General features: G+C 67.5%; 51 protein-coding genes (1 of these 51 running past the window's edge). 20 read left to right on the forward strand and 31 right to left on the reverse strand.

The window, feature by feature from the left end; translation table 11 throughout:
- Nucleotides 1-699: glutamine--fructose-6-phosphate aminotransferase (locus tag AC5P9I_RS19210; RefSeq protein ID WP_495217392.1), on the reverse strand; the 699-nt coding region annotated here is incomplete at its 3' end.
- Nucleotides 700-901: 202 nt separating this feature from the next.
- On the opposite strand from AC5P9I_RS19210, the gene AC5P9I_RS19215 reads away from it, so the two are divergent.
- From AC5P9I_RS19215 to AC5P9I_RS19245, 7 genes are all read left to right on the forward strand, one after another.
- Nucleotides 902-2,179, forward strand: a complete 1,278-nt coding sequence (locus AC5P9I_RS19215) for an efflux RND transporter periplasmic adaptor subunit (RefSeq protein ID WP_130768221.1) — start codon at nt 902-904, stop codon at nt 2,177-2,179.
- Nucleotides 2,180-2,203: 24 nt separating this feature from the next.
- Entirely contained in the window at nt 2,204-2,926 is a 723-nt protein-coding gene (locus AC5P9I_RS19220) for an ABC transporter ATP-binding protein (protein ID WP_049466611.1), read from the forward strand.
- A gap of 10 nt (nt 2,927-2,936) precedes the next feature.
- Nucleotides 2,937-4,241, forward strand: a complete 1,305-nt coding sequence (locus AC5P9I_RS19225; RefSeq protein ID WP_049443921.1) for an ABC transporter permease — start codon at nt 2,937-2,939, stop codon at nt 4,239-4,241.
- Between the two features lie 21 nt (nt 4,242-4,262).
- Nucleotides 4,263-5,465, forward strand: coding sequence for an ABC transporter permease (locus AC5P9I_RS19230; protein ID WP_057495084.1), 1,203 nt, complete (start codon nt 4,263-4,265; stop codon nt 5,463-5,465).
- A gap of 1 nt (nt 5,466) precedes the next feature.
- A complete protein-coding gene (locus AC5P9I_RS19235) occupies nt 5,467-5,856 on the forward strand; it encodes a PDZ domain-containing protein (protein ID WP_103282045.1) in 390 nt (129 codons plus the stop codon).
- A 125-nt stretch (nt 5,857-5,981) separates the two neighbouring features.
- Nucleotides 5,982-7,328, forward strand: a complete 1,347-nt coding sequence (locus AC5P9I_RS19240) for a sigma-54-dependent transcriptional regulator (RefSeq protein ID WP_064239236.1) — start codon at nt 5,982-5,984, stop codon at nt 7,326-7,328.
- Nucleotides 7,325-8,677: a sensor histidine kinase gene (locus AC5P9I_RS19245; protein ID WP_130768222.1), complete on the forward strand. Its 1,353-nt coding sequence runs from the start codon at nt 7,325-7,327 to the stop codon at nt 8,675-8,677. The genes AC5P9I_RS19240 and AC5P9I_RS19245 overlap by 4 nt, the downstream gene beginning before the upstream one ends.
- A gap of 47 nt (nt 8,678-8,724) precedes the next feature.
- On the opposite strand, the gene AC5P9I_RS19250 is transcribed toward AC5P9I_RS19245, so the two are convergent.
- Nucleotides 8,725-9,258: a GNAT family N-acetyltransferase gene (locus AC5P9I_RS19250; protein WP_049466600.1), complete on the reverse strand. Its 534-nt coding sequence runs from the start codon at nt 9,256-9,258 to the stop codon at nt 8,725-8,727.
- A complete protein-coding gene (gene glmU, locus AC5P9I_RS19255; RefSeq protein ID WP_049466599.1) occupies nt 9,227-10,594 on the reverse strand; it encodes a bifunctional UDP-N-acetylglucosamine diphosphorylase/glucosamine-1-phosphate N-acetyltransferase GlmU in 1,368 nt (455 codons plus the stop codon). The genes AC5P9I_RS19250 and glmU overlap by 32 nt, the downstream gene beginning before the upstream one ends.
- Nucleotides 10,595-10,677: 83 nt before the next feature.
- Here glmU and AC5P9I_RS19260 point away from each other — a divergent pair, with 83 nt between their 5' ends.
- Entirely contained in the window at nt 10,678-11,061 is a 384-nt protein-coding gene (locus tag AC5P9I_RS19260) for a GtrA family protein (protein ID WP_049466598.1), read from the forward strand.
- 221 nt (nt 11,062-11,282) lie between these two features.
- On the opposite strand, the gene AC5P9I_RS19265 is transcribed toward AC5P9I_RS19260, so the two are convergent.
- The 9 genes from AC5P9I_RS19265 to AC5P9I_RS19305 form a co-directional block, all read right to left on the reverse strand.
- Nucleotides 11,283-11,705, reverse strand: coding sequence for a F0F1 ATP synthase subunit epsilon (locus tag AC5P9I_RS19265; protein WP_005411127.1), 423 nt, complete (start codon nt 11,703-11,705; stop codon nt 11,283-11,285).
- 113 nt (nt 11,706-11,818) lie between these two features.
- Nucleotides 11,819-13,225, reverse strand: a complete 1,407-nt coding sequence (atpD, locus tag AC5P9I_RS19270; RefSeq protein ID WP_005419510.1) for a F0F1 ATP synthase subunit beta — start codon at nt 13,223-13,225, stop codon at nt 11,819-11,821.
- Between the two features lie 37 nt (nt 13,226-13,262).
- Entirely contained in the window at nt 13,263-14,126 is an 864-nt protein-coding gene (atpG, locus tag AC5P9I_RS19275; RefSeq protein WP_005411129.1) for a F0F1 ATP synthase subunit gamma, read from the reverse strand.
- Between the two features lie 97 nt (nt 14,127-14,223).
- Nucleotides 14,224-15,771: a F0F1 ATP synthase subunit alpha gene (gene atpA, locus AC5P9I_RS19280; RefSeq protein WP_005419511.1), complete on the reverse strand. Its 1,548-nt coding sequence runs from the start codon at nt 15,769-15,771 to the stop codon at nt 14,224-14,226.
- A 44-nt stretch (nt 15,772-15,815) separates the two neighbouring features.
- The gene (locus AC5P9I_RS19285; RefSeq protein ID WP_049466594.1) at nt 15,816-16,343 is read right to left on the reverse strand and encodes a F0F1 ATP synthase subunit delta; all 528 of its coding nucleotides are present in this window, start codon (nt 16,341-16,343) and stop codon (nt 15,816-15,818) included.
- Between the two features lie 2 nt (nt 16,344-16,345).
- Nucleotides 16,346-16,816 (reverse strand): F0F1 ATP synthase subunit B, encoded by a 471-nt coding sequence (locus AC5P9I_RS19290; RefSeq protein ID WP_005419512.1) that lies wholly within the window; start codon nt 16,814-16,816, stop codon nt 16,346-16,348.
- A gap of 106 nt (nt 16,817-16,922) precedes the next feature.
- A complete protein-coding gene (gene atpE, locus AC5P9I_RS19295; RefSeq protein WP_005411133.1) occupies nt 16,923-17,228 on the reverse strand; it encodes a F0F1 ATP synthase subunit C in 306 nt (101 codons plus the stop codon).
- A gap of 73 nt (nt 17,229-17,301) precedes the next feature.
- The gene (atpB, locus tag AC5P9I_RS19300) at nt 17,302-18,102 is read right to left on the reverse strand and encodes a F0F1 ATP synthase subunit A (protein ID WP_049466592.1); all 801 of its coding nucleotides are present in this window, start codon (nt 18,100-18,102) and stop codon (nt 17,302-17,304) included.
- Nucleotides 18,103-18,133: 31 nt separating this feature from the next.
- Nucleotides 18,134-18,499: a hypothetical protein gene (locus AC5P9I_RS19305; protein ID WP_014648497.1), complete on the reverse strand. Its 366-nt coding sequence runs from the start codon at nt 18,497-18,499 to the stop codon at nt 18,134-18,136.
- A gap of 457 nt (nt 18,500-18,956) precedes the next feature.
- Between AC5P9I_RS19305 and AC5P9I_RS19310 the strand changes: the two genes are divergently transcribed.
- A complete protein-coding gene (locus AC5P9I_RS19310) occupies nt 18,957-19,775 on the forward strand; it encodes a hypothetical protein (protein ID WP_049466590.1) in 819 nt (272 codons plus the stop codon).
- 652 nt (nt 19,776-20,427) lie between these two features.
- Here AC5P9I_RS19310 and lpdA read toward each other — a convergent pair.
- From lpdA to AC5P9I_RS19325, 3 genes are all read right to left on the reverse strand, one after another.
- On the reverse strand, nt 20,428-22,236 hold the full coding sequence (lpdA, locus tag AC5P9I_RS19315) for a dihydrolipoyl dehydrogenase (protein ID WP_130768223.1): 1,809 nt from the start codon (nt 22,234-22,236) through the stop codon (nt 20,428-20,430).
- 107 nt (nt 22,237-22,343) lie between these two features.
- On the reverse strand, nt 22,344-24,056 hold the full coding sequence (aceF, locus tag AC5P9I_RS19320) for a dihydrolipoyllysine-residue acetyltransferase (protein WP_088476058.1): 1,713 nt from the start codon (nt 24,054-24,056) through the stop codon (nt 22,344-22,346).
- 167 nt (nt 24,057-24,223) lie between these two features.
- Nucleotides 24,224-24,739 (reverse strand): DNA-deoxyinosine glycosylase, encoded by a 516-nt coding sequence (locus AC5P9I_RS19325; protein WP_049466509.1) that lies wholly within the window; start codon nt 24,737-24,739, stop codon nt 24,224-24,226.
- Nucleotides 24,740-24,925: 186 nt separating this feature from the next.
- On the opposite strand from AC5P9I_RS19325, the gene AC5P9I_RS19330 reads away from it, so the two are divergent.
- The 3 genes from AC5P9I_RS19330 to glpK all read left to right on the forward strand — a co-directional run bounded on the left by AC5P9I_RS19330 (nt 24,926) and on the right by glpK (nt 28,800).
- The gene (locus tag AC5P9I_RS19330) at nt 24,926-25,561 is read left to right on the forward strand and encodes an OmpW/AlkL family protein (RefSeq protein WP_019660737.1); all 636 of its coding nucleotides are present in this window, start codon (nt 24,926-24,928) and stop codon (nt 25,559-25,561) included.
- Nucleotides 25,562-25,689: 128 nt separating this feature from the next.
- Nucleotides 25,690-27,195 carry a glycerol-3-phosphate dehydrogenase gene (glpD, locus tag AC5P9I_RS19335; RefSeq protein WP_049466511.1) on the forward strand — a complete coding sequence of 502 codons (1,506 nt, stop codon included), beginning with the start codon at nt 25,690-25,692 and terminating at the stop codon, nt 27,193-27,195.
- Between the two features lie 105 nt (nt 27,196-27,300).
- Nucleotides 27,301-28,800 (forward strand): glycerol kinase GlpK, encoded by a 1,500-nt coding sequence (gene glpK / locus AC5P9I_RS19340; RefSeq protein ID WP_088476059.1) that lies wholly within the window; start codon nt 27,301-27,303, stop codon nt 28,798-28,800.
- 691 nt (nt 28,801-29,491) lie between these two features.
- On the opposite strand, the gene AC5P9I_RS19345 is transcribed toward glpK, so the two are convergent.
- Together AC5P9I_RS19345 and AC5P9I_RS19350 are read right to left on the reverse strand one after the other, a co-directional pair.
- Nucleotides 29,492-30,286 (reverse strand): MetQ/NlpA family ABC transporter substrate-binding protein, encoded by a 795-nt coding sequence (locus AC5P9I_RS19345; protein ID WP_049467497.1) that lies wholly within the window; start codon nt 30,284-30,286, stop codon nt 29,492-29,494.
- Nucleotides 30,287-30,312: 26 nt separating this feature from the next.
- Nucleotides 30,313-31,284, reverse strand: coding sequence for a helix-turn-helix transcriptional regulator (locus tag AC5P9I_RS19350; protein WP_049467495.1), 972 nt, complete (start codon nt 31,282-31,284; stop codon nt 30,313-30,315).
- A gap of 80 nt (nt 31,285-31,364) precedes the next feature.
- Between AC5P9I_RS19350 and AC5P9I_RS19355 the strand changes: the two genes are divergently transcribed.
- On the forward strand, nt 31,365-31,967 hold the full coding sequence (locus AC5P9I_RS19355; RefSeq protein ID WP_049467494.1) for a LolA-like protein: 603 nt from the start codon (nt 31,365-31,367) through the stop codon (nt 31,965-31,967).
- Nucleotides 31,968-32,073: 106 nt separating this feature from the next.
- Entirely contained in the window at nt 32,074-32,850 is a 777-nt protein-coding gene (locus AC5P9I_RS19360) for a DUF481 domain-containing protein (protein WP_014648509.1), read from the forward strand.
- Nucleotides 32,851-32,967: 117 nt separating this feature from the next.
- Here AC5P9I_RS19360 and hemC read toward each other — a convergent pair whose 3' ends face one another.
- The 5 genes from hemC to mdoH form a co-directional block, all read right to left on the reverse strand.
- Nucleotides 32,968-33,879, reverse strand: coding sequence for a hydroxymethylbilane synthase (gene hemC / locus AC5P9I_RS19365; protein WP_049467492.1), 912 nt, complete (start codon nt 33,877-33,879; stop codon nt 32,968-32,970).
- A gap of 648 nt (nt 33,880-34,527) precedes the next feature.
- Complete coding sequence (locus AC5P9I_RS19370) at nt 34,528-35,259, reverse strand: response regulator (protein WP_187756821.1); 732 nt, start codon at nt 35,257-35,259, stop codon at nt 34,528-34,530.
- 10 nt (nt 35,260-35,269) lie between these two features.
- Complete coding sequence (locus AC5P9I_RS19375) at nt 35,270-36,313, reverse strand: sensor histidine kinase (RefSeq protein WP_049471035.1); 1,044 nt, start codon at nt 36,311-36,313, stop codon at nt 35,270-35,272.
- Nucleotides 36,314-36,316: 3 nt separating this feature from the next.
- Nucleotides 36,317-36,976, reverse strand: a complete 660-nt coding sequence (locus AC5P9I_RS19380; protein ID WP_080355599.1) for an alpha/beta hydrolase — start codon at nt 36,974-36,976, stop codon at nt 36,317-36,319.
- A gap of 50 nt (nt 36,977-37,026) precedes the next feature.
- The gene (gene mdoH, locus AC5P9I_RS19385; protein ID WP_049471030.1) at nt 37,027-38,952 is read right to left on the reverse strand and encodes a glucans biosynthesis glucosyltransferase MdoH; all 1,926 of its coding nucleotides are present in this window, start codon (nt 38,950-38,952) and stop codon (nt 37,027-37,029) included.
- Between the two features lie 493 nt (nt 38,953-39,445).
- Here mdoH and AC5P9I_RS19390 point away from each other — a divergent pair, with 493 nt between their 5' ends.
- The gene (locus tag AC5P9I_RS19390) at nt 39,446-41,491 is read left to right on the forward strand and encodes a TonB-dependent receptor domain-containing protein (RefSeq protein ID WP_049471029.1); all 2,046 of its coding nucleotides are present in this window, start codon (nt 39,446-39,448) and stop codon (nt 41,489-41,491) included.
- A 60-nt stretch (nt 41,492-41,551) separates the two neighbouring features.
- Here the strand turns inward: AC5P9I_RS19390 and AC5P9I_RS19395 are convergent, their stop codons facing one another.
- Nucleotides 41,552-41,722, reverse strand: a complete 171-nt coding sequence (locus AC5P9I_RS19395) for a hypothetical protein (RefSeq protein ID WP_005419553.1) — start codon at nt 41,720-41,722, stop codon at nt 41,552-41,554.
- Nucleotides 41,723-41,939: 217 nt separating this feature from the next.
- On the opposite strand from AC5P9I_RS19395, the gene AC5P9I_RS19400 reads away from it, so the two are divergent.
- Nucleotides 41,940-42,326 (forward strand): DUF2628 domain-containing protein, encoded by a 387-nt coding sequence (locus AC5P9I_RS19400; RefSeq protein ID WP_046432666.1) that lies wholly within the window; start codon nt 41,940-41,942, stop codon nt 42,324-42,326.
- Nucleotides 42,327-42,404: 78 nt separating this feature from the next.
- Here the strand turns inward: AC5P9I_RS19400 and AC5P9I_RS19405 are convergent, their stop codons facing one another.
- The 3 genes from AC5P9I_RS19405 to AC5P9I_RS19415 form a co-directional block, all read right to left on the reverse strand.
- Complete coding sequence (locus AC5P9I_RS19405) at nt 42,405-44,936, reverse strand: methyl-accepting chemotaxis protein (protein WP_049471027.1); 2,532 nt, start codon at nt 44,934-44,936, stop codon at nt 42,405-42,407.
- A gap of 211 nt (nt 44,937-45,147) precedes the next feature.
- The gene (locus AC5P9I_RS19410) at nt 45,148-46,044 is read right to left on the reverse strand and encodes an NAD-dependent epimerase/dehydratase family protein (RefSeq protein ID WP_049471026.1); all 897 of its coding nucleotides are present in this window, start codon (nt 46,042-46,044) and stop codon (nt 45,148-45,150) included.
- Nucleotides 46,045-46,142: 98 nt separating this feature from the next.
- Nucleotides 46,143-47,054 carry a S41 family peptidase gene (locus AC5P9I_RS19415; protein WP_049471025.1) on the reverse strand — a complete coding sequence of 304 codons (912 nt, stop codon included), beginning with the start codon at nt 47,052-47,054 and terminating at the stop codon, nt 46,143-46,145.
- A 49-nt stretch (nt 47,055-47,103) separates the two neighbouring features.
- Between AC5P9I_RS19415 and AC5P9I_RS19420 the strand changes: the two genes are divergently transcribed.
- Nucleotides 47,104-47,568: a MarR family winged helix-turn-helix transcriptional regulator gene (locus AC5P9I_RS19420; protein ID WP_049471023.1), complete on the forward strand. Its 465-nt coding sequence runs from the start codon at nt 47,104-47,106 to the stop codon at nt 47,566-47,568.
- Between the two features lie 4 nt (nt 47,569-47,572).
- Here AC5P9I_RS19420 and AC5P9I_RS19425 read toward each other — a convergent pair whose 3' ends face one another.
- The gene (locus AC5P9I_RS19425; protein ID WP_049471022.1) at nt 47,573-49,057 is read right to left on the reverse strand and encodes a DUF4434 domain-containing protein; all 1,485 of its coding nucleotides are present in this window, start codon (nt 49,055-49,057) and stop codon (nt 47,573-47,575) included.
- A gap of 194 nt (nt 49,058-49,251) precedes the next feature.
- Here AC5P9I_RS19425 and AC5P9I_RS19430 point away from each other — a divergent pair, with 194 nt between their 5' ends.
- On the forward strand, nt 49,252-49,557 hold the full coding sequence (locus AC5P9I_RS19430; protein ID WP_049471020.1) for a KGG domain-containing protein: 306 nt from the start codon (nt 49,252-49,254) through the stop codon (nt 49,555-49,557).
- A gap of 10 nt (nt 49,558-49,567) precedes the next feature.
- Here AC5P9I_RS19430 and AC5P9I_RS19435 read toward each other — a convergent pair whose 3' ends face one another.
- Nucleotides 49,568-51,040, reverse strand: a complete 1,473-nt coding sequence (locus AC5P9I_RS19435; protein WP_049471018.1) for an MFS transporter — start codon at nt 51,038-51,040, stop codon at nt 49,568-49,570.
- A 125-nt stretch (nt 51,041-51,165) separates the two neighbouring features.
- On the opposite strand from AC5P9I_RS19435, the gene AC5P9I_RS19440 reads away from it, so the two are divergent.
- Nucleotides 51,166-51,795, forward strand: a complete 630-nt coding sequence (locus AC5P9I_RS19440) for a TetR/AcrR family transcriptional regulator (RefSeq protein WP_049471016.1) — start codon at nt 51,166-51,168, stop codon at nt 51,793-51,795.
- A gap of 15 nt (nt 51,796-51,810) precedes the next feature.
- Here AC5P9I_RS19440 and AC5P9I_RS19445 read toward each other — a convergent pair whose 3' ends face one another.
- From AC5P9I_RS19445 to AC5P9I_RS19455, 3 genes are all read right to left on the reverse strand, one after another.
- On the reverse strand, nt 51,811-52,161 hold the full coding sequence (locus AC5P9I_RS19445; RefSeq protein ID WP_049471015.1) for a VOC family protein: 351 nt from the start codon (nt 52,159-52,161) through the stop codon (nt 51,811-51,813).
- A 104-nt stretch (nt 52,162-52,265) separates the two neighbouring features.
- Nucleotides 52,266-52,466, reverse strand: coding sequence for a hypothetical protein (locus AC5P9I_RS19450; protein WP_049471046.1), 201 nt, complete (start codon nt 52,464-52,466; stop codon nt 52,266-52,268).
- Nucleotides 52,467-52,557: 91 nt separating this feature from the next.
- Complete coding sequence (locus AC5P9I_RS19455; protein ID WP_049471014.1) at nt 52,558-53,076, reverse strand: SLOG cluster 4 domain-containing protein; 519 nt, start codon at nt 53,074-53,076, stop codon at nt 52,558-52,560.
- A 175-nt stretch (nt 53,077-53,251) separates the two neighbouring features.
- Between AC5P9I_RS19455 and AC5P9I_RS19460 the strand changes: the two genes are divergently transcribed.
- Nucleotides 53,252-56,132: the 5' portion of an autotransporter domain-containing protein gene (locus AC5P9I_RS19460; protein ID WP_049471011.1), read on the forward strand. The gene runs 476 nt beyond the window's last position; the window shows 2,881 of its 3,357 coding nt (coding positions 1-2,881); the start codon lies at nt 53,252-53,254; the stop codon falls past the right edge of the window.

Raw genomic sequence — 56,132 nt, forward strand, 5'->3', positions numbered from 1 at the left:
CTCGACCGGCCGGTCATGCTCATCGAAGATGCGCACGCCATCGCGACGGATCTCGGCGGTGTCGCCCTCTTCCAGGAAGATCACCTTGCGGGTGGCCGAGATCACCGCCGAGACGTCGGAGGCGACGAAGTTCTCGCCCTCACCCAGGCCCACCAGCAGCGGGCAGCCCATGCGCGCGCAGACGAAGCGCTCCGGCTCGGCACGGCTGACCACGGCCAGCGCGTAGGCGCCGGTCAGCTCCTTCACCGTGTGCTGCAGCGCCACCAGCAGGTCATCGCCACCCTTCAGGTGATGGTGGATCAGGTGCGCGATGACTTCGGTGTCGGTCTGCGACTCGAAGGTGTAGCCCAGCGCACGCAGTTTCTCGCGCTGCTCTTCGTGGTTCTCGATGATGCCGTTGTGCACCAGCGCCACGCCGTGGCTGATGTGCGGATGCGCGTTGGCCTCGGTGACGCCACCATGGGTGGCCCAGCGGGTGTGGCCGATGCCCAGCACCGCATGGAAGCCTTCGGCTTCAGCCGCCGTCGCCATTTCCGATACGCGGCCGGTACGGCGCACACGCCGTACCTCAGGGCGCTCGGCGTGGTCGATCACCGCGATACCCGAGGAGTCATAGCCACGGTACTCAAGCCGCTTCAGGCCTTCGATCAGTACCGGCACCACGTCGCGATCGGCGATTGCACCCACGATTCCACACATGTCACGCGTTTCCTTGAAGACGATCGGCGCATTCTAGCCCGCGCGTCCGGCTTCGCCCTCCTGTCCGCTTAATGAAAGTGTCCGGAAAGGTGTCCGCGGACACCCGGACACTCGTGCGAGCCACCCAAATCATTGATCTGCAATGAATTAAAGTTGGCACGCTACGTGCTTGGTACTGGCTACCACCGTCAGGCACGCACCGATGATCCGCGACACTTCCGCACAGGACCAGATCGTTTCCTCCGCCCCGGCCGGCACCTCCCGCGCAAGCTGGCACCGCTACCGCTGGCCGGCGCTGGGCGCCATCGCGCTGCTGGCCGGCATCGGCTGGGCGGTGCATGCCTGGTCCAATGCCAGCCGCTCCTTCGACAGCAGCCGCGTGCGCATCGCGGAGGTGAAGCGGGGCGATCTGATCCGCGACATCGCCGCCGATGGACGGGTGATCGCGGCCAACAGCCCGATCCTGTATGCCGTGTCGGCCGGCACCGTCGACCTGAAGGTCGTTGCCGGTGACGTGGTGAAGAAGGGCCAGGAGCTGGCGATCATCGACAGCCCGGAACTGCGCAGCAAGCTGGCCCAGGAACAGGCAACGCTGGCGGGCCTGGAAGCCGAGGCCAGCCGCGCCGCGCTGGACGCGACCCTGGCCCGCGCCAAGTCGCGCAAGGAAACCGACCAGGCCACGATCGAACGGCAGGCCGCCGACCGCGACCTGCAGCGCTACCAGCGCGGCTATGACGGCGGTGCGGTGCCGCAGATCGACCTGGCCAAGGCCAAGGACTCGCTGAAGAAGGCCGACATCACCCTGGCCAACGCCACCACCGATGCGCGCCTGCAGAGCCAGGGCGCGGACCTGGATGCCCGCAACAAGCGCCTGCTGGCCGACCGCCAGAAGGCCGTGGTGGCCGAGGTGCAACGCCAGGTCGATGCACTGACCCTGCGCGCGCCGTTCGATGGCCAGGTCGGCCAGGTGCAGGCCGTCCAGTCCACCAACCTGGCCGCCAATGCACCGGTGCTGGGCGTGGTCGACCTGTCCAAGTTCGAAGTCGAGATCAAGGTGCCGGAAAGCTTCGCCCGCGACCTGGCGATCGGCATGCCGGCCCAGCTGACCGGCGGCAACGGCAAGCCCTTCCCGGGCGAGATCAGCGCGGTGTCGCCGGAAGTGGTCAACGGCGAGGTCAACGCCCGCGTGCGCTTTGCCAGTGCGCAGCCGGAAGGCCTGCGCCAGAGCCAGCGGATGTCGGTGCGGGTGCTGCTCGATACCCGCAAGGACGTGCTGAAGGTCGAGCGCGGCCCGTTCGTCGAGCAGGGCAATGGCATGGCCTACGTGATGGATGGCCGCACCGCCGTGCGGCGTCCGGTGGAACTGGGCGTCAGCAGCCTGGGCGAAGTGGAAATCAAGTCGGGTGTGCAGCCGGGCGACCGCATCGTGGTCTCCGGCAGCGACCTGTTCAAGGACGCCGAACGCGTCTCCGTCAACTGACACATCCTGGAGAGAGGACACCCCATGTACATGCTCGAAATGCGTTCGGTCGCCAAGGTCTTCCGCACCGAACAGGTGGAAACCCACGCGTTGCGCTCACTGGAACTGCAGGTCAAGGAGGGCGAGTTCGTCGCCGTCACGGGGCCGTCCGGCTCCGGCAAGACCACCTTCCTCAACATCGCCGGCCTGCTGGAGACCTTCACCAGCGGCACCTACCTGCTGGACGGCCAGGACGTGAGCACGCTGGGTGACGACGCCCGCAGCCGCCTGCGCAACCAGAAGATCGGTTTCATCTTCCAGGGCTTCAACCTGATCCCCGACCTGAACCTGTTCGACAACGTCGACGTGCCGCTGCGCTACCGCAAGATGAGCGCCAACGAGCGCCGCGAACGCATCGAGAAGGCGCTGACCCAGGTCGGCCTGGGCTCGCGCATGAAGCACTACCCGAATGAGCTGTCCGGTGGCCAGCAGCAGCGCGCGGCGATCGCGCGTGCGCTGGCTGGCAGCCCGCGCCTGCTGCTGGCCGACGAACCGACCGGCAACCTGGACACGCAGATGGCGCGCGGCGTGATGGAACTGCTGGAGGAGATCAACGCCGCCGGCACCACCATCGTGATGGTCACCCATGATCCGGAACTGGCCGCGCGTGCACAGCGCAACGTGCACATCGTCGACGGCCAGGTCACCGACCTGGTCCGCGAGCCGGTGCTGGCCACGCCGCGCCACATCGTCGCCGTCAACGAGTGAGGGCCCGGCCATGTTCGCCTACTACGCCCGATTGGCGGTACGCAGCTTCCGCCGCAACAAGGTCCTGACCGCGCTGATGGTGGTGGCCATCGCGCTCGGCATCGGTGCCTCGATGACCACCCTGACCGTGTTCCACGTCCTGTCCGGCAACCCCATTCCGGACAAGAGCGAGCGCCTGTTCTACGCGCAGATCGACCCGCGGCCCCGCAACGGCTTCGGCCTTGAGGAGGAACCGGAAGAGCAGATGACGCGCTATGACGCCGAAGCGCTGCTGCGCGAAGCGAAAGCCGAGCGCCAGGTGATGATGACTGCCGGTGATGCAACGATCGAACCGGACAACAGTACGCTCAAGCCGTTCTCCATCGACACCCGCTGGACCTCGGCCGACTTCTTCCCGATGTTCAACGTGCCCATGCAGTACGGGCGGCCGTGGACCCGCGAGGACGACAACGGGCGGGCCCGCGTGGCCGTCATCTCCAAGGCGCTCAACGAGAAGCTGTTCCAGGGCGCGAACAGCGTCGGTCGCGAAATCCGGCTCGAGGGCAATGCGCTGCGCATCGTCGGCGTCATGAAGGCCTGGAACCCGGAGCCACACTTCTTCGACCTCACCACCGGCGCGTTCGGCAAGGAAGAGGATCTGCTGGCGCCGATCTCCACCTCGTTCGATCTGCAGCTGGGCAGCAATGGCAACATGAACTGCTTCGGTGAAAATCCCGACGGCGCCAACAGCTACTCCGTCAACGCGCCCTGCGCCTACCTGCAGTACTGGGCAGAGATGGATCCGTCCAAGGCCGGCGACTACCGGCGCTATCTGGAGAACTACTCCAGCCTGCAGCGCCAGGCCGGCCGCTTCGAACGCCCGGTCAACGTCCGCCTGCGCAACGTGATGGAGTGGCTGGACTTCAAGGGCGCGGTACCCAGCGACGTGCGGCTGCAGCTGTGGCTGGCCCTGGGCTTCCTGGGCGTCTGCCTGGTCAACACGGTCGGCCTGCTGCTGGCCAAGTTCCTGCGCCGCAGCGGCGAGATCGGTGTGCGCCGCGCGCTGGGCGCCAGCCGCGGCCAGATCTTCCTGCAGTGCCTGGTCGAAGCCGGTGCCGTGGGTGTGGTCGGCGGCGTGCTCGGCATCGGACTGGCCCTGCTGGGGCTGTACGCGGTCCGCCAGCAGCCCGTCAGCTACGCGCAGCTGGCCCACCTGGATGGCAGCATGCTGCTGCTCGCGCTGGGCCTGACCCTGCTCGCCAGCCTCGCCGCCGGCTTCCTGCCCGCCTGGCGCGCGATGCAGGTCACTCCCGCCATCCAGCTCAAGTCGCAGTAAGCACGAGAACGAGGACCTCCCATGGACATCCGCCCCATCCTCAGCACCCTGCGCCGGCACAAGACCGCTGCCGCGCTGATCGTGCTTGAAATCGCCCTGACCTGCGCCATCGTCTGCAATGCCCTGTTCCTGGTCAGCCAGCGCGTGGAGCGCATCAGCCGGACCAGCGGCATGGCCGAAAACGAGCTGGTCCTGGTCCGCGTGACCGGCGTCGGCAAGCAGACCGATGCCGCCGCCCGCACCCGCGAGGACCTGGCATCGCTGCGCGCCATCCCCGGGGTCACCGCGGTCAGCGTGATCAACCAGGTGCCGTTCCGCAACAGCTCGTCCAACACCAGCATCTCGCGCGAAATGAACCAGGAACGGCCGACGGCCAGCGTCGGCATGTACACGTTCTCCGAAGACGCGTTGCGCACGCTGGGCCTCAACCTGGTTGCCGGCCGCGACTTCCAGCCGGCCGAGTACTTCGACTTCGACAACCTGAGCAAGGCCAACGGCACGCCGGTGATCCTCAGCCAGGCCGCCGCGCACAAGATGGCGCCGGACGGCAATGCGCTGGGCAAGACGTACTACATGGGCAAGCAGACGGTGAACGTGATCGGCATCGTCGATACGCTGGCCACGCCCAATGGCTGGGGCAACAACTGGGATGACACCATGATCATGCCGGTGCGCCGCGTCTTCGGCGATGGCATCTACATGCTGCGCACCGATCCTGCGCGCCGCGATGAGGTGCTCAAGGCCGCACTGTCCGCCCTGGACCGCAACGATCCCAACCGACTGATCCGCGAGAAGCAGTCGTTCACCGACCAGCGCGAGGACTTCTTCAAGAACGACCGCGCAATGGTCGGCCTGCTGATCACCGTCTGCGTGGCGCTGCTGGTGGTCACTGCGCTCGGCATCGTCGGGCTGGCCAGCTTCTGGGTGCAGCAGCGCAGCAAGCAGATCGGCATCCGCCGCGCGCTCGGCGCCACCCGGGGCCAGATCCTGCGCTACTTCCAGACCGAGAACTTCCTGCTGGCCACGCTGGGCATCGTGCTGGGCATGCTGGCCGCCTACGCGATCAACCTGGCACTGATGAACCTGTACGAGCTGCCGCGCATGCCGCTGCTGTACCTGCCGCTGGGCGCCCTGCTGCTGTGGACGCTGGGCCAGGTCGCGGTGTTCGGCCCGGCGCGTCGCGCTGCGGCGGTCCCCCCCGCAGTCGCCACGCGCGGAGCCTGAGATGCGCACACGTCTGATGACCCTGCTGATGCTCCTCCCACTGCCGGCAGTTGCCGGCGGTGGCAGCGCAAGCACCCTGCAGTGGCAGCAGGGCGAGGCCCGGCTGGCGCTGCACTCGACCGAAGGCCAGATCCAGGTGGAGGCGGCGCGCCCGGAGGGCCGATTCGGTGTCCGCCGCGGGGACCGCATCCTGCGCGTGGATGACACGCCCGTGTACCAGATCGATCACCTGTCCCGGGCGCTGATCGATTCCCCCGCCGCGCGGGCCTACCTGCTGCTGCGGCGGGAGCGACGGCTGGTGAGCGTCGCGGTGGATGTGGACGCCTGGCGCCAGGCGCTGGACGCTCCGCCGCCGCCCCCGCCGCCGCCACCTCCTCCGCCCCGCCCCTGAGAAGCGGCAACGCCTGCATGGCCACGGCTTTGGCTATGCTTGGTGGGTGGCGCCGGGCTCTCCCGGCGTACGGACACGAACACGGCTCCATCGGTGCCGCCCATCCCTTTCTGCAGAACCGCTTGATGCCTTCGATCCTGATCATCGATGACAACGCCAGTGTGGGCACCGCGCTGGACGTGCTGTTCTCCCTGCACGACATCGACACCCTGCAGGCGCAGAGCCCGGCCGAGGGCCTGGCGCTGCTGGAGTCGCAGCCGGTCGACCTGGTGATCCAGGACATGAACTTCAGCGAGGACACCACCTCCGGCGAGGAGGGCGAAGCGCTGTTCGCACAGATCCGCGCGCGCCACCCGGACCTGCCGGTGATCCTGCTGACTGCCTGGACCCACCTGAGCAGCGCAGTGGACCTGGTCAAGGCCGGTGCCGCCGACTACCTGGCCAAGCCGTGGGACGACCGCAAGCTGCTGACCACGGTCAACAACCTGCTGGAACTGTCCGAGGCCCGTCGCGAGCTGGACCGGCGGCGCGCGCGTGAGCTGCGGCAGCGCACTGCGCTGGAGGAGAAGTACGACCTGTGTGGCGCGGTCTTCGCCGATCCGGCCAGCGAGCGCGTCATCGCCCTGGCCTGCCAGGTCGCGCGCTCGGAGCTGCCCGTGCTGATCACCGGCCCCAACGGCGCTGGCAAGGAGAAGATCGCGCAGATCATCCAGGCCAACTCGCTGGTGGCCAAGGGCCCGTTCGTCACGGTCAACTGCGGCGCACTGCCGTCGGAACTGATCGAGGCGGAACTGTTCGGCGCCGAGGCCGGCGCGTATACCGGCGCCAACAAGGCACGCGAAGGCAAGTTCGAAGCTGCCGACGGCGGCACGCTGTTCCTGGATGAGATCGGCAACCTGTCGCTGGGCGGGCAGATGAAGCTGTTGCGCGTGCTGGAGACCGGCCGCTTCGAGCGCCTGGGCTCCAACCGCGAACGACAGGTCAAGGTCCGCGTGGTCAGCGCGACCAACGCCGACCTGCCGGCGATGATCCGCGACGGCAGCTTCCGCGAGGACCTGTATTACCGCCTCAACACGGTCGAACTGGTGCTGCCGCCGCTGGCCGAACGTCCGGGTGACATCGTGCCGCTGGCCGAGCGCTTCCTGGCTGCCGGCAAGCCGCTGGCCAGCGCCGCCGCTGCCGCCCTGCAGCGGCACCCGTGGCCGGGCAACGTGCGCGAACTGCGCAACGTGATCCAGCGCGCCGAACTGCTGGCGACCGGCAACCGCATCGACGTGGCCGATCTCAACCTGCCGCGTGCGGCACCGGCACCGCGCGCCACCGCGAGCGCCGGCAATGATCCAGACCGCGCGCGCATCGAGGACGTGCTGGCGCGCCACCATGGCGTCATCGCCCAGGCGGCCGCCGAGCTCGGCCTGAGCCGCCAGGCGCTGTACCGGCGCATGGACCGGCACGGCATCCCACGCGAATGAAACGGCGCTCGTTCACCTTCCGCCTGTTCCTGCGCCTGCTGCCGGTGCTGGCCCTGGCCGCTGCGTTGCCGTGGCTGCTGGCCTACTGGATGGACCATGGCTGGGTGGTGACCTCGGTGTCGGCGGCGCTGCTGCTGGCGCTGATGTGGTGGACCCTGCGCCGCGCCACCGCTCCGGTGCGCTCGTTGATGCGCGCGCTGTCCGGCACCACCAGCAGCTACCGCGACGGCGAGTACACCTTCGGCGTGTACTGGCCGGACAACGACGAACTGGGCGACCTGGTGCAGGCCCACCGCGAGCTGGGCGATGTGCTGCGCGAACAGCGGCAGGGCCTGGTGCAGCGCGAACTGCTGCTGGACACGATGGTGCAGAACACGCCGGTGGCGATGCTGTTGATTGCATCCGGCGGCGATGGCATCGCCCGCGTGGTGTTCTCCAATCTGGCCGCGCGCAAGCTGCTGCACGGCGGCTGGAAGCTGGAGGGCCAGCGCCTGGAAGAGGTGCTGGAGCAGGTGCCGGTGGAGCTGCGCGATGCCATCGTCCGCGGCGGCGACAGCCTCTTTGCGGTGCATGCCGAGGGCGACGAAGGCGATGAGGAGGACGAGCAGGTCTATCACCTCTCCCGCCGCGCCTTCCAGCTCAACGGCCGCCCTCACGATCTGCTGCTGGTGCGCCTGCTCACTGCCGAGCTGCGCCGCCAGGAAGTGCAGACGTGGAAAAAGGTGATCCGGGTGATCAGCCACGAGCTCAACAATTCGCTGGCACCGATCGCCTCGCTGGCCCATTCCGGCGGCGTGCTGGTGCAGCGGGAGCGTTTCGAACGGCTGCCGGAGATCTTCACCACCATCGAGGACCGGGCGCGCCACCTGGAGGGCTTCATCCGTGGCTATGCGCGCTTTGCCAAGCTGCCCCAGCCACAACTGCAGACCGTGCACTGGGCGCCCTTCCTGTCCAGCCTGCGCCAGCAGATCCCGTTCACCCTGGAGCAGGAGCCGGACGAGGAACTGAGCAGCCGCATCGACATCGCGCAGTTCGGGCAGGCGCTGTTGAACCTGCTGAAGAACGCCCACGAAGCCTGCGCCGAAGCCGATCCGCCCAATGATGACGTGCGGGTGCAGCTGACGCGGCTGCCGCAGTGGCTGCGCCTGGATGTGCTCGATCGCGGCAAGGGCATGAACGAGCAGGTGCTGCAGAACGCGCTGATGCCCTTCTATTCGACCAAGCGCAATGGCACCGGCCTGGGATTGGCGCTGACCCGCGAGATCGTGGAGGCGCACGGGGGACGGGTGTCGCTGCAGAACCGCGGTGATGGCGGCTTGTGCGTGTCGATCCTGTTGCCGGTGGCTTGATCGAATAGATCCACGCCATGCGTGGATGTGCCGAGCCAGGTCGGCACCTACCCAACCTGCCGCATCGCCACTCGCAGGTGCATCGGGAACCCCAATGCAGCCTCTTCGGCCATCACCGCGCGCAGGCCCTCGCTCCACTCCGCTTCCGGCACTTCAACGAACCCTTCGCTGGCGTAGAAGGCTGCATTCCACGGGACATCGCTCAAGGTGGTCAGCACCGCGGCGGCAAAACCGGCCGCCCTGGCCTGCGCCACGGCATGCCGCAGCAGGGCACGGCCATGGCCACGACGCGCATGTGCCGGGTCCACATCCATCTGCACGACATGGAACTCGCCGCACAGCTCGCCGCCCAGCAGGTAACCCGCAATACCGCCTTCAGCGGCATCGACCACCCACAGCTGCCCGCGCCGAAGGCCATCCTGCAGTGCCTGCAGGTCCAGGCCGTGGCCGGCAAACACCGGATAGGCTTCGTGGCCCTTCAGCAGTTCGCCGGCACGCTGTTCAATTGCCGGCAACAGGCCGAGCTCGTCGGCGCGCGGGACACGTGGCTCAGGGTTTCTTGACCGGGCGCTTCCAGCCATCGATCGTTTCCTGTCGTGCGCGCGCCAGGGTCAGCTTGCCGTCCGGAGCGGTGCGGGTGATGACCGAACCCGCGGCGATGGTGGCGCCCTCGCCGATCGTCAGCGGCGCCACCAGCGAGCTGTTGGAGCCGATGAACGCGTTGTCGCCGATGGTGGTGGTGGACTTGTTCACGCCATCGTAGTTGCAGGTGATCGTGCCGGCACCGATGTTGACCCGGCTGCCGATCTCGGCATCACCCAGGTAGGTGAGGTGGTTGGCCTTGCTGCCGACGCCAAGGGTGACCTTCTTGGTTTCAACGAAGTTGCCGACGTGCACGCCATCGGCCAGCACGGTACCGGGGCGCAGGCGCGCGAACGGTCCCACCAGCGCGGCACCTTCGGTGACCACGCCTTCCAGATCGCAGTGCGCGCGCACCTCGGTGCCCGGGCCCAGATTGACATCCTTCAGGCGATTGAACGGGCCCACGGTGACGCCGTCACCGAGCACGATGTTGCCCTCGAGGATGACATCGACATCGATCAGCACGTCACTGCCGACGGTGACCGTGCCGCGGATGTCCAGCCGCGCCGGATCGCGCACCCGCGCGCCCTGCGCGCACAACGCCCGCACCGCGCGACGCTGCCACGCACGCTCCAGCTGCGACAGCTGCCAGGGATCGTTTGCGCCCTCGGCTTCCTGTGCGTCGGCCACCAGCGCCATTTCGGCCGGGGTGTACTCATGCGCGGCGAAGGCGAACACGTCGGTGAGGTAGTACTCGCCCTGTGCGTTGCTGTTGGACAGCTGCGACAGCCAGCGCCGCAGCGCGGTGGATTCAGCGGCGATGATGCCGGTGTTGATCGTGCGCACGCGCAGCTGGTCGTCGGTGGCGTCCTTCTGCTCGACGATCGCGCCGACCCTGCCCTCGGCGTCACGCAGCACGCGCCCGTAACCGGTCGGATCATCGACCTCGGCCACCAGCACCGCCAGTCGCCCCGGCTCGGCCAGCAGGTCGCGCAGCGTCTGCGCGCGGATCAGCGGCACGTCGCCGTACAGCACCAGCACCTGCGCAGCATCGGGCACCTGCGGCATTGCCTGCGCCACCGCGTGGCCGGTGCCGAGCTGTTGTGCCTGCTCGGCCCATTGCAGGTCGGGCTGGTCGGCAAAGTACTGCCGCACCGCCTCGCCACCGTGGCCGTAGACCACGTGGATGGCCGCCGGCTGCAACGCGCGGGCGGTATCGATCACGTGCGCCAGCATCGGCTGGCCGGCGATCGGCTGCAGCACCTTCGGCAGCACCGACTTCATGCGCTTGCCGGCGCCGGCGGCGAGGATGATGACGTGCAGGGCTTGGGTCATGGGAGCGGCGGTCCGTAATTCGTTGCCGGTGATTCTAAAGCGTGGGCCGTTAACATGGGCATCCCTCTTCCTTCACCATGCCGATGAGCCTCGTCCGCCAGGGAAGCGCCTACCTCGTGATTGGGCTCGTGCAGCTGCTGGTCGATTGGCTGGTGTTCGTTGCCGCCACCGCGCTGGGCATGCCGGTGGCGCCAGCCAACATCGCCGGTCGCCTGGCCGGCATGCTGCTGGGCTTCTGGCTCAATGGCCGCTACACCTTTGCAGAGGCCGGCACCCGCAAGCTGGGATGGAAGCGCTTCGCACGCTTCTTCGGGCTGTGGCTGCTGCTGACGGCGGCGAGCACGCTGCTGGTCAGCCTGGTCGACCAGGCGCTGGGCCTGCAGTACACTTGGCTGGCCAAGCCGCTGGTGGAAGGCGGTCTGGCGTGCGTGTCGTTCCTGCTGATGCGCTACGTCGTATACCGCTGAGACGGCACCAGGATCGGGATCGGGGCTGGGATTGGTAGAGTCGACTGTCAGTCGACTGCGCTTCCATCAGGTCGCCAGAATGCCGCGCTGCGCGCGATAGTCGACTAACAGTCGACTCTACCCGGTCGGCTCTACCCGGTCGGCTCCAGCCAGTCGGCCCTGCCCGCGCCAAACAAAAACGCCGGCACGGGGCCGGCGTTCTCATGGATGCTGCGCGAACCTCAGTGCTTGAGGGTCTTGCGCAGGCGCTCCAGTGCCTGCAGCTGGACGACGGCCTCGGCCAGCTTCTGCTGGGCTTCGGCAACTTCCATCGCTTCGCCGCGGTTGGCCAGGATGCGCTCGGCTTCTTCCTTGGCCTTGCGGACCGAGGCTTCGTCGATGTCCTGCGCGCGGATCGCGGTGTCGGCCAGCACGGTCACCACCTGCGGCTGCACTTCCAGGATGCCGCCGGAAATGGCGAAATCCAGCTGCTCGCCGTTCGGCGTGGTCACCACCACCTTGCCCGGCTTCAGGCGGGTGATCAGCGGCGCGTGCTTGGGCGCGATGCCCAGTTCGCCCAGCTCACCGGTGGCCACGACCAGGGTCGCTTCGCCACGGAAGATTTCCTGCTCGGCGCTGACGATGTCGCAACGGATCGTGCTCATGCAAATCTCTTCGCTGTTCGCGGCGGCGCAATGCCACCGTGGGGGTCCACCGGCGCGGGCGGTTGCCCGGCGCCGGCGTCAGGTCGGGCAGGATCGCTCCTGCCCGGCCCGGGTCAGGCCTTCTCGGCCATCTTCTTGGCCTTCTCGACCGCTTCTTCGATGCCACCGACCATGTAGAACGCCTGCTCCGGCAGGTGGTCGTACTCGCCATCGACGATGGCCTTGAAGCCACGGATGGTGTCCTTCAGCGGCACGTACTTGCCCGGCGAACCGGTGAACACTTCGGCCACGTGGAACGGCTGGCTGAAGAAGCGCTCGATCTTACGGGCGCGCGACACGGCCTGCTTGTCCTCTTCGGACAGCTCGTCCATGCCCAGGATCGCGATGATGTCCTTCAGCTCCTTGTACTTCTGCAGGGTCTGCTGGACGCGCTGGGCGGTGTCGTAGTGCTCGTGGCCGATGACCAGCGGGTCCATCTGGCGGCTGGTGGAGTCCAGCGGATCGACGGCCGGGTAGATACCCAGCGAGGCGATCGAACGCGACAGGGTCACGGTCGAGTCCAGGTGGGCGAAGGTGGTCGCCGGCGACGGGTCGGTCAGGTCGTCCGCGGGAACGTAGACGGCCTGGATCGAGGTGATCGAACCATTCTTGGTCGAGGTGATGCGCTCCTGCAGGACGCCCATTTCCTCAGCCAGGGTCGGCTGGTAACCCACCGCGGACGGCATGCGGCCCAGCAGTGCCGACACTTCGGTACCGGCCAGGGTGTAGCGGTAGATGTTGTCGACGAACAGCAGGACGTCCTTGCCCTTGCCGTTTTCGTCCTTCTCATCGCGGAAGTACTCGGCCATGGTCAGGCCGGTCAGGGCGACGCGCAGACGGTTGCCCGGCGGCTCGTTCATCTGGCCGTACACCATCGCCACCTTGTCCAGGACGTTGGAGTCCTTCATTTCGTGGTAGAAGTCGTTGCCCTCACGGGTACGCTCACCCACGCCGGCGAACACGGACAGACCGCTGTGCGCCTTGGCGATGTTGTTGATCAGTTCCATCATGTTGACGGTCTTGCCGACGCCGGCGCCGCCGAACAGGCCGACCTTGCCGCCCTTGGCGAACGGGCACATCAGGTCGATGACCTTGATGCCGGTTTCCAGCAGCTCGGTGGCCGGGGACTGGTCTTCATACGACGGCGCAGCGCGGTGGATTTCCCAGTTGTCGCTGGCAGCGACCGGGCCGGCTTCGTCGATCGGACGGCCCAGCACGTCCATGATGCGGCCCAGGGTGCCGGCGCCGACCGGCACCGAGATGCCACGGCCGGTGTTGACGGCAACCAGGTTGCGCTTCAGGCCGTCGGTGGAACCGAGGGCGATGGTACGCACCACGCCGTCGCCCAGCTGCTGCTGGACTTCGAGGGTGATCTCGGTGTTTTCCACCTTCAGTGCGTCGTACACCTTCGGCACCGATTCACGCGGGAATTCGACGTCGACGACCGCGCCGATGATCTGAACGATCTTGCCCTGACTCATTGCTGCATCCTCTAATGTGTGCTTTGAACGAACGCGGTCAGACTGCTGCCGCGCCGCCGACGATTTCGGAGATTTCCTGGGTGATCGCTGCCTGGCGCGCCTTGTTGTAGACGAGCTGCAGGGTGCCGATCAGCTTGTTGGCGTTGTCGCTCGCCGCCTTCATCGCAACCATGCGTGCCGCATGCTCGGAGGCGACGTTTTCCAGCAGTGCCTGGTACACCAGCGACTCGATGTAACGCGTCATCACGTGCTCGAGCACGGTCGCGGCATCGGGTTCGTACAGGTAATCCCAGTCGTGGTGAGCGACCTGCTTCTCAGCCGGCGGCAGCGGCAGCAGCTGATCGAAGCTGGCCTTCTGCACCATGGTGTTCACGAAGCGGTTGTAGACCAGGTACACGCGGTCGATCTTGCCTTCGGTGAAGGCGTCGAGCATGACCTTGATCACACCGATCAGCGATTCCAGCTTCGGCACGTCGCCGATGTGGGTCACGCTGCCGACCATGTTGACCTTCACGCGGCGGAAGAAGGTCGAAGCCTTCTGGCCGATGGTCACCAGGTCCACTTCGGCACCCTTGTCCTGCCATGCCTTGGCTTCGCCCAGCATCTTGCGGAACAGGTTGTTGTTCAGGCCGCCGGCCAGACCGCGATCGGAGGAGATCACGATGAAACCGACCCGCTTGACCTGCTCGCGCTCGACCAGGAACGGATGCTGGTAGTCGGTGCTGGCCTGGGCCAGATGACCGATCACCTGCTTCATCGCCTGCGCGTACGGACGCGAGGTCTTCATCCGATCCTGCGCCTTGCGGATCTTGGAGGCCGAGACCATTTCCAGGGCGCGCGTCACCTTGCGGGTGTTCTGCACGCTCTTGATCTTGGTTTTGATTTCGCGTCCGCTTGCCATCTCTTGTTTCCCGTGGCGCGGGGCTGATGCCCCGCGTTGTTCAACCGTTTGTCATCTGGTCCAGCGGAGCCAGCGGCTCCGCTCTACAGGACCGCGATTACCAGCTGCCGGTGGTCTTGAACTCGGCGATGCCCTTCTTGAAGGCACCTTCGATGTCGTTGTCCCAACCGCCGGTGGCGTTGACCTTGCTGATCAGCTCGCCCTGGGTGTTGGCGAAGTGGGCGTGCAGGCCTTCTTCGAACGCCAGCAGCTTGTTGACCGGCACGTCGTCGAGGTAACCCTCGTTGACGGCGTAGATCGACAGCGCCTGGTTGGCGATCGACATCGGCGCGTACTGCTTCTGCTTCATCAGCTCGGTGACGCGCTGGCCACGCTCCAGCTGCTTGCGGGTCGCTTCGTCCAGGTCCGAGGCGAACTGCGCGAACGCAGCCAGCTCACGGTACTGGGCCAGCGAGATACGGATGCCGCCCGACAGCTTCTTGATGATCTTGGTCTGGGCCGAGCCACCGACGCGCGACACCGAGATACCGGCGTTCACGGCCGGACGGATGCCGGCGTTGAACAGGTCGGTTTCCAGGAAGATCTGGCCGTCGGTGATCGAGATCACGTTGGTCGGAACGAAGGCGGACACGTCGCCGGCCTGGGTCTCGATGATCGGCAGCGCGGTCAGCGAACCGGTCTTGCCGGTGACCTTGCCTTCGGTGAACTTCTCGACGTATTCCTCGGACACGCGGGCCGCGCGTTCCAGCAGGCGCGAGTGCAGGTAGAACACGTCACCCGGGTAGGCTTCACGGCCCGGCGGGCGCTTCAGCAGCAGCGAGATCTGGCGGTAGGCCACGGCCTGCTTGGACAGATCGTCGTACACGATCAGCGCGTCTTCGCCGCGATCCATGAAGTACTCACCCATGGTGCAGCCCGAGTAGGCGCTGATGTACTGCATGGCGGCCGATTCGGAGGCGGTCGCGGCCACCACGATGGTGTGGGCCAGCGCGCCGTTCTCTTCCAGCTTGCGCACGATGTTGGCGATGGTCGACGCCTTCTGGCCGATCGCAACGTACACGCACTTGATGCCGGTGCCCTTCTGGTTGATCACCGCATCGATCGCCATGGCGGTCTTGCCGGTCTGGCGGTCACCGATGATCAGCTCACGCTGGCCACGGCCGATCGGGATCATCGAGTCGACCGACTTGTAACCGGTCTGCACCGGCTGGTCGACCGACTTGCGCCAGATCACGCCCGGCGCAACACGCTCCACCGGAGCGGTCAGGTCGGTGCCCAGCGGGCCCTTGCCATCGATCGGCTCGCCCAGCGCGTTGACCACGCGGCCCAGCAGTTCCGGACCGACCGGCACTTCCAGGATGCGGCCGGTGGTCTTGGCGACGTCGCCTTCGCGCAGGTGCTCGTAGTCACCCAGGACCACGGCGCCGACCGAGTCGCGCTCCAGGTTCAGGGCCAGGGCGAAGGTGTTGTTCGGCAGTTCGATCATTTCGCCCTGCATCACGTCGGCCAGACCGAAGATGCGCACGATGCCGTCGGACACGCTGGTCACGGTGCCTTCGTTGCGCGATTCCGCGGCCAGCTTGACCTTCTCGATGCGGTTCTTGATCAGTTCGCTGATTTCGGAGGGGTTGAGCGTGGTTGCCATCGTCAAGTCCTAGTGCCGGCAGCGGGGCCGGACGTTAAATGAATTCAGTTAGCGAGCGCGGTCTGCAGACGGGCCAGCTTGCCCTTCAGCGAACCATCGATGACCACGTCGCCGGCGTCGATCACGGCGCCGCCGATCAGCGAGGCATCGACCGCGGTGGTCACGTCGACCTCGCGGTTGAAGCGCTTGCGCAGCGCAGCCTTGATCGCGTCCAGCTCACCGGCCGACAGTTCGGCCGCCGAGGTCACCGTGGCCTTGACCACGTGCTCGGCTTCGGCGCGCAGGGCGTCGAACATGCCGGAGATTTCCGGCAGCAGCGGCAGACGATGCGATTCGGCCAGGATGGCCAGGAAGCGCGAGTAGGTCTCGCCGTGCGACACCGGCGCCAGCAGGGCGACGGCGTCGTCACGACCCAGCTCCGGGTTGGCGAGCAGGGCCGCCACGCGCGGGTCGGCGGCGACGTGGGCGGAGAACGCCAGGGCGTCCGACCACGGCGCGAACGCGCCTTCGTCGCGCGCGGTCGCGAACGCGGCGCGGGCGTACGGGCGGGCAAGCGTGAGGGCCTGGCTCATCCTTAGATCTCCGAGGCCAGCTCGTCGAGCAGCGCCTTGTGGGCGTTGGCGTCGATTTCGCGCTTGAGCAGCTTTTCGGCACCGGTCACGGCCAGCGCGGACACCTGCTTGCGCAGATCTTCACGGGCACGGTTGGCGGCGGCGTCGATTTCAGCCTGGGCCAGTTCCTTCTGACGGGTGGCTTCGGTGATCGCTTCGTTACGGGCAGCATCAACGATCTGGTTGGCACGCGCGTGGGCCTGATCGATGATCTCGTTGGCCTTGGTGCGGGCTTCCTTCAGCGCTTCGTTGACCTTCTCCTGCGCCTGGGCCAGGTCTTTCTGGCTGCGGTCGGCCGCGGCGAGGCCTTCAGCAATCTTCTGCTGGCGCTCTTCGATCGCGTTCATCAGCGGCGGCCAGATCTTGGTCGCGATGATCCAGATCAGACCAGCGAAGGCCAGCGCCTGCGCAAGGAGGGTGAAATTGATATTCATGGTTAGCTCGATCGCTGGTTTCGGGGTGGACGCGCCGCCGTAGCGGCACATCCGGCCTTCATCCGAAACCGGGTGCTTCAGCACCCGGTCGTCTCAAACCGCTGTATCAGCCGGCCAGAGCCTTGGTGACGGCGCCAGCGAAGGCAGCCGACAGCGGGTTGGCGAAGGCCAGCAGCAGGCCAACGGCGACCGAGATGATGAACGCGGCGTCGATCAGGCCGGCGGTGATGAACATGCGGACCTGCAGGACCGGGATCAGTTCCGGCTGGCGCGCGGCCGACTCCAGGAACTTACCAGCCATGATGGCCAGACCCAGACCGGCGCCCAGCGCGGCCAGGCCGATCATGATGCCGACGGCAAGGGCGGTGGAGCTCTGAATCTGCGCGAAGTTGGTCAGGACGGCGAAGTACATGGTTATCTCCAGGAACTTAAGTTGCTAAGGGTGATGAAACGGATGAAGGTTGAAACGCGTTGAAGCTTGAAACTCAGTGAGCGTCTTCCGACAGGCTCAGGTACACGATCGACAGCATCATGAAGATGAAGGCCTGCAGCGGGATCACCAGCAGGTGGAACAGCATCCAGCCAAGGCCGAACGCACCACCGGCAATGGCACCGAAGAAACCGGCACCACCCAGCACCCAGATCAGCAGGAACACGATTTCGCCGCCGAACATGTTGCCGAACAGTCGCATCGCCAGCGAGATCGGCTTGCTCAGCCACTCGACGATGTTGAGGATCAGGTTGAACGGCATCATCCACTTGCCGAACGGCGCCGTCAGGAATTCCTTGATGAAGCCCAGCAGGCCCTTGGACTTCAGCGCGAAGAACAGCATCAGGAAGAACACGCTGATGGCCATGCCGAGGGTGGCGTTGACGTCAGCGGTCGGTACCGGCTTCCAGTAATGGATGCCCGCCCATTCCAGCGGCTTGGCGATGAAGTCGGCCGGGATCATCTTGATCAGGTTCATCATCAGGATCCAGAAGAAGATCGTGATGGCGATCGGCGTGACCAGCTTGCTCTTGCCGTGATAGGTATCCTTGGCCTGGCGGTCGACGAACTCCAGGCAGATCTCGACGAAGGCCTGCCACTTGCCCGGCACGCCGGCAGTGGCCTTGCGGGTGCCCAGCCAGAACGCGACCACGATCACCAGGCCCATCAGGACGGCGGTGAGGAAGGTATCGACGTGGATATGCCAGAACATACCCTCACCCTTGCCAACCGGCGCGGTCAGGTTGTGCAGGTGATGCTGGATGTAGCTGGTAGGGGTTAGAGCCTCGCCCGCCATGTGTCCGGAACCTTCAGTTAATTGAATTCTGTCAACGCCTGGCCATGGCCAGGACCTGGAACATCAAGCCGACGGCGATACCGGCCAACAGCGCCAATGCAGGCAGCTTGAAGACCAGGAACCCCACCAGCAGGACGCCGAAAACCACGACCCACTTGGCCACGATCGCAATGATCAGGCGAGCCATCGCCGATCCTGCGGCCACCGCGCCACCGCCCAGTGCCATCCGTGCAGCCACCCAGCCACCGGCGGAAATCGCCACTCCGGACGCCAGCGCACCGAGGGCATATTTCGGCCCCACCAGCAGGAAGGCCAGGGCCAGGACAGCGACCGCGGCCAGCGGGTAGACCGCGGCGCGCAGCATCAGTCGCCGACCCGCATCAACGGAGTTCAGCACAGGACGTCCCGCGTGGTTGCAAGTGGAAGGCTGAGGCGGCTAAAGCAGGGGGGCCTCATCGAGCCGCCAAATTATAGCAATGGGACAATTTGCGAGACAACCGCTGCCTGTTCATCCCTGGAAGCCGCAAGTTGCGGTAACGGTTACATTTTTGCGTGCCACCAGGGGGACAATGACGTCCGCACCATGTTGCGGCGCAGTATTGAACTTTGGTCGCAGGCTGCGGAACTTTCGTCAGGCAAGCCGGTCCGATCATTCGACCTGCCTGCAGCATCCTCGTCGGCTCCACCCCGCAGGTCCCACGATGGCCCCGAAGCCCCGCTCCGGGGCCATCCTTTTGCAGGATCGCGACAGGGCTGAACCGTACACGCCCCATGGACCATACGTTCACGCATGGTGGACGCGTGCGTCCGGCACAGTGGTCTTCATTCTGATGAACCACTGCAAGGACTCTTCGATGCGCCCCGTACCCACCCTGCTCGCCCTTTCCCTGCTCGCCGCCGGCGCATCGTTCGCCTCTGCGGCCCACGCCGCCGAAGGCGATGACCGCTTCGCCATCCGCCTGGGTGCGATGAACATCGACTCGGACAACACGCTGCGCGGCAGCACCACCGTGGCCGGCCAGGACATCTCCCTGGACCAGGACTTCAAGCTGGGCGGCAAGGAATGGGAGCCGCGCATCGACGGCATGTTCCGCATCAGCAACCGCCAGCGCCTGCTGTTCAACTACTTCAAGTACGACAAGGACCGCCGCGAGACGCTCGACCAGGGCATTTCCTTCGGCGGTGAGACGGTGCCGGCCGGCAGCTTCGTGAAGGGCGAGCTGAAGTACCAGGTGGCCAGCCTGGTCTACGACTACTCGGTCGTCGATACCGACACCTTCGACCTGGGCCTGCAGATTGGTGGCGAGTACGCCAAGGTCAGCACCAAGGGCTACGCCGACCTGGGCACTGTGTACGAAGGCCAGTTCCTCAACGAGAAGGCCGACGGCGTGGCACCGGTGGTGGGTGCACGCATGACCTTCACTCCGTCCGAGCGCTGGATGATCACGCTGCAGGGCCAGTACCTCAACACGCGCTGGGGCAGCTTCGACGACTACAAGGGCGACCTGAGCCGCGCCAATGCGATCGTCGATTATCGCTTCACCAAGAACTTCGGCGTGTTCGCCGGCTACGACTGGTTCAAGCTGGACGTGGACAAGAAGGGCAGCGACGGCACGGTCGGCCTGAAGCAGGAGTTCAAGGGCCCGGTGGCCGGCATCAGCTTCGTGTTCTGATCCCCTGCCCCTTCCACGGCATCTTCTCTCCTGGCGCGGCCTCCGGAACATCGGGGCCGCGTTTTTTGTGGGTTGCTGGCGAAGAGCAGAAGCGGTTTGGTCGAGCGCCGGAGGGAGCGGGGGCTGCGTGCGAATGTCCCCCGGCGCCGGCCTGCGGCCGGCACCTCCTCCTTTACTTCGCACACACCCCCCGCTCCCTCCGCGTGTAAGGCATCCCGGCGGCCCAGGCACTGGCTCTCGACTATTCGCAAGCCGAGCCGCTGCGCGGGTGGCAATTGCCGTAGACCCATGCGTGGTCGAGCGCCGGAGGGAGCGGGGGGTGCATGCGAATGTCCCCCGGCGCAGGCCTGCGGCCGGCGCCTCCTCCTTTACTTCGCACACACCCCCCGCTCCCTCCGCGTATCAGGCATCCAGGCGGGCCAGGCTGTAGCTCTCGACTATCCGCAAGCCGAGCCGCTGCGTGGGTGGCAGGCGTCTGGACAAAGTAAAGGAGGAGGCGACCGCCGCAGGCGGACGACGGGGGACATTTGTCCAGACGCCTGCCACCCACGCAGTGGCCCAGACCCTCGCGATGTGCTGCCGAAGGCATCCCCGCAGCCAACAAAAAACCCCGGCAGAAACCGGGGTCTTCGTTCGGAACGGCGCGGGCGCCTTACTTCTTCTTCGGCATGTACAGATCGGTGATCGTGCCGTCGTAGATTTCCGAGGCCATCGCCACCGACTCGCTCAGCGTCGGGTGAGCGTGGATGGTGTGGCCGATGTCCTCGGCTTCCGCACCCATCTCGATCGCCAGGCCGATCTCGGCCAGCAGGTCACCAGCATGCACGCCAACGATCGCGCCACCGATGATGCGGTGCGTCTCTTCGTCGAAGATCAGCTTGGTGAAGCCCTCGGTGCGACCGATGCCGATCGCGCGGCCGCTGGCCGCCCACGGGAACTTGGCCACGCCGACCTTCAGGCCCTTGGCCTTGGCTTCGGTCTCGGTGACGCCAACCCAGGCGATTTCCGGGTTGGTGTAGGCCACCGACGGAATCACGCGGGCCACCCACTCCTTCTTGTGGCCGGCCGCCACTTCGGCCGCCAGCTTGCCCTCGTGCGTAGCCTTGTGGGCCAGCATCGGGTTGCCGACGATATCGCCGATGGCAAAGATGTGCGGCACGTTGGTGCGCATCTGCCGATCGACCGGGATGAAGCCACGATCGGTGACCTGCACGCCGGCCTTTTCGGCATCGATCTTCTTGCCGTTCGGCGAACGGCCCACGGCCACCAGCACGCGGTCGAAGGTGCCCTGCGCCAGCGCCGGCGCCTGGCCTTCCTCGGCGGCGTCGAAGGTCACGGTGATGCCCTTGGCGTCGGCAGTGACACCCGATGCCTTGGTCTTCAGGTGCACCTCGATGCCCTGCTTCTTCAGGCGGTCGGCCAGCGGCTTGACCAGGTCCTTGTCGGCACCCGGCATCAGCTGGTCCATGAATTCGACCACGGTGACCTTGCTGCCCAGCGCGCTGTACACGGTGGCCATTTCCAGGCCGATGATGCCGCCGCCAACGACCAGCAGCGAACCCGGCACTTCGGCCAGCTCCAGCGCGTCGGTGGAATCCATCACGCGCTTGTCGTCCCACGGGAAGTTCGGCAGCTTCACCGCCTGCGAACCGGCGGCGATGATGCACTTCTGGAAGCGCAGCAGCTGGGTGCTGCCGTCAGCGGCGGTGATTTCCAGCTCGTTGGCCGAAACAAACCTGCCGACGCCCTGCACGTTGCGGACCTTGCGCTGCTTGGCCATCCCGGCCAGGCCCTTGGTCAGCTGGTTGACGACCTTTTCCTTGTACTCGCGCAGCTTGTCCAGGGTGATGGTCGGCTTGCCGAACTCGACGCCGAAATCACCGGCATGGGCCACTTCGTCGATCACCGCGGCCGCATGCAGCAGTGCCTTGGACGGAATGCAGCCCACGTTGAGGCAGACGCCGCCGAGGCTGGCGTAGCGCTCGACCAGCACCGTATCCAGGCCGACGTCAGCGGCGCGGAAGGCGGCGGTGTAGCCGCCCGGGCCCGAGCCCAGCACGACCATTTCGCATTCGATGTCGGCCGGCTTGCCACTGGACAGCGCCGGCTTCGGCGCGGCCGGCTCGGCCGGGGCACGGTGCGACGGGGTCACCGGCGGCTTGCTGGCCGGGGCGGCCGCAGCGGGCGTCGGCGCAGCGGCCTTGGCCGGGGCTTCAGCGGCACCTTCAGCATCCAGCACCACGACCACGGCGCCTTCGGACAGGGTGTCGCCCAGCTTGACCTTGATCTCCTTGACCACGCCGGCGGCCGAGGACGGCACTTCCAGGGTGGCCTTGTCCGATTCCAGGGTCACCAGACCCTGATCCTTCTTCACCGTGTCGCCGACGGCGACCAACACTTCAATCACCGGCACATCGCTGTAATCGCCGATGTCGGGAACCTTGACTTCAATCGTGGCCATGGTGGGTTTTCCTCATGCCCGACCGGCGCCGCCGGCGGGCTGTCACTGCATCTGTTCACGCGGCCGCGCCAGGGGCAGCGGCCGCACGGTGGGGGCGAAGCGGTGCGTTACAGCAGCACGCGGCGCATGTCGGCCAGTACCTGCGACAGGTACGTGGTGAAGCGTGCGGCCAGGGCGCCATCGATGACGCGGTGGTCGTAGCTCAGCGACATCGGCAGCATCAGCTTCGGCGCGAAGTCCTTGCCGTTCCAGACCGGCTGGATGGACGACTTGGAGACGCCCAGGATGGCCACTTCCGGTGCATTGACGATCGGGGTGAACGCGGTGCCGCCGATGCCACCCAGCGAGCTGATCGAGAAGCAGCCGCCGCTCATGTCGGCCGGGCCCAGCTTGCCGTCGCGCGCCTTCTTGGCCAGTTCGCCGGTTTCCTGCGCGATCTGCACCACGCCCTTCTTGTCCACGTCGCGGATCACCGGCACGACCAGGCCGTTCGGCGTGTCAGCGGCGAAGCCGATGTGGAAGTACTTCTTCAGGGTCAGGTTTTCACCGCTGGCATCGAGCGAGGCGTTGAACTCCGGGAACTTCTTCAACGCCGCGGCGCTGGCCTTGATCAGGAAGGCGAGCATGGTCAGCTTGATGCCGGCCTTCTCGTTCTCCTTGTTCAGCGCCACGCGCAGGGCTTCCAGGTCGGTGATGTCGGCCTGTTCGAACTGGGTCACGTGCGGGATCATCGCCCAGTTGCGGGCCAGGTTCGCACCGGAGATCTTCTTGATGCGCGACAGCGGCTGGACTTCGGTCTCGCCGAACTTGCTGAAGTCGACCTTCGGCCACGGCAGCAGGTTCAGGCCACCACCGGCGGCGACGGCGCCACCGCCGGCAGCCGGCACGCCACCGCTGAGCGCGGCCTTGACGAACTTCTGCACGTCGCCCTTGGTGATGCGGCCGCCCTTCTCGGTGCCGTTGACCTGCAGCAGGTCCACGCCCAGCTCGCGGGCGAACACGCGCACGGCCGGGGTGGCGTACGGCACCTTGGCCGGCAGCACGCCATCGGCGTTGAACTGCACCGGCGGGCTGGACGGGGTGCCGGCCGAGGCGATCTCGCGGGCCGCCAGCTTGTCCGGCTGGGCCGGAACGGCCACCGGCTCGACCTTGGTGGCGGTCTCGGCAGCGGCCGGGGCGGCGGCAGCAGCGGCCTTGCTCGGGGCCGGTGCGGCAGCGCCTTCGGCCTCGATGATGGCGACCACGGCACCCTGCGACAGGGTGTCGCCGACCTTGACCTTCAGCTCCTTGACCACGCCGGCCACCGACGAAGGCACTTCCATGGTCGCCTTGTCGCTTTCCAGCGTCACCAGGCCCTGGTCCTTCTTGACCGTGTCGCCCACGGCGACCAGCACTTCGATGACCGGGATGTCGGTGTAATCGCCGATGTCCGGCACCCGGGCTTCAACCGCACCGCCGCTGGCAGCCGGGGCAGCCGGTGCGGCAGCCGCCGGGGCCGGCGCGCTCTGGGTGGCGGCAGCCGGGGCAGCGGCCTTGGCCGGGGCCGGTGCGGCGGCGGCCGGCGAGGCGGCTTCGCCTTCGGCCACTTCGATCAGCGCCACGACCTTGCCTTCGGACAGGCTGTCGCCGACCTTGACCTTGAGTTCCTTGACCACGCCCGCCACCGACGATGGCACTTCCATGGTCGCCTTGTCGCTTTCCAGCGTCACCAGGCCCTGGTCCTTCTTGACCGTGTCGCCGACGGCGACAAGCACCTCGATTACCGGGATATCGCTGTAGTCACCGATATCGGGGACAAGTGCTTCCTTGATTTCGGCCATGGGGATAACTCCGGCAATCTGGTGTAGGGAAACGTCTATTGTGCGGCCAGCGGGGGCCAGCGCCAACCGTTACAGGTGTTTTCAGTACACACGCAGCCGGGACAGGCTGTTGCCCATGGGTCGGGTGCGCGACCAGTCGGTAGCGTATTGTCCAGGCGATGTCCGCCTCATGTCGCCCATGCGTCAGCGACCGGTTGCCAGGCCTTGCGCAGGCGCGGCAGCGACCACGCGGCATTGGCAGGGCTGGTTGACGGCAACGCGACGACCGGTGGCGGCGCCTCCAGCCGCGGCAGCACCCAGCGCTGGAAGGCCTGCAGTGATGCACCGCCATTGCAGCCGATCAGCGTCAGCTCAGGCAGCGTGGCGATCAGTTCCGGCAGCGCATTGGCCACTTCGGTGCCGCGCACGATGTCCGCATCCAGGCTGCCGCGCCGCTCGCAGCGGCCGATCACATCCCACAGGCCGATGCCCGCAGCGTTCAACGCCTGCAGCCGCGCTGCATAGGGCAGGTCCACGCTGAAACCGCAGATGTCGGCCATCAGCGGCCAGAAGCGGTTGCGCGGATGGGCGTAATACCGCTGCTGCTGCAGCGACGCCACGCCTGGCATCGAGCCCAGCACCAGCACCCTGCAGTCCGCGTTCACCTGCGCTTGCAGGCCGATGCACACCGTTGCTGTGCTCACATCTTCTCCAACTGCATGAATGTCACCGCGTGCCAGAAACCCCATGAATACAGGCATTCCGCACCGGTCGCTGAACAAGGAAAACTATTTTTTGACGTGCGTCGGATTCGATTCATGTTGGGGCGACTACGGTGTGCTCGCCCCGCAACCGGGGGCCCAAAACAAGAAACATTAGGAGATACCCCCATGCGCTCCATCCGTATCCTGAGTCTCGCCCTGCTGACCTCCGCCGCCTTCGCGCCGGCCGCTTTCGCCCAGGACAGCAGCAGCACCGACACCGCGTCGGGCAAGCATTTTGCCGTTGTCGGCGGCATCTCGCTGCTGGAACCGAAGAACGACCCGATCACCGGCGTGAAGAAGACCGATGGTGGCCCGGCGCCGACCGTCAGCTTCAGCTACTACATCAACGACAACTGGGCCGTTGAACTGTGGGGCGCTGCCGACAAGTTCGAAAACAAGTTCAAGGGCCCGAACAACGCCCGCCTGGGCTCGGTCGAGCAGCAGCCGGTCGCGCTGAGCGGCCAGTACCACTTCGGCCAGGCTGACAACGTGTTCCGCCCGTTCGTGGGCGTGGGTTACTACCAGTCGAGCTTCAGCAACGAGAAGCTGGGCAACGGCGCTGACACCGACATCCGCTTCAAGGATGCCAAGGGCGTGATCGGTACCGTCGGCGTGGACATGAACATCAACTCCACCTGGTTCGCCCGTGCCGACGCCCGCTACATGCGCGCCCGCCCGGACGTGAAGGTTGGCGGCGAGAAGATCGGCGAAGCCAAGATGGATCCGTGGACCGTCGGCTTCGGCATCGGCGCCCGCTTCTGATCCAGGCAGCACCTGCTTCACGGATGTAACGCGACGGGCCCTTCGGGGCCCGTCGTCGTTTCCGTCACCCGCGTTCTGTAGAGTCGACTGACAGTCGACTCTACGCACACACAGGACGCGGAGGCCCGATGGACGACCTCGACCTGCTGGTCATCGGTGGCGGCATCAACGGCGCCGGCATCGCCCGTGACGCCAGCGGCCGCGGCCTGCGCGTCCTGCTCTGCGAGCAGCATGACCTGGCCGCACACACCTCCAGTGCCAGCAGCAAGCTGATCCATGGCGGCCTGCGCTACCTCGAACAGGGCGAGTTCGGCCTGGTGCGCAAAGCGCTGGGTGAGCGTGAGACGGTGCGCCGGCAAGCCCCTCACCTGGTCCATCCGCTGCGTTTCGTCCTGCCCTGGGAGCCGCACCTGCGCCCGCGCTGGATGCTGCGCGCGGGACTGTGGCTGTACGACCATCTGCGCCGGCGCAGCCCTGCGTTCCCCGCATCGCACGCACTGGACCTGCAACGCGATCCGCTCGGTCGCTGGCTCTCCCCCTCGTTGCGGCACGGCTTCAGCTACGCCGATGCGCAGGTCGATGACGCGCGGCTGGTGCTGCTCAACGCCCTGGATGCCGCGCAGCGCGGCGCACAGGTGCGGGTCCGCAGCCGCTGCGTCGACCTGCGCCCCGTGCAGGGCCGATGGCAGGCCGTTCTGGAATCCGCCGATGGCCAGCCGCACCCGGTGACGGCGCGCGCCGTTGTCAATGCGGCTGGTCCGTGGGCCGGTGGCCTGCTGGAACAGATGCAGGGGCGCGGCGATGGCCCCGCGCTGCGCCTGGTGCAGGGCAGCCACATCGTGATGCGGCGCCCCTGGCCCAGCGACAGCGCCTGCCTGCTGCAGCAGCCCGATGGGCGCGTGGTGTTCCTGCTGCCCTTCGCCCACGACCACCTGCTGGTCGGCACCACCGACACCGACTATCGCGGTGACCCGGCGCGCTGCAGCGTGCTCCCTGCGGAGGTGACGTACCTGTGTGATGCGGCCAATCGCTACCTGCGTGATCCCATCGCAGCGGAAGACGTGGTCTGGCGGTTCGCTGGCGTACGCCCGTTGCTGGCCGATCCCGATCCGCGTGCGGCACGACTCAGCCGTGATTACCGTCTGCAGCTGCAGTCCCACCCGGCACCGGCGCTGCATGTGCTGGGCGGCAAGCTGACCACCTACCGGGTGCTGGCCGAGGAGGCGCTGGAGCTGCTGCGGCCAGCGCTGCCACAGATGGGGCCGGCGTGGACGGCAGGCGGAGACCCGCTGCCGGGCAGCGACTGGGGCGACGCCACGCAGGCGTGCTCGCGCCTGCAGTCACTGGCACCGTGGTTGCCGAGCGGGATCGCACAGCGCTGGGCCGGGGCCTACGGCAGTCGCAGCGCGGAACTGCTGCAGGGTGTACAGGGCCTGCACGACCTTGGCGAGGCGTTTGGCGGCGGCCTGCATGCCTGCGAAGTGGACTTCCTGCGCAGGCATGAGTGGGCGCTCGACTCCGACGATGTGCTGTGGCGCAGGAGCAAGCTGGGGTTGCGGCTGGATGCTGCACAGGTGGCACGGCTGCAGGCGTGGATGGAGGGTCGGAGCCCGACTCCACGGAAAGGGCTCTGACCCCCGTGTTGCCACGTGTGCCAACCAAGGTTGGCAGCTACCAGGGCAGCCGCGCGCGACGCGATCGATGCATTAGGATTTCCCCATCGCCATCGGAGACGCTGCATGACGCCCCGCTACGTGCTGGCCATCGACCAGGGCACCACCAGTTCGCGCGCGATCCTGTTCGACCGCGCCGGCGACATCGTCGGCAGCGCACAGCGCGAGTTCGCGCAGATCTTCCCGCATCCCGGCTGGGTCGAGCATGACCCGCGCGAGATCCTCACCAGCGTCTATGCCACGTTGACCGAACTGCTCAGCCGCGGGCAGATCGACCCGCGCCATATCGCCGCACTGGGCATCACCAACCAGCGCGAAACCACCGTGGTCTGGGACCGCGCCACCGGCCAGCCCATCCACAACGCCATCGTCTGGCAATCGCGGCAGAGCCACGCCATCTGCGAGCGGCTGAAGTCCGAAGGGCATGAAGCGCTGATCCGCGAACGGACCGGCCTGTTGATCGATGCGTATTTCTCCGCGACCAAGGTGCGCTGGATCCTCGACCACGTGGAAGGTGCGCAACAGCGCGCCGAGCGTGGCGAGCTGCTGTTCGGCACCATCGACAGCTGGCTGGTGTGGAACCTCAGTGGCGGCCAGGCGCATGTGACCGACTACAGCAACGCGGCGCGCACCCTGTTGTTCAACATCCACACGCTGGACTGGGACGACGACCTGCTGGCCCTGCTCGACATCCCGCGCGTGATGCTGCCGCAGGTGCGCGACTCCAGCGCGGTGTACGCGCATACCCGGCCGCAGTTCTTCTTCGACCACCCGATCCCGATCGCCGGCATCGCCGGTGACCAGCAGGCCGCGCTGTTCGGCCAGGCCTGCTTCCAGCCGGGCATGGTCAAGAACACCTATGGCACCGGCTGCTTCATGCTGATGCACACCGGTACGCAGGCGGTGCGCTCGCGCAATGGCCTGTTGACCACCATTGCCTGGGGCCTGGACGGGCGCGTGGAGTACGCACTGGAAGGTTCGATCTTCATCGCCGGCTCGGTGGTGCAGTGGCTGCGCGACGGGCTGCGCATGATCGAACGCGCCAGTGACAGCCAGGCACTGGCCGCGAAGGTGCCCGACAGTGGCGGCGCCTACCTGGTGCCGGCGTTCGTCGGCCTCGGTGCGCCCTATTGGCGCAGCGATGTGCGCGGTGCGATGTTCGGGCTGACCCGTGGTACCCGCAAGGCGCATTTCGTGCGCGCGGCGCTGGAAGCGATGGCCTACCAGACCCGCGACGTGCTCGATGCGATGCAGTCCGATGCCGGTATCGCATTGAGCGAACTGCGCGCCGATGGCGGCGCGATCGGCAATGACTTCCTGGCCGGTTTCCAAGCGGACATTCTCGGTGTGCCGCTGCTGCGGCCGCGGCTGACCGAAACCACCGCACTGGGCGCGGCCTACCTGGCCGGGCTGGCGGTAGGGTTCTGGTCCAGCCGTGAACAGATCGCCGCGCAGTGGGGGCTGGACAGGCGCTTCGAGCCGCAGATGGACGCGGCCCGGCGCGAGCGGCTGTACGCGGGATGGCAGCAGGCCGTCGCTGCCACCCTCGCCTTCCACGTCGATTGAGGGTAATGCCGGCCGCTGGCCGGCAGCCCCGTGATCTTCGCAATGCCCGGTGATTGCCGGCCAGCGGCCGGCACTACCGTACGGTCAGAACGCCGGCAGCACCGCGCCCTGGTACTTGGTCTCGATGATCGCCGCGCAGTGGGGCTGGATGGACGCGGCCCGGCGCGAGCGGTTGTACGCGGGATTGAGGGTAGTGCCGGCCGCTGGCCGTCAGCCCCGTGATCTTCGCAATGCTCTGTGAGTGCCGGCCAGCGGCCGGCACTACCACACGGTCAGAACGCCGGCAGCACCGCGCCCTGGTACTTGGTCTCGATGATCGCCGCGCAGTGGGGGCTGGATGGACGCGGCCCGGCGCGAGCGGCTGTACGCGGGATGGCAGCAGGCCGTCGCTGCCACCCTCGCCTTCCACGTCGATTGAGGGCAGTGCCGGCCGCTGGCCGGCAGCCCCGTGATCTTCGCAATACCCGGTGATTGCCGGCCAGCGGCCGGCACTACCGTACGGTCAGAACGCCGGCGGCACCGCGCCCTGGTACTTGGTCTCGATGATCGCCGCGCAGTGGGGACTGGATGGACGCGGCCCGGCGCGAGCGGTTGTACGCGGGATTGAGGGTAGTGCCGGCCGCTGGCCGGCAGCCCCGTGATCTTCGCAATGCTCTGTGATTGCCGGCCAGCGGCCGGCACTACCACACGGTCAGAACGCCGGCAGCACCGCGCCCTTGTACTTGGTCTCGATGAAGGCCTTCACCTGCGGGCTGGTCAGCGCCTTGGCCAGCTTCTGCACGCGGGCGTCGTCCTTGTTGTCCGGGCGCGCGACCAGGAAATTCACGTACGGCGAATCCTTGCTCTCGATCGCCAGCGCGTCCTGGGTCGGGTTGAGGCCGGCATCCAGCGCGTAGTTGGTATTGATCAGCGCCAGGTCGACCTGGTCCAGCACGCGCGGCAGCATCGCCGAATCCAGCTCGCGGAACTTCAGGTTCTTCGGGTTGGCGGTGATGTCGCGCTGGGTCGACAGTGCGTTGGTCGGGTCCTTCAGCTGAATCACGCCGGCCTTGTGCAGCAGGATCAGCGCGCGGCTGTTGTTGCTCGGGTCGTTCGGGATCACCACGTCGGCACCTTCGCGCAGCTCGGCCAGCGACTTGACCTTGCGCGAGTAAGCGCCGAACGGCTCGATATGCACGCCGATCACCTTCACCAGGTCGGTCTTGCGGTCGCGGTTGTACGCATCCAGGTACGGCTCGGTCTGGAAGTAGTTGGCGTCCACCTGCTTCTGCACCAGCTGGTCGTTGGGTTGCACGTAGTCATTGAACACGCGCACGTCCAGGTCCACGCCTTCCTGCTTGAGGACCGGCTTGACCACCTCGAGGATCTCGGCGTGCGGCACGGCCGTGGCGGCCACCACCAGCTTCTGCGAGGGCTCGCCGGACGTGCCGCAAGCGGTCAGGGCCAGCGCCGCGGCGAGCAGGGGCAACAACAGGGTCTTCTTCATGGGGGACGGGATTCTCGGGGGGAGTGTCAGGAGGGTTCGTAGTTGCTCAGCGCCAGCTCAAGCAGCGCCTTGGCCTGCTCACGCAGCATCATCGGCTCGACGATCTCGGCATCCGATCCATAGTGCAGCACGTCCATCAGCAACTCGCGCGAGACGCTGTACGGCACCTTCAGCTCATAGCGGCCGTCGGCCAGGAAGCGGCCCTGCTGCTTGGAATGCCAGTGCTCGTCGGCCACCCAGCGCGCGGCCTTGGCGCTGAACAGGATGGTCGCCCACCCCTTCGGCGCACCGGAGAAAATGCCGTAGCTGGCGCCGAGCTGCTCGTCCAGCTCGCTGTCGGCGACGTCGCGGGCGGTGCTATCGACCACCCGTGCCTTGTGGATGCGGTCCACTGCAAAACTGCGCAGGGCCTCGCGGTCGTGGTCCCAGGCGTCCAGGTACCAGTTGTCGCGGTAGTGGGTCAGGCGCTGCGGCGAGACCGTGCGCTTGGTCGGCTCGTCGGTGGAACGGGCGCGGTACTCGAATGCCAGCTGGCGACGCTCCAGCACGGCCGAAGCGACGCTGCGGAAGCTGCCCTCGTCGAACTTGCGGCCGCGATGCGGGATCACCCGCACGCGGTCGACCGGCCAGCTGGAGACGCCCGCCTGGGCGGCCAGCAGGCTCTCGATGCGCTGCTGCAGCGGTGCCAGCACCGAGGACAGCACGCCACCGCCGGTACGCGCCAGCAGGTGCTGGGAGGCCAACAGCGCATGTAGCTCCTCCGAGCTGAGCCATAGGCCGGGCAGCTCGAAGCGATCGCTCTCGTCGGCCTGGTAGCGGAAGCCCGCCTCGCCGTCGCCCTCGATCGGTGCCATCAGCGCGTCGCGCAGGAAGGCCAGATCGCGGTACACGGTGGCACGGGAACAACCGAGCTTGTCCTGCAGGGTCGCCACCGTGACCGGATAGCGCGCGGACTTGAGCAGACGATGCAGGGCGGTGATGCGTTCGTATCGGTCCATGCCCCCGATTATGTCCGAGTCGCGGGTCTTGTGTGGGACGTTTGGGCTATCGTGGTCGCCCCCACCCCATGGAATGCCCGATGCGCCGGTTGCCCGCCCTGTCCCTGCTGGCCTGCCTGCTGCTGGCCGCCTGTGATCGCGCGCCCGCGCCGGCCGGCACCGCGGCCCCCGTGCCAGCCGCCGACCCGGCGCAGGCGGTGCTGGGCGCCAGCCAGCGTTTCGCGGCCCTGCGCAGCTTCCACGCCGAACTGGAGGTCCTGGGCACACCGCAGCCGGTGCGCAGCGCCATGGATTTCGCCGCGCCCGATCGATTCCGGGTGCAGACCCCGGCCGGTCCGCAGACCATCATCGGCGACACCCTGTTCCTGCAGGCCGACGGCGCGATCCGCCAGGTACCGACACCGCCCGGCATGCTGGAGCAATGGCGCAACCCGCTGCCGGCCGACGCCCTGCCGGCCGATCTGCAGGCCGAAGACCTCGGCAGCCAGGCGCTGGACGGGGTCCAGACCCGTCACTACCGGCTGCGCGGTGCCCAACCCGGCGAACGCCTGGAATACTGGGTGGATGCCCAGGGCCTGCCGCGGCAGATCGTGCGCAGTGGCAGCAGCCATGGCCGCAGCTTCCAGCTGCGACTGCGCTATTCGCGCTTCAACGACCCGGCATTGCACGTCGATCTGCCCTGAATAGGGGATCGCAGCAACGCTTGCTGAAGCGCGCATTGGATCGATTCGGACCGCCATCACGCTTCCAGTATCATCACCGGCTGTCAACCGTTCCGGAGAACCCTCGATGTCCCTGCGCGTGTCCCTGCTGGTCCCCCTGCTGCTGTGTGCGCCGCTCGCATACGCGCAGGATGCCTCCGAGCTGGCGGCGATGTCCTCGCCGTGGAGCGGCAGCGGCGGCGAGCTCGGCTTTGCGTCGGCACGCGGCAACAGCAGCACCGAGAGCTTCAACGGCCGCTTGCGCCTGCGTTACACCGACGGCGACTGGGTGCACAGCATGGACCTGTTCGGCCTGCGCTCCAGCTCCAAGGTGACCGAGACGAATGACGACGGCACCACCACCCGTCGCAACAACACCACTGCCAACCGCTACACCGGCAGCGCCGGCAGCGCGCTGCAGCTGGGCGAGCACCGCCAGCTGACCGCCACGGTGCGTACCGAGCGCGACGACTTCGCCACCTACGACCGCCAGAGCTCGTTCGGTCTGGGCTATGGCACCCGCCTGTGGAACACCGAGCGCTTCTCGTTCGACGCGCAGATCGGCCCCGGTGTGCGCCGCACCCACAGCACCGAAGACGACCGCACCCGCACCGGCCTGATCGGCCGTGGCCTGTTCGACATGAAGTATTCGCTGACCGACAACACCGACCTGGTCAACACCCTGCTGGTCGAGTCCGGTTCGTACAACACCTTCGGCCAGAACGACTTCGGTGTCTCGGTGAGCATGAACGAGCACCTGGCGCTGAAGGCCGGCTGGCAGGCGCGTTACAACAGCGACGTCGCCGAGGACAAGCGCAAGACCGATACGCTGACCACGATGAACGTGGTCTACAAGTTCAAATAAGCAGAACGGGCGCCCAGGGCGCCCGTTCCTCTTTCGGTAGTGCCGGCCGCTGGCCGGCAACTGCATTCAACTGGGGCACGCGGTTGCCGGCCAGCGGCCGGCACTACCGGCGATGGCTCAGACGTTCAGCAGTTCGCCGGCACCGGCCTCCAGCAGCATCTTCGCCACGCGCTGGCCGAGCGCCTCCGGGTCGCTGCCCGGGCCCACCGCCTCGGCGCGCACCGCGCGGCCATCGCTGGCACTGCCGACCAAGCCCTGCAGGTGCAGGTCGTCGCCCTGCCACTGCGCGATGGCCGCCACCGGCACATGGCAGCTGCCATGCAGCGCGCGGTTCATTGCCCGCTCGGCTTCCACGCAGGCGCGCGTGGCTGCGTCATCAAGCGTGGCGAACAGCGCCCGCAGGCGCGCATTGCCGCCATCACATTCCACCGCGACGGCGCCCTGTGCCGGCGCCGGCAGCCACTGTGGCGGCTGCAGGCGCGCGACGATGCGTGCGCCCAGGCCGAGGCGCTCCAGCCCGGCCACGGCCAGCACGATCGCGTCGTAGCCACCATTGTCGAGCTTGGCCAGGCGCGTGTTGACGTTGCCACGCAGGTCCAGCAGCTGCAGGTCCGGGCGCAGCGCGCGCAGCTGGGCCTGGCGGCGCAGCGACGAAGTACCGACCCGGGCACCGATCGGCAGCGCGTCCAGCGAGGCATACAGGTTAGAAACAAAGCCATCGGCCGGATCGTGGCGGGGCAGGATTGCCGGCAGCGCGAACGGCTCGTCCAGTTCCATCGGCACATCCTTCAGCGAGTGCACCGCGCAGTCGGCCTCACCGCGCAGCATGGCCAGCTCCAGTTCCTTCAGGAACAGGCCCTTGCCACCGATCGCGGCAAGCGAGCGATCAAGCACCTCGTCACCGCGGGTGCTCATCGGCACCAGTTCCACATGCACGCCGGGATGGGCCTGGCGCAGGCGGTCGGCGACGTGTTCGCTCTGCCAGAGGGCGAGCGGGCTCTTGCGGGTGGCGATGCGGACGGTTTCCATCCGGTCATTATCGCGCCTTCGGCGCGGATACGGCCAACGGCGGAGCCCCTCGTGGCTGGGGGTATCAAAGCAGAAGCCGTGCTTGGCCGGGGCGGTGGGGTCATGCAGGGACGCCGTGAACCCATCCCTGGGGCTTGGCCGCGGCATCCATGCCGCGGACACCCCGTATGACCCCACCGCCCCGGCCTTTGACAGTGTCCGTGTGCGCCAGCCACGGAAGATCAAAAGAAAAATGAAGAAGCAAAGGCAACAGCCGACGGCTTCCGGGGTCAGATCCCTTTTCCTGCGGAAAAGGGATCTGACCCCTCTTCCCCCACCCGATAACACCAATGCTCTTGCTGTCCGATGCGGTAGACAACGGACGGGTTGGGCCGGGGTGGGGTGGCGGGACCGTTGGCGCCATGGGCCCGAGGCATGCCTCGGGCGGGTTGGGCAGGACGCCCAACCCCGGACTTGCCGCGTGCGCAGGACAGCGCACACGAGCAAGGCGCCATCGAGCCCCCATGGATGGGTTTACGGCGTGTCCCGCCGCCCCACCCCGGCCCGACCCAGCACGTAGAAACAACGAGACATGACCCGCTGTTGCTGTTGCTGTTGCTGTTGCAGTTGACTTCACAGCAGTCGCGGCCGCAGGCCGCGCGGGACCACTCACAGATGCCGCAGTTCCTGCTTCAGCGTCGCCACGCAGCGGCGGCTCACTTCCAGCGGCTGCTTGCCATGCCGCAGCACCGCCTGCACCTGCCCGCCCGAGCCACGACGCAGTTCCACCAGCTCGTGGCGTGCCACCAGGCAATTGCGATGGATGCGGATGAAGCGGCTGGCGAACTCCTCCTCCAGCGACTTCAGCGATTCCTCGATCAGGTGCTCGCCGCGTGCGTGGTGCACCACCACGTACTTCTCCTCGGCCTGCAGGTAGTGGATGTCGTCCAGCGGAATCAGGCGCAGGCTGCCGCGCAGGCGCGCGCACAGCACGCTGCGTGCCTGTTGCCCGCTGTGCGCCTGGGGCTGGCCATCGCGGCCGGCCAGGAATGTGCGTGCACGTGCAATCGCCGCCGCCAACCGTTCGGCACGCACTGGCTTCATCAGGTAGTCGATCGCCGCGGCCTCGAACGCCGACAGCGCATGCGCGTCATACGCGGTGCAGAACACCACGGCCGGCCGCGGTTCGAAGCTGGCCAGGTGGCGGGCCGCTTCCAGGCCATCCAGCCCGGGCATCGCGATATCCAGCAGGACCAGGTCCGGCTGCAGCGCCGCGCACGCGTGCAGGGCCTGCTCGCCGTTGCCGGCCTCGGCCACCACGTCCACGCCTTCCTGTGCCGCCAAAAGGCTGCGCAGGCGCTCGCGCGCCAGTGGTTCGTCATCGGCGATGACTACCCTCACGATCGTTCCCTCACTGGATCGGCACTGTCACCTGGCAGGCATAGTAGCCCTCGCTCCAGCCAGCCGTCATCCGCGCGGCGCTGCCGAAGCGCCAGGCCAGCCGATGGCCGATGCTGTGCTGGGCATGGCCGGCGCCCCGCGCCAGCGCCAGCCCCGGTGCCTGCGGATCGGGCGCCGGGTTGCGCACGCGGATCTGCAGCGCGTTGCCCTCGCGCGCCAGGTGCAGCTCGATGGTGCCGCCTTCGGGCAGGCGCGAGATGCCATGCAGCACGGCGTTCTCCACCAGCGGCTGCAGTACCAGCCTCGGCAACGGCAGATCCCACGGCAGCGGTTCCTCGCGCTGCCAGCGCACCTGCAGGCGTTCGCCCAGGCGCAGCGATTCGATCGACAGGTAGCGCTCGGCCAGCTCGCATTCGTCGCGCAGGGTGGAATCACCCTCGCCTGCGCCCAGCGCCGCACGGAACAGATCGGACAGGTCGAGCACGGCACGCTCGGCCACCGCCGGGTCCCGATGCAGCAGGCTGGCGATCAGGTTCATGCTGTTGAACAGGAAATGCGGGCGGATGCGCGCCTGCAGCGCATCGGCCTGCGCGCGCGCATTGGCCTGCACCTGGGCCGCCCAGCGGTCGCTGACATAGAAGTAACGCAGCGCCAGCGCGCTGATCAGCGCGGTGGTGGCGGCGCTGCCGAGGGTGAAGCGCCAGAAGCTGATGCCGTTGGCGAAACTGTCACCCAGCACCGCGTACAACGCGTGCACGATGCCGGCGCAGACCACCGCGATCAGGGTTGCCAGCGCGATCGCGGCAACGGCGCCCAGTACCTGCGGCAGCCTCGACAGCGCCTTCCGCAGCACGCACAGGCTGGCGGCCACTGCCAGCGCCAGCCACAGCGCGAAGCCGCTGGCCGACAGCAGTTCGCCAACGGTCCAGTGGCGGCTGCCATCCGGCGCAAGCGCCAGCACCACCACCACCAGCTCGGCCAGGCCCAGCATCGCCGCCAGCCGTGGCAGGCGGCACAGTTCCGGCATCCACGGCGATGGGCTGGCCGGGGGCATGGCTCAGGCCGCGCCCAGCCGTTCCTGCAGCCAGTCACCCAGCGCCTGGATTTCTTCGGCACAGACCTGGTGGGCCATCGGGTAGCTGTGCCACGCCACGTCCAGGCCCAGCGTGCGCAGCGCCTGTGCGCTGTGCGCGGCGACGGCCTGCGGGATCACCGGGTCGCCACTGCCATGGGCCATGAACACCGGCACCTGCACGGCACCTTCAGCGCGACGGGCACTGTCGGCCTCGGGAAGATAGGTGGACAGGGCGATCAGGCCGGCCAGTGGCGCGGTGCGCGCCAGCGCGGCGGTCAGGATGATCGCCCCGCCCTGCGAGAAGCCGGCCAGGAAGATCTTCTCCGCCGCGATGCCACGCTCGATCTCGCGCGCGATCAGCGCGTCCAGCTGCACTACCGATTCCTGGACGCCGGCCATGTCGGCACGCGACCGGAAGTCCATGCCGACGATGTCGTACCAGCCGCGCATCGGCACGCCGTTGTTGATCGTGATCGGCCGCACCGGTGCGTGCGGGAACACGAAGCGCAGCGCCGGCCAGTGCGGCCGCACCAGTTCCGGCACGATCGGCGCGAAATCGTGGCCATCGGCGCCGAGGCCGTGCAGCCAGATCACCGACCACTGCGGCGAGGCGCCGGTTTCCTGTTCCACCGTTTGCAGCATGATGCGGCTCCGTCAAGTTCGAGCCGCATTATGCCGCTGGCGTGGGGCAATCAGTACAGCGGCGGGTGCTCGGCCGCTTCCCGCCGCAGCTGGGCGGCGCGGACCAGTACCGGCGGCGGGATGTTCTCTTCGGGAATGTCCAGCAGGCCCAGGCGATGCAGGAAGGCGCCCGGCCCCCGCGAGGAGGTCAGCGCCACCACCGGAATGGCCAACACCATGCCGATCACCACCGGCGCCATCCACGCCGCCAGCGACGGCGACACGGCCCAGGCCAGCACGCCCATGAAGGCGCCGAACACACCCAGGCCGCCATAGCCACGGATCAGCGCCATCCACGAGATGCCGCCGTCGTCGCGCTGCTGCGCGTCCCAGCCCGAGTCGCGGCCGGACAGCACCTCGGCCACGCCGCGCGACTGCACGTACATCACCACCGGCGCCATCAGCGCGGCCAGCACGGTTTCCACCAGCATCGACACGAAGGCGCGGATCGCGCCGCCACAGCCCCGGCGGTCGACCGGGTCCAGCAGCATCGCCAGGTAGCCCAGGACCTTGGGCAGCAGCAGCACTGCCATGGTGGCGGCAAACAGCCGCACCACCTGTTCTTCGTCCTGCGCGCGCCAGTACACGCTGGGCGACAGGTGCAGCAGGGCATTGAAGTCGATGCCCTCCTGGAACAGCGGGATGGCGATGCCGATCAGCATCAGCATCGCCCACATCGGTGCGGTGAAATAGTGGCCGATGCCGATCAGCATGTGCGTGCGGCTGATCCAGTGCAGGCCGCGGCTGCCGACCACCTTGCCGTGCTGCAGGTTGCCCTGGCACCAGCGGCGGTCGCGCACCAGCAGGTCGGTCAGCGTCGGCGGGCCTTCCTCGTAGCTGCCACCAAGGTAGGGCACCATGTGCGCGGCCCAGCCGCCACGGCGCATCAGTGCCGCTTCGACGAAGTCGTGGCTGAGCACATGGCCGCCGAATGGCTTGCGTCCTGGCAGCGCCGGCAGGCCGGCGTGGTCGGCGAAGGCGCGGGTGCGGATGATCGCGTTGTGGCCCCAGTAATTGCTTTCGGCGCCATGCCACCACGCCACGCCACGGGCGATCACCGGGCCATACACGCGCCCGCCGAACTGCTGCATGCGCGCGAACAGGGTGCGGCCACCGATCACCGACGGCAGGGTCTGGATCAGGCCGACGTCGGCGTTGTGCTCCATGCCGGCCACCAGGCGCACGATGCTGTCGCCGGTCATCAGGCTGTCGGCATCCAGGATCAGCATCTGCGGGTAGGCGCCGCCGAAGCGACGCACCCAGTCGGCGATGTTGCCGGCCTTGCGCCCGGTGTTGTCACCGCGGCGGCGGTAGAACAGGCGGGCCTGGCCGTCCGGCACCCGGTCGCGCAGTTCGGCGAACACCTGTTCCTCGGCAGCGGCGATGTCGGCGCGGCGGGTATCGCTGAGCACGAAGAAATCGAAGCGGTCGAGCTGGCCGGTGGCCGCCACCGACTCATAGATCGCCTGCAGGCCGGCCAACAGGCGGCGCGGATCCTCGTTGTAGGTCGGCATCAACAATGCGGTACGGCTGTGCACGGCCGGCAACGGTTTGTCCGGGTCGATGCCGAGGCGATAGCCGCGGTCGAACACCGCGGTCAGGAAGCCGGCCAGCGCGCTGGCAAAGGACAGCGCGATCCAGGCGAACAGGCCGACGAACAGCACCAGCAGGCAGGCTTCGAGCACGCTGATGCCATTGGCCGACAGCACCCGCCACATCATCCGCGTGGCCACGGCGGTCATCCCGAGCGTGCCACCGAAGATGTACAACCGACGCAGGCCGATCAGGCGTGGCGAGGTGCGGTGCCGCCGGACCTTCAGTGCGCCTTGGCGCAGGGTCTGCTCGGGCATCGGCAATGGCGATTCCGCGGGCAGCAGCGCCCAGCCGGCATCACGCCGGGGCGATTCTGCTTCCGCCTGGATGGTCTGCACCCCCATCGACACCTACTCCGCGCCGTCGGCACGGCCGGCCGTCCCGGCCGGGCTGCATGCACCAAGGTTCCCGGCGCGCTTTCCCGGCGCCCGCACTTGTCCTGGCTGTGTCGGCCCGGGGCCGCACAGTCGATGTCTGTCACTACCGGAACCCACACGATCTCCAACGGGGCGGAATCGAAAATGCGGCCCAGTCTAGGGCGCCAAATGTAAGCCGGGTGCGAAGGCCTACGCCGGGATTTCTCCCCATTCAGCTAATAGCAGGCGATCACGTCGCGGGACGGCCAGATGTCACTCCATCCGCGCCGGCACTGGATCGTAACAAATGAGAACGGGTATCATTCAAAAACCAGGCAGGTCACCGTCTTCCGCACGGCCGCGACCCACCCAGCTGCGCCGGTCCGCACCGCGCGCCCGACGACCCACGGAAGGGTAGCTGCCTGCTGTCTGCTGCGCCTGCTGCTTCCATCGGGTCACCCTACCTCCCATGGAAGCCGTCATGTCCCTGCTGTCCCGTTCCCCCCGCGCGCGCCTGCCGCGCACCCGCCTGGCCAGCGCCCTGGCCACCGCCTGCCTGCTGGCCCTGCCCGTCCTGGCCGCCGCCGAGGCCAGCGCCGAGGCCTCCCCCCAGGACCTGGACGCCGTGGTGGTCACCGCCTCCGGCAGCCAGCAGTGGATCAAGGATGCCCCGGCCAGCATCAGCGTGATCAGCCGCGAGGACATCGAGCGCCAGCCGGTGCCCGACCTGGCCACCCTGCTCAGCCGTGTTCCGGGGGTGACCGGTGGCCTCAGTGCAGTCGGCGAGCAGTCCAAGATCAAGCTGCGCGGCATGCCGTCCAACTACACGCTGGTGCTGGTGGACGGCAAGCGCATGGGCAGCTCGGCCTCGACCCACTACCGCCCCGATCTCGGCCGCCAGGACCTGAACTGGATCGCGCCCGAGCAGATCGAGCGCATCGAAGTGGTACGTGGACCGATGTCCTCGCTGTACGGCTCCGACGCCATGGGCGGGGTGATCAACATCATCACCCGGCGCATCGGCGACGCCTGGACTGGCAGCGCCACCCACAGCCTTACCCGCCCCGGTGACAGCAAGCGCGGCGATACCCAGCAGATCGGCGCGACCTTCTCCGGCCCGCTGGGCGAGCGCTTCGGCCTGCGCATCGGTGCCAACAGCATGCGCCGTGATTCGGACCAGTCCAACGGCGGCATCTATGGCAACGCCTACGCCGGCGAGAAGGACCGCAATGTCGATGCCCTGCTGCAGTGGACGCTCAGCGACGCACAGACGCTGTCGCTGGAGGCGGGCCATGGCGTGCAGCAGGCCTTCATCGATGCGTCGCTGGAAAAGCAGGACGAAGGCGCCTGGGGTGCCAGTGAGCTCAAGCGCAGCTCGCTGGCGCTCAACCACGATGGCAGGTGGCGCTTCGGCACCTCCAGGCTCAGCGCGTACTGGACCGAATACACGAACGACATTGGTGCCACCGGCCGTTCCGAGGCCACCGATACGATCATCGAAGGCAGCCTGACCACGCCATTCACCCTGGGCGTTGAACATCAGTTCGCAGCGGGTGGGCAGTGGAAGCGCCAGCAGCTGACCAACACCGACACCATCGGCCGCGCGCCGATCGACTACGCCGGCAACGCGGTGAGCGGCTCCAATCTGGACGTGGATACCTGGGCGCTGTTCGTCGAGGACGAACTGAAGCTGCACCGCACCCTCGCCCTCACCGTGGGCGCGCGCCTGGACCATCACCCGCAGTTCGGCGGCCACGTCAGCCCGCGTGCCTACCTGGTCTGGCACCCGGCCGAACAGTGGACGATCCGCGGTGGTGTCTCCAAGGGCTTCCGCGCGCCCAGCCTGACCGAGAACTCAGCCAGCGCGGCTACCCAGTCCGGCGGCCGCGGCTGCACCTCGCTGATCCCGCTGGGCTATACCCGCGGCGGCTGTTACATGGCCGGCAACCCGGACCTGGATCCGGAAACCAGCACCAACCGCGAGATCGGCATCAGCTTCGACAATGACCTGATCGATGCCGGGGTGACCTATTTCCATACCGACTTCCGCAACAAGATCGAGTACGCGCCCCTGGGCCTGTTCAACGGCCTCTGGTGGACGCGCATGAGCAACGTGCAGCGCGCGCGCACCAGTGGCATGGAAGGCAATTTCAACGTCCGCTTCGGCGAGCAGTGGCGCTGGCGCACGTCGGCGACCTGGATGAAGGAAGCCAGGAACCTGACCACCGGCCGCGACCTGATCGATACGCCGGAATTCTCCGGCTATTCGTCGCTGGACTGGACGCCCGGCACGGTGTTCTCCAGCAGCCTGTCGGCGCAGTACACCGGCAGGCAGGCCGGCACCGCCACGACCTTCCTCAAGGCCTACACCCTGTATGACCTGACCGCGGCATGGAACGTCAACGAGGTGCTGACCCTGCGCGGTGGCGTCAGCAACCTGGCGGACAAGAAGCTGTATGCAGAGGGCTCCACCGACTACTTCGTCGCCGGGCGCAGCTACTTCCTCAGCATGACCGCGCGGTTCTGACCGGCAGCTCGCGCCGTGATCGCGCTGGCGACCTGCCAGCGCGATCGACGGTGTTGCGGGTTACTCGCTTTCCAGCGCGGCCGGTGCCGCGTCGCGCGTGGCGGCCGTGCGTGCACGGTCCATCGCCACCGCCAGTTGCTGGCGTGCGAGCAGTTGTTGTGCCTGCACCACTTCAGGTGTCGGCAGGAGCACCGGTCCCGGTGCGTTTTCCGGTGTAGCAGGTGTGGTCATGCAACCTCCATGGACATCCCGCCGCCGCACGGGTCCAACCGGGGCGGCAGCGGAACTGCGCACCCTAACCTAAAAACGAGGCAGGCGGGTGACGGTGCGGCACCCGGCCGCACGACGTGGAACATGGCACGCGTCACATTTTTGACGGCAGCCCTTGGATCCTGAATAGGACTTGCCTTATCATGAAAACGTTTTCTCACAGGGATGTTTCCCCAAAATGAATACCACTGACCTGTCCCAGTTCAGCCCGAAGTGGCAGTTCCGCTTCAACTTCTTCCGCCAGCATGGCGCCCCCAAGAATCCCGGTTTCAAGCAGGCCTGGAAGGCGCTGTCGTTCGGTGACCGCCTGAAGATCAACCTGAACTTCTTCGCGTTGTTCTTCGGTGCGATCTACCTGTTGATCCTGGGCATGTGGCGCAAGGCGCTGGTGGTCATCGGCATCAACATCGCGCTGGCCATCATCAGCATGTTCCTTCCCGACGTCGTCGGGCGCATGCTGTTCATCGCGATGAATCTGCTGGTCGCCTCCAGCACCAACTACAGCTACTACCTGGAGAAGGTGGAGGGTCGCGCCAGCTGGAACCCGTTTGAAGGAATGTTCTAAGCCATCAGACCGGCGCAGGGATGCGCGGCAAGGATGCAACCGACGCCCGGCCCCCGCCGGGCGTCTTCATTTGTGCGATCAGGCCGCGCGGCGTGCCACGACCGCCGGCTCGGCCTGCAGCCGGAAGCGCGACACCGCCACCGCCAGCTGCTCGGCCTGCTCCTCCATCGCACGCGCGGCGGCACTGGCTTCCTCCACCAGCGCGGCGTTCTGCTGGGTGGTTTCGTCCATCTGCACCACGGTCTGGTTGACCTGCTCGATGCCGGCCGACTGCTCGCGCGAGGCGGCCGAGATCTCGGCCATGATCTCGTTGACCCGACCGACCTGGCCGACGATGTCCTGCATGGTGCGCCCCGCGCCGTGTACCAGCTGCGCGCCGGCACCGACCTGGGCCACCGAGGCGTCGATCAGCGCCTTGATCTCCTTCGCGGCACCTGCCGAGCGCTGCGCCAGCGCGCGCACTTCACTGGCGACCACGGCGAAGCCACGGCCCTGCTCACCGGCGCGCGCCGCTTCCACTGCTGCGTTCAGCGCCAGGATGTTGGTCTGGAATGCAATGCCATCGATCACCGAGATGATTTCGGCAATGCGCTGCGAGGACGCTTCGATCTGTTCCATGGTGTGCACCACCTGGCTGACCACCTGCCCGCCTTCGCTGGCCACGCCCGCCGCGGAACCGGCGAGGGTGTTGGCCTGCAGCGCATGCTCGGCATTCTGGCGCACGGTGGAGGTCAGCTCTTCCATCGACGCAGCCGTTTCTTCCAGGTTGGCCGCCTGCTGTTCGGTGCGGCGCGACAGGTCGCTGTTGCCGGCCGCAATCTCACCGGCGGCCAGGCGGATGCTGGCCGCCGACTGCTGGATCTGGCCGACAATCTGGGTCAGCTGCTGCACGGTGCTGTTGGCATCGTCGCGCATCACCGCGAACACCCCGTGGAAGTCCCCCTGCATGCGGGTGCTGAGGTCACCGGCGGCGATCGCGCGCAGCAGCGTGGACAGCGCAGCCAGGTTGTGGTCGCTCACCTCCATCATGGTGTTCAGGGTTTCGACCATGCGGCGGAAGTCATGGTCGAAGCGCAGCGCATCACCGCGCACCGCGAAATCACCGGCGGCCGCCGCGGCGGCCAGCTGCTGGATCTGCTCGTTGATCGCGGCCAGGTTGTGCTTGGTGGTTGCCATTGCGGCGGTGAACACCGCCTTCTCGCCCGGCAGCGCTTCCATGTCCACACTGAGGTCGCCCACGGCATAACGCTGCATGACGTCCACCAGGCGCTGGGTGACGGCGTTGCTGGAGGCCACCAGCTGGTTGCTGTCGGCCACCATGCGGCCATATTCGCCCGGGAACGCTGCCGCATCCATGCGGTAGCTGAGTTCACCGGCATCGTGGCGGCGCGCCATTTCGGCCTGCGCAGCCATCACCGACTGCAGCTGGCCGCGCATGCCCTGCATCGCGTCCAGCAGCCGCCCCACTTCGTCATTGCTGCGCGCCGGCAGTGCGCTGTCCAGCTTGCCGGCCGCGACGTCACCGGCCACGCGCACGGCTTCAGCCAGCGGACGGATCGCCAGGCGGCGCAGCAGCACATACACGCCGGCGCTGAGGGTCAGCGCGGCGACCACGCCGACCAGCAGGGTCAGCCACAGCAGCTGGCGCGCTTCTGCCACGATCACCGCGTGCGGCACCACCACGCCCAGCGCGAAGCGCTGCGGGGCGTCGCCCACGCGCAGCGGCACATACACGCGCACGTTGCCGGCCGCATCGGGGCTGAAGGCCTCGAACGGGCGGTCGGCGGCAATCTCGGCCAGCATGCTGCGGGTCAATGCATCACTGCGCGGCTTGCCGATCTCGGCGGCATTGGCCGAGGCCAGCACCACGCCCTTGGGCGAGAGCAGTTCGACACGACCGGCCCCCATCGGCTTCAGCGTGGCCAGGTGCTTCTGCAACGCTGCCAGCGAGAAGTCGACGGTGAACACACCCAGGAACCTGCCGTTCTCGATGATCGGCGTGCTCAGCGTGCTCATCAGCACCTGCTGCCCGGCGATGTCATAGGCATACGGTTCACTGACTTTCGGCAGCTTGTCGCGGCTGGGCCCCATGTACCAGTCACCCGATCCGCTGGCGGTCTCGGTGTAATCGGTCATCACCGACTGCTGCGGCTTGCCCTCCTGCCAGGCCCAGTAGCTCATGTAGCGACCGGTGGCATCGTGCGCCTCGGTGTTGACGAACTCGGCATCCTTGCCGTCGAAGGCATCGGCCTCCCACATGGTGCTCTTGCCCAGCCATTCGGGATGGCTGCGCAGCTGCTCGCCGAGCACCGCCGCCAGGCTGGCGCGGTCGGGCACGTCACCACGGGCGCGCTGGGCCAGCACGCTTTCAACCATGGCATCGTTGCTGGCGAAGGCGGTGCCCAGATCGGCCGCCACCTGGCGCGCTTCGGCGGTCGCCTCGCTGGTCATGGTCTGCCGCGAGGCATTGATCAGGCTGGTGCTGGCCTGGCGATAGATCAGGAACGCGGTCAGGCCGAAGCACAGCAGTGCGATGGCGGCGGTGCCCAGCATCAGCTTGTGGGCGATGCTGCCCGGGCGGCGGGCAGCGGCGGAACGGGAAGAAGGCATGGGAGGGTCCACAAGGCAGTTCAGGACGACCGGCACCCCGAGGGCACCGCGCAGGCGCGCGATCCGTCGCGCAGGCCACCGGCCGCCGGGGGGCCCCGGCGCTGGAAGCGCACCGGGTTAGCGGCCGCCCGCCAACGAGGTTGAGGCAACCCGCCTGGATATTCCTGAATCTGCTCAGGGTCGGGTCAGCGGCCCGTCCCTGCCGACGCCTTCATTCGGCCACGCGGTCCTTGAGCCACTGCGCGCGCGGCAGTACCTCGATGCTGCCGACGGCGTACTGCTGCAGCACCTCGTCCGGCCCGAAGCTCGGCTGCCAGCCCAGCACGCTGCGCAGGCGGGCACTGTCGTAGACGCGGTCGATGCTCAATGGCAATGGCCAGCCACGGCGCTCGAACTCGGCCAGCAGCTGCGGTGCGCGGCGGGCCAGCACGCTGCGCGGATGGGTGGCCAGTTCCAGGCAGTCCTCGCGGCGGAACGGCGTCGGCGCACAGGCGAGGTAGCGTGCGAACCCTGTGCCGTCGTGGTCAAGCAGCAGCGCGGCATGTGCGCTGGCCACATCGCGCGCGTCGATGCCGCGATGCAGGCGGAACATTGCCATGCGTTCGGGCGGCTCGGGGAAACAGCGGCCCATGCGCAGCACGCGAACGCTGAAGCCCGGCGCGGCAGCGGCTTCGGCCAGGGTCTCGGCCTGCAGCTTGGTGCGGTGGTAGATCGTGCGCGGCAGCGGTTCGGTGTCTTCGTCGATCCAACGGCAGCCGCCGGCCACCACCGCGTGGCCGTACAGGGCGGTGGTGCTGGTCAGCACGAAGCGCCGTGCACCGGCGTCGCGCGCCGCCTGCAGCAGGTGTGCGGTGGCCTCCACATTGATCTGCTGGAACACCGTATCCGGCACCAGGCCGACATGCGGGGCATGCAGGGCCGCAGTATGGATGACTGCGTCCACGCCGCGAACCGCACGCGCGACGGCCTGGCGATCGGTGACATCGGCAACGATGCGCGTGGTCGCGAACGGGCTGCGGTCCAGGCCCACCACCTCGTGGGTGGCCGCCAGCGCACCGAAGATCGCGCGCCCGATGCGCCCGGAACTGCCGGTCAACAGAATCTTCATTGAGTCCATTCACTCGAAGCGCCCGGGAACTACCGGGATGCTTCGATTCTAGGCACGCATCCGCGCGTCTGCGAGAGCATGGCCACGCAATGCTGCGTTCATCGTGACGACTTTGCCGGCGCCAGCAGTTGCCGTGCGATGAACAGCGGGTCGTCGCCGCCAGCAATATCGGGCCTTACGCCGGTTCGTTCCCAGTTGCCGCCGGTGCGCAGGTTGATCGGTTGCCGGTCGGGAATGCTGATCTGATAGCCATCGGGCAGCAGCACAGGATCACCAAACATATGCGCGGCACCTCCGCTGCGCGTGCCGACGATGTGGGCACGGCCCAACGCCTGCAGTGAATAGGCAACGAACTCGGCCGCCGAGCCGGTGCGGCGGTCGATCAGCACCACCAACGGTTTCAGGTACGCGGGCAGGCTCGCCGGAGGCAGCGGTACCGGCGTGCGCCGGCCGCGCCGGTCCAGCTGCTGCACCGCGTCGATCTTCGTGTCCAGTAGCGTGCGTACCAGCAGGTCCGCGCTGCCGTCGTCGCCGCCCCCGTTCTGGCGCAGGTCCAGCACCAGCCCATCGGTGTCGGCCAGCAGCGTGAAGGCCGCCGCGAGCTTCGGCCGGGCCAGATCCAGCGGATAGAAGGTGCTCAGCCGCAGGTAGCCGACGTTGCCCTCCAACACCCGGACCTCGCGCACGCCGGCACCATCGACGCGGGCATCGGCGCGCCAGGCCATCAGCCAGTCGTCCTGGCCGGCCGCTGCGTCCACGCGTTCAACGTGGAAGTGGCCGTCGAAGCGGTCCAGGTCCTGGTTCAGGCGTGCACTGAAGGCCACAGGATCGGCACAGCTGCCCGCATAGCGCTGCTGCGCCGCCCAGGTGCGCAGGGCATCGGCGATACGGGCGCCCTCCGCCTCGTCCAGGTACTGCGCCTGCACGGCGCTGGCCGCCGCCTGCAGCACCGCATCCTGCGCCGGGCAGGCCGCGCCCAGCAGCGCACCGAGCATCCAGGAGAACGCCATGACCCACCCTGCATTGAAGATATGTAAGCGCTTATATATCATCCCGGTGATGGATCTCCAACACGCCACGCTGGGCACCCTGCTGCGCGCCCTGCTCGACCAGCTGGACCCTGCGGTGGAGCAGGCCTACCGGGACCTGCAGCTGGACTACCGCCCCCGCTACACGCCGGTACTGCGCACGCTGATGGCACAGGGCCCCAGCCGGATCAAGGACCTGGCACTGGCCTGCGGGCTGAGCCATTCGGCGCTCAGCCAGACGGTGGCGGCGATGGTGCGCGACGGTTGGCTGCACGCCGCCAACGGCGAGGATGGGCGCGAACGCATCCTGGAGCTGAGCCCGCGCGCGCAGCGGGCGCTGCCTGCGCTGCAGGCGCAATGGCAGGCCACCGCGCGTGCGGCGCGCAGCCTCGATGCCGATCTGGGGCAGTCGCTGGAGCAGGTACTGCGCGAAGCGCTTGCCGCGCTCGAACAGCGCCCCTTCGCCCAGCGCCTGCAGGACGCGCGCTGGCGCTGAGGCGCTACTGCTCGGCGGCCATCTCGATTTCGCTGACGAAGGTCCAGCTGCCGTTGGTCACGCGCAGCTCCAGCGTGCGGCATAGCGCGGCCAGCGGCACTGCATTGCCGAGTACATACTCCTCTTCGGTCGAACCCATCACGCCGGCCTGGGTGAAGGGTGCCGACAGCGAGCCGATCGAAACGGCGGCAGTTCCCGGCTCGGCGCACATCACCTCCACCGATGTCGGCGTGACGATGCCCCAGGCCGGGCGCGTCAGGGTGTGCAGGCCGATCCAGTCCACCCGCCGGCGCTGGCCGAGGTCGAGGGTGATGCTGAGGTTGCCGTGCACGCCGACCCAGCCCGCGTCCATCGGATTGCGCGGGTCGCCCACACGGCGGTCGAACAGCTCGTGGCCGCTGCTGTCGGGATAGCTGGCCGCCGGCGCCACGCTGTAGTGGTAGGTGGTCTGCAGCGGATCGACGATGTACGACGCACCCAGGCCATACAGGCCGCGATAGGTGTTCATCATCCGCGGCGCCTCGCCGTAGCCCTGGCCGGGGCCGACCACTTCGGACAGGTGGTACTGGTTGAGCCAGGCAACGCGCTTGCCAGCCGAGCGCGCACTCCACAACTGCTGGTTGATGCGCTGCACCGACGCCGGCCGGTAGGCACCGGACAGGCCGTTGCCGGTGTCCAGGAACAGCGGGCTGCCATGGTTGAACAGTTCGATGTCGGCCCACAGGCCACTGGCCCCCAGCTGCGCCGACAAGGCCTGGTAGTACTGCTCGGTGCTGTAGCCGGGTCGATCCCACTGGAACAGTTTCGCGTACGGCGCCGCGCCGATGCCGTCCTGCCAGATCTGCACGTCGACGCCCGTGGCCGCACGGAACCGCAGCGCAGCGCTGGCCACACTGGCCGGATCGACGCTGGAGGATGCCAGGTAGGGCGCCACCATCACCGGCCGGGAGGGCGTCGCCGCCTTCAGTGCGGAGACGACCGCGCGGTAGAAGGACGCGCGCTCGGCCGGCACCTGCGCAGGCTCATCGGTGATGTACCAGCCGGCGAATGCCGGATGCGCCGCGTACTGCTGGGCCAGCTGCGCCATCGACTGCGCGGCATCCTGCGCCACCGCTGCGGCATTCGATCCCTGCCAGAACGTCGCACACTGGCCCGAACTGTAGGTGGTGCCGACCACGACTTTCATCCCACGTGCTGCGGCGGCGTCCAGCACCGTGCCCAGCTTGGCCGGGAAGCCGGCGATCCATTCGAAATCCTGCGTACTGCCGGCACAGCCTACGCCAGCCCGGGTGGCGCGGGTCTGGCCGATGATGAGCGTGTCATTGCCCAGATCCTGCAGCTCGTCGAGGAACATCGGCAGCTGTGCCGCCGGCAGTTGCTCATCGCTGGCCGAATAGCCGAAGTGGACGAAACTGCCGCTCAGCAGTGCGTTGTCCGCGTGCGCCGGCGCAGCGCAGGCCAACAGGGCGAGCCATCCAAATCGGTTCATGGTGTCCCTTCCTGGCCGGGCATCCATCCGGCGTGCGGGCTCCATCCTAGCAAGGCGGCGCTCACGCGCCGCCATGTAGCGCGGCCATGAACGCGCGCGCGACGCAGCGTGAAGGCAAGGCCACCGGTGCGGACACTGCCTTAGCCACGTAGCGGCAAGGATGAGCTTCCTTTCCATGCACCGGGAGAATTCACATGGCTGACCAGCGTCACGGCACCTCCCACCGTGGCTTCGCCTCGATGGACCAGGACAAGCAGCGCGCGATCGCCGCCAAGGGGGGACGCGCCGCCCACGCCTCCGGCAACGCACATGAATTCAGCCCGGCGGAGGCGCGCGAAGCGGGCCGCAAGGGTGGCGAGGCAATCAGCCGCAACCGCCAGCACATGGCCGCGATCGGCCGCGAAGGCGGGCACGCGCGCCATGCCAATGCACGGCGGCAACAGCAGCAGGCGGCCGAACCCGCGCCAGCGACCTCGACGCCGCAGCGTCAGCAGGGTTGAGCCCGTCGGTTCAGCCCGGCTTGCGGTGCCGGTAGAGCGCAAACGCCGCCAGCAGGGCCAGCACGCCGGCGACCGTCATTGCCCAGCCGAAACCGCTGGCCATCGCGCTGCGGTACCACGCCTGGGCCTGCGATCCTGGCAGCGGCAACGCCGGGTACAGGATGAGTGCGCGGGCCTGCGCAGCCATCGCAGGCTGCCCGGACGCCTGCGCGGCCGCAGCGAACTGCTGCACGGCGCGCAGGCCCATCAGGCTGCCCAGCAGCGCAATGCCCAGGCTCATGCCGGCCTGGCGCAGCGCGTTCATCGTGGCCGACGCAATGCCAGCACGTTCGACCGGTACGCATGACATCACCGCCATGCCGGTCGCCGGTACCGCCAGCCCCATGCCAGTGCCGAGCAGCATCAGCAGGGCGCTGGCCTGGCCGTGCGCTGTGGTCGGCCCGAACGTGGCAATCGCACACAGCGCCATGCCGGTCAGTGCATAGCCCGCCACCAGCGCGGTACGCAGCCCGATCCACGCCGCCAGCCGGCCGAACAGCAGCGACACCACCGCCATCAGGACGAACTGCGGTACCAGCTGCGCACCGGCCTGCGCAGCCCCGTGTCCCTGCGCCTGCTGGAAGAACAGCGACAGGAAGAACAGGCTGGCATAGGCGGTGAATCCGAGCACGAACGAGGCCAGGTTGAGCACGCCAAAACCCGGTATCGCCAACAGGTCCAGCGGCAGCAGCGGCCGCGCCACCCGGCGCTCGACCCGGCCAAACAGTGCCAGGCCCGCAGCCGCGATGCCGAGCGCCAGCAGGGTTGCAGGTGCCAGCAGGCCGTGCTCGCCGATGGCGATCAGGCCATAGCTCAGTGCAGCCAGCGCGACAATGCTCAGCAGTTGCCCGGCCGGATCCAGCGCGGCGTGCTGCGGATGCCGTCGCTCTGGAATGCCCCAGGCCCCCAGCGCGAGTGCAAGCAGGCCCAGCGGCAGGTTGATCAGGAAGATGCCAGGCCAGCCGGCGCGCTGGACCAGTTCGCCTCCCAGCAGCGGCCCCAGCACCAGCGCCAGCGCACTGAACGCCGACCAGCCCCCGATCACGCGCGCACGCGCACGCGCTTCGGGAAACGCATGGCTGAGGATCGGCATCGCACTCGGGATCAGCAGGGCGCCGGCCACACCCTGCACCGCGCGCCCCGCCACCAGTGCGGAAAGACTCCCTGCGCAGGCACACAGCAGCGAGCCCACGGTGAAGGTCGCCACGCTGAGCAGCCACATGCGGCGGTGGCCATAGCGGTCACCCAGCGGCCCCGCCGACAGCATCACTGCGGACAGGGCGATGGCATAGGCGTTGATCACCCACTGCAGCCCGGCCATGTCGGTGTGCAGTGCCTGCTGCAGCGTCGGCAGCGCGACGTTGACGATGCTGATGTCCAGCGAGGCGAGGAAGGTGCCCAGGTAGGCCGCCAGCACCAGGGCCGGCCGTCGGAAGCGTTGCATGTGCGGATGCCGGGAAAGAGCGTGCGCGCATCGTAGTTTGATGACTGACCGTCAGTCAATGACCGACGGTCAGTCATTGCCGGAGGAAGGCTAGAATGGCGACCGTCGCCCCCGGACCCCGCCCCATGCCGATTCCCGCAGTCGCCAGGCCGCGCACCAAACCCGCTGAAACCCGCCAGGAAGAGCTGATGGACGCCGCGCAGGCCCTGTTCCTGTCACAGGGCGTGGAAGCGACCACCATCAGTGACATCGTGGCCTCCGCCGACGTGGCCAAGGGCACGTTCTATACCTACTTCGCCTCGCGCACTGAGATCCTGCAGGCGCTGGCGCAGCGCTACACACAGCGGTTCATGGCCGAAGTCGACCAGGCCGTGCAGCAGCATCCAGCCCATGATGGCGTGGCCCGGCTGCGCGCCTGGATCCGCGCCAACATCGAGATCTATGTGCGCACGCACGCGCTGCACGACGTCGTGTACCCCAACCATCACCACCACCAGCGCGGCAACGCCGAGCGCAACGCGATCCAGCAGCAGCTGCTTGGCATCCTCGAAGCCGGTGTACAGGCGGGTCTGTGGCAGCTGCCGGCACCGCAGGTCACCGCCTCGCTGATCTATGCCGGCGTGCACGGCGCCACCGACGACCTGATCGCTGTGCCGTCGCAGGACGCAGAGGTGTTCATTGCGGCGGTGGTGGCCGATTGCCTGCGCATGGTCGGCGTGTCGCCGGCCCCGAAGCGTGGCGGCACCCGTCGCTGAAGCGCTCGCCGTCGCTCAGGCGTGGGCGAGGATGTTCAGCAACCGACCGAACGGGTCGCGGACGAAGAAGCGGCGCACGCCCCAGGGCTCGTCGACGGGGCCATACTCCACCGCCACCCCGGCCGCGCGCACGCGCTCCAGTACCTCCTGCAGGTCGTCCACTTCGATCGACAGGTCCGGCACCGGTGTGCCGGAACCTCCTTCGCTGGCGAAGCTGATCTGGGCGGGGGCACTGCCCTGCCCGCCGTGGGTGACGATCCAGCCATGGTCCATCACCACTGGCATGTCCAGCAGTTCGCTGTAGAACGCTGCCGCACGCGCCGGATCAGACGTGGCGATGTTGGCGACGACGCGCTTGACGGCCATGTTCCACTCCACCGGGAAGGAAGCGTCGAGACTGCCCGACCTTGCGCACGAACAGAAGAGCCCCGTCATGGACGGGGCCCGTCATCAGCCGATCATGGCTGGGCTTACACCGCGCCGCAGCGCTCCATGACACATCGATCGTATTCGTACTGGCATTCCATGGCATCACCCCCACCGGCCACACACGCCTGGTAGGCCTTCCAGCAGGGCAGATCGCAGGGCTGGACCGGTCCGGCCACGGCCACCGAGCCGCTGCAGGCCAACGCGAACACAGCACCGGCGATCACTTTCCTGAAAGTACGCATCGACATCACTCCTTGATAAGCCTGGTGAGCCCAGGCCAGGCCACCATAGCGCTGCACGCAGGACGTCGGGTGAAGGCGGCTGCGGCTCGACTCAGTGTTGCAGCAGACCCAGCACACGCAGCTGCGCGGCCAGCTCATCCAGGTTGCGCCACGGCAGGATCGGCGAATTGCCGCGCTCGTCCGGCGGGTTGTCCGGCAGCGCGTCGGACCAGCCGCCGGCCCCGACAAGCGGCAACAGCGGCCGCTTGTGCAGCCACGCCAGGCAGACCTCCGAGATCGTACCGGCGCGCCCGCCGATGACGATGCAGGCATCGCCGGCCAGGGCCATGATCAGGTTGCGCGCATCGCCCATGCCACAGGGCACCACCACCGTCGCCGGCCAGTCGGCCGGCGGCATGCTGCTCTCCGGAATGACGCTGAGCACCTGGCCACCAGCGGCGATTGCCTGCTCGGCAGCCACGCGCGTAGCCGCACTGCCACACCCACTGACGACCGTGATGCCCTGGATGGCCAGGAAACGCCCTGCTTCCGCTGCGCGCTCGAACGCGTCGCTGCCAGGGTCTGCGCTACCCAATATCGCCACCTGTGGTTTACGGACGGCTTTCTCCATGGACGGCTCCAACACCTCGACAAAAAAGAGTCACGGTGCGCTGCCCGGCGGAGCCGCCGCAGATGCCCGTCACAGAACATTAACACGTTCATAAAATTATCTTCACATCAATGGGGGATGTCGCCCTGCCTTGCCGTTAACGGCCTTGTTGTCCGTCAACCAAGGAAGTTGTCCGATGAATCACCCGCTGTATGGCCGTTCGTCCCGCTCCCTGTCGCACCGCCCGCTGGCGCTTGCCGTCGCCAGCTCGCTGCTGCTGGCCACCGCACTGCCAGCCATGGCCAGCGAATCACTCGATGCCTGGCAGCAGCAGCGCCAGCTGCAGGCCGCGTGGGCGCAGCCGACGAACACCTCCGCCGAGGCGTCCGTTGCTCAGGCGCTGCCGACCGCAGCCACCCCGTCTGCGGTTCTCGGCACCCCCGGCGATCCCGCCAGCTGGCGCAGCGACGAATTCAACGCCGATTGGGGCCTGGCTGCGATGGGCGCGGATTACGCCTATGCACGCGGCCTGACCGGCAAGGGCGTACGCTTGGCGCTGTTCGATTCGGGCTCCGCGCTGGCGCATCCGGAGTTTGCAGGACGCAATACCTCCAGCATCACCATCGGCGCCAACTGTGCGACGCCGGGTGTGGTCGCAGGTGCTGGCGCCTGCGAACAGACCCGCGGTGAACAACCCGGCTACAACTACTATGGTCTCGGCGCGGGCGTTCCGGCCGCACTCGCAGCACGCCTGATCGCTGCCGGCCAGCCTTACGGCTTCAGCTATGCCGACCATGGCACCCACGTACTGGGCACCATCGGCGCCAACCGCGATGGCAAGGGCATGCACGGCGTGGCGTTCGGTGCGAACCTCACCGCCGCCCGCGTGTTCGGCGACACCTACTACGAGTGGCGCCTGGACCCCGACAATTTCTATCGCCCGCGCGCGCTGTACCGCACCGATCCGGATGACGCCGCGACCCTGGACATGTATGCGCAGATCCAGGCGCAGGGCGTACGCGCCATCAACCACAGCTGGGGCATTTCCACGCGCAACATGACCGCCGCCGCGCTGGACCAGCAGTACGCCAACATCGGTGCCGACTATGGCGTGTATGGCAGCATCTACGCCAGCAACGGCGACACCCCGGGCTCGACCCTCATCCAGGTGTGGTCGGCCGGCAATGGCAGTGGTGCGGTCGCCGGTATCACGGCCTCGATGCCGCGCTGGAAGCCCGAACTGGAGCCCTACTGGCTGGCCGTGGCCAACGTGCGCCGGCCCAACGCGGCCGCCGGGGAAACCGACTACGTCATTGATGGCAGCTCCAGCATCTGCGGCGTTGCGGCCAACTGGTGCATCTCGGCACCCGGCACCGACATCGTCAGCACGATCGTTTCCGGCGATATCCAGGGCCGCGTCGAGAACACCTCCGCTTACGTGCGGCTGATCATCGACAGCGAGAACACCCAGTACGTCTACGGCACGAAGACCGGCACGTCGATGGCGGCGCCGCACATCACCGGCGCGCTCGGCCTGCTGATGGAGCGCTTCCCTTACCTGGACAACGCCCAGGTCCGCGACGTGCTGCTGACCACCGCGCGCGACCTTGGCGCGCCGGGGATCGACCCGATCTACGGCTGGGGCATGGTCGACCTGCGCAAGGCCATCGAAGGCTACGGCTCGCTGCGCGTGGACACCAACGTGGTGATGAACCAGAAGGCCGGTGGCCTGAAGGTCTGGGAAGGCGATGCCTGGGACAACTGGACCAACGACATCGGCGGCCCCGGCAAGCTGACCAAGTCCGGCATCGGTTGGCTGCGCCTGAGCGGCAACAACCGCTTCAACGGCGCGGTGCTGCGCGAGGGCACGCTGGAGTTGAACGGCACCAACACGCTCACCTCGGCGGTCGAGGTGCAGGGCGGCCAGTTCCTGCTGAACGGCAGCCTGGTCTCCACCGCGCTGACCACCACCGGGGGCGTCAGCACGGTCAGCGCCAGTGGCGCGCTGAAGAACAGCAACCTGGTGGTCAACGGCGGCGTGGTGTCCTTCAACGGCACGCAGACCGGCGGCACCACCACGGTCGGCGCCAACGGCCTGCTGAAGGGCGTCGGCACGCTCGGCAACACCCGCGTCGACGGCATCATCGCGCCGGGCAACTCGATCGGCACGCTGACCATCAACGGCAACTACGTGCAGGGCGCCACCGGCGTGTATGCGGCGGAGCTGGCCCCGGGTGGCCGCAGTGACCAGCTGCACGTGACCGGCACCGCCACCCTCGGCGGCACCCTGGTCGCACTGCCGGAACCGGGTGTGTACTACCTCGGCGAACAGTTCAACTTCCTGCGTGCCGACGGTGGCATCAGCGGCCAGTTCGCCAGGACCGACTTCAGCGCGTTCTCGCCCTTCCTGCAGTTCAGCCTGGCCTACGGCGCCAATGGCACGCGTATCGAGGTCGCCCGTGGCGCCTCGCTGACCACGGCTGCCAACACCCCCAACCAGCGTGCCGTGGCAGCGGCGGCCGACCTGCTGCCGATCGCCCAGGGCCTGCCCAAGCCGCTGACCCAGCTGTTCCCGCAGCAGATCCACGGCGTGCTCGACGGTCTCAGCGGCGAGCTGCATCCGGCCACGGCCATCGCCTTGGTCGAGGGCAGCCGCTACGTGCGCGATGCCGCGTTGTCACGCCGTGCCGGTGTCGCCGCGCCCGGTACGGACGCCGGTGATGCGACGGGTGCGTGGGTGCAGGCCATCGGTGGCAACAGCACGCTGGACGGTGACTACAACACCGCCCGCACCGAAGCCAACAGCAACGGCCTGCTGGTCGGCCTCGACCGCGAGTTCTCCGGCTGGCAGGTTGGCGTGCTGGCCGGGACCGGCCGTACCGACGTCAAGCAGCAGGACCGCCGCGCCAAGTCGAAGATCGACAACACGCACTTCGGTGCCTATGCCAGCCACACCTGGGGCGGCTTCGGCCTGCGCGGTGGTGTGGCGTGGAGCAAGCACGAGGTGAAGAGTACGCGTGAGGTCGCCTTCGCAGGTTTCAGTGACAGCCTCAGCGCGCGTTACGACGCCCGCACCC

Source organism: Stenotrophomonas sp. YJH_SMC_29 (assembly GCF_059371235.1).

What these genes read in the sequence shown, in the direction of transcription:
- AC5P9I_RS19215 (WP_130768221.1), top strand. Translation starts at nt 902, where the DNA reads ATGATCCGCGACACTTCCGCACAGGACCAGATCGTTTCCTCCGCCCCG.
- AC5P9I_RS19220 (WP_049466611.1), top strand. Translation starts at nt 2,204, where the DNA reads ATGTACATGCTCGAAATGCGTTCGGTCGCCAAGGTCTTCCGCACCGAA.
- AC5P9I_RS19225 (WP_049443921.1), top strand. Translation starts at nt 2,937, where the DNA reads ATGTTCGCCTACTACGCCCGATTGGCGGTACGCAGCTTCCGCCGCAAC.
- AC5P9I_RS19230 (WP_057495084.1), top strand. Translation starts at nt 4,263, where the DNA reads ATGGACATCCGCCCCATCCTCAGCACCCTGCGCCGGCACAAGACCGCT.
- AC5P9I_RS19235 (WP_103282045.1), top strand. Translation starts at nt 5,467, where the DNA reads ATGCGCACACGTCTGATGACCCTGCTGATGCTCCTCCCACTGCCGGCA.
- AC5P9I_RS19240 (WP_064239236.1), top strand. Translation starts at nt 5,982, where the DNA reads ATGCCTTCGATCCTGATCATCGATGACAACGCCAGTGTGGGCACCGCG.
- AC5P9I_RS19245 (WP_130768222.1), top strand. Translation starts at nt 7,325, where the DNA reads ATGAAACGGCGCTCGTTCACCTTCCGCCTGTTCCTGCGCCTGCTGCCG.
- AC5P9I_RS19250 (WP_049466600.1), bottom strand. Translation starts at nt 9,258, where the DNA reads ATGGCTGGAAGCGCCCGGTCAAGAAACCCTGAGCCACGTGTCCCGCGC.
- glmU (WP_049466599.1), bottom strand. Translation starts at nt 10,594, where the DNA reads ATGACCCAAGCCCTGCACGTCATCATCCTCGCCGCCGGCGCCGGCAAG.
- AC5P9I_RS19260 (WP_049466598.1), top strand. Translation starts at nt 10,678, where the DNA reads ATGAGCCTCGTCCGCCAGGGAAGCGCCTACCTCGTGATTGGGCTCGTG.
- AC5P9I_RS19265 (WP_005411127.1), bottom strand. Translation starts at nt 11,705, where the DNA reads ATGAGCACGATCCGTTGCGACATCGTCAGCGCCGAGCAGGAAATCTTC.
- atpD (WP_005419510.1), bottom strand. Translation starts at nt 13,225, where the DNA reads ATGAGTCAGGGCAAGATCGTTCAGATCATCGGCGCGGTCGTCGACGTC.
- atpG (WP_005411129.1), bottom strand. Translation starts at nt 14,126, where the DNA reads ATGGCAAGCGGACGCGAAATCAAAACCAAGATCAAGAGCGTGCAGAAC.
- atpA (WP_005419511.1), bottom strand. Translation starts at nt 15,771, where the DNA reads ATGGCAACCACGCTCAACCCCTCCGAAATCAGCGAACTGATCAAGAAC.
- AC5P9I_RS19285 (WP_049466594.1), bottom strand. Translation starts at nt 16,343, where the DNA reads ATGAGCCAGGCCCTCACGCTTGCCCGCCCGTACGCCCGCGCCGCGTTC.
- AC5P9I_RS19290 (WP_005419512.1), bottom strand. Translation starts at nt 16,816, where the DNA reads ATGAATATCAATTTCACCCTCCTTGCGCAGGCGCTGGCCTTCGCTGGT.
- atpE (WP_005411133.1), bottom strand. Translation starts at nt 17,228, where the DNA reads ATGTACTTCGCCGTCCTGACCAACTTCGCGCAGATTCAGAGCTCCACC.
- atpB (WP_049466592.1), bottom strand. Translation starts at nt 18,102, where the DNA reads ATGGCGGGCGAGGCTCTAACCCCTACCAGCTACATCCAGCATCACCTG.
- AC5P9I_RS19310 (WP_049466590.1), top strand. Translation starts at nt 18,957, where the DNA reads ATGCGCCCCGTACCCACCCTGCTCGCCCTTTCCCTGCTCGCCGCCGGC.
- lpdA (WP_130768223.1), bottom strand. Translation starts at nt 22,236, where the DNA reads ATGGCCACGATTGAAGTCAAGGTTCCCGACATCGGCGATTACAGCGAT.
- aceF (WP_088476058.1), bottom strand. Translation starts at nt 24,056, where the DNA reads ATGGCCGAAATCAAGGAAGCACTTGTCCCCGATATCGGTGACTACAGC.
- AC5P9I_RS19330 (WP_019660737.1), top strand. Translation starts at nt 24,926, where the DNA reads ATGCGCTCCATCCGTATCCTGAGTCTCGCCCTGCTGACCTCCGCCGCC.
- glpD (WP_049466511.1), top strand. Translation starts at nt 25,690, where the DNA reads ATGGACGACCTCGACCTGCTGGTCATCGGTGGCGGCATCAACGGCGCC.
- glpK (WP_088476059.1), top strand. Translation starts at nt 27,301, where the DNA reads ATGACGCCCCGCTACGTGCTGGCCATCGACCAGGGCACCACCAGTTCG.
- AC5P9I_RS19345 (WP_049467497.1), bottom strand. Translation starts at nt 30,286, where the DNA reads ATGAAGAAGACCCTGTTGTTGCCCCTGCTCGCCGCGGCGCTGGCCCTG.
- AC5P9I_RS19350 (WP_049467495.1), bottom strand. Translation starts at nt 31,284, where the DNA reads ATGGACCGATACGAACGCATCACCGCCCTGCATCGTCTGCTCAAGTCC.
- AC5P9I_RS19355 (WP_049467494.1), top strand. Translation starts at nt 31,365, where the DNA reads ATGCGCCGGTTGCCCGCCCTGTCCCTGCTGGCCTGCCTGCTGCTGGCC.
- AC5P9I_RS19360 (WP_014648509.1), top strand. Translation starts at nt 32,074, where the DNA reads ATGTCCCTGCGCGTGTCCCTGCTGGTCCCCCTGCTGCTGTGTGCGCCG.
- hemC (WP_049467492.1), bottom strand. Translation starts at nt 33,879, where the DNA reads ATGGAAACCGTCCGCATCGCCACCCGCAAGAGCCCGCTCGCCCTCTGG.
- AC5P9I_RS19375 (WP_049471035.1), bottom strand. Translation starts at nt 36,313, where the DNA reads ATGCCCCCGGCCAGCCCATCGCCGTGGATGCCGGAACTGTGCCGCCTG.
- AC5P9I_RS19380 (WP_080355599.1), bottom strand. Translation starts at nt 36,976, where the DNA reads ATGCTGCAAACGGTGGAACAGGAAACCGGCGCCTCGCCGCAGTGGTCG.
- mdoH (WP_049471030.1), bottom strand. Translation starts at nt 38,952, where the DNA reads ATGGGGGTGCAGACCATCCAGGCGGAAGCAGAATCGCCCCGGCGTGAT.
- AC5P9I_RS19390 (WP_049471029.1), top strand. Translation starts at nt 39,446, where the DNA reads ATGTCCCTGCTGTCCCGTTCCCCCCGCGCGCGCCTGCCGCGCACCCGC.
- AC5P9I_RS19395 (WP_005419553.1), bottom strand. Translation starts at nt 41,722, where the DNA reads ATGACCACACCTGCTACACCGGAAAACGCACCGGGACCGGTGCTCCTG.
- AC5P9I_RS19400 (WP_046432666.1), top strand. Translation starts at nt 41,940, where the DNA reads ATGAATACCACTGACCTGTCCCAGTTCAGCCCGAAGTGGCAGTTCCGC.
- AC5P9I_RS19405 (WP_049471027.1), bottom strand. Translation starts at nt 44,936, where the DNA reads ATGCCTTCTTCCCGTTCCGCCGCTGCCCGCCGCCCGGGCAGCATCGCC.
- AC5P9I_RS19410 (WP_049471026.1), bottom strand. Translation starts at nt 46,044, where the DNA reads ATGAAGATTCTGTTGACCGGCAGTTCCGGGCGCATCGGGCGCGCGATC.
- AC5P9I_RS19415 (WP_049471025.1), bottom strand. Translation starts at nt 47,054, where the DNA reads ATGGCGTTCTCCTGGATGCTCGGTGCGCTGCTGGGCGCGGCCTGCCCG.
- AC5P9I_RS19420 (WP_049471023.1), top strand. Translation starts at nt 47,104, where the DNA reads ATGGATCTCCAACACGCCACGCTGGGCACCCTGCTGCGCGCCCTGCTC.
- AC5P9I_RS19425 (WP_049471022.1), bottom strand. Translation starts at nt 49,057, where the DNA reads ATGAACCGATTTGGATGGCTCGCCCTGTTGGCCTGCGCTGCGCCGGCG.
- AC5P9I_RS19430 (WP_049471020.1), top strand. Translation starts at nt 49,252, where the DNA reads ATGGCTGACCAGCGTCACGGCACCTCCCACCGTGGCTTCGCCTCGATG.
- AC5P9I_RS19435 (WP_049471018.1), bottom strand. Translation starts at nt 51,040, where the DNA reads ATGCAACGCTTCCGACGGCCGGCCCTGGTGCTGGCGGCCTACCTGGGC.
- AC5P9I_RS19440 (WP_049471016.1), top strand. Translation starts at nt 51,166, where the DNA reads ATGCCGATTCCCGCAGTCGCCAGGCCGCGCACCAAACCCGCTGAAACC.
- AC5P9I_RS19445 (WP_049471015.1), bottom strand. Translation starts at nt 52,161, where the DNA reads ATGGCCGTCAAGCGCGTCGTCGCCAACATCGCCACGTCTGATCCGGCG.
- AC5P9I_RS19450 (WP_049471046.1), bottom strand. Translation starts at nt 52,466, where the DNA reads ATGCGTACTTTCAGGAAAGTGATCGCCGGTGCTGTGTTCGCGTTGGCC.
- AC5P9I_RS19455 (WP_049471014.1), bottom strand. Translation starts at nt 53,076, where the DNA reads ATGGAGAAAGCCGTCCGTAAACCACAGGTGGCGATATTGGGTAGCGCA.